This is a genomic window from Sphingomonas sp. MM-1, from assembly GCF_000347675.2.
In the GTDB taxonomy this organism is placed as follows: domain Bacteria; phylum Pseudomonadota; class Alphaproteobacteria; order Sphingomonadales; family Sphingomonadaceae; genus Sphingomonas_E; species Sphingomonas_E fennica.
The window spans coordinates 3337618-3395288 of sequence record NC_020561.1; the positions used below are offsets into that span (position 1 = coordinate 3337618).

A 57671-nucleotide genomic window follows, 5' to 3' on the forward strand; every position below is an offset into this window, starting at 1 on the left:
GGAAGGGGCCTGCCTCCACCGATGTCGGCGATGTCAGCTGGGCGACGCCGACCCTGCAGATCAGCACCGCCACCTGGGTGGAGGGAACCTCGCCCCATAGCTGGCAGGCGGTTTCGGCCAGCGGCACCAGCATCGGCAACAAGGGCCTGGTGCTGGCCGCCAAGACGCTGGCGCTGACCGGCGCGGAGCTGTTCCGCAGCCCGGACGAGATCGCGGCCGCCAGGGCTGAGTTCGAGGCGGGCCGGGGGAAGGATTTCCACTACACGGCCCTGATCGGGGATCAGCCGCCGGCTCTGGACTATACCGACCATAAATAGGCCGTCGGCGTGCGGCGGAGGGCCCGGCCGGTCGGCGGCCGGCCGGGCCCGAGCCGCCAATGCGACATCAAATGCGCCATTTTGAAAAGTGAAAGCTCTTTCGCCGCCATGCCCGCCAGATATGCTCGCGGCGTGTGAAGGAGACTTTTGATGACGACCCGCCCGTTGACCGCGGAAGAGCGCGGCATCACGCTGCCGATCCCCTTTGGCTGGTATATGCTCGATTATTCGGCCGATCTCGCGCCCGGCCAGGTGAAGCCGCTGCGCTATTTCGGTGAGGAGATCGTGCTGTTCCGGGGCGAGGACGGCGTGGCGCGCGCGCTCCATCCCTATTGCCGCCACCTCGGCGCGCATATGGGCCATGGCGGCAAGGTGCGGGGCAGCCGGCTGGAATGCCCCTTCCACGCCTGGCAGTATGACGAAACGGGCGCGGTGGTGGAAATCCCCTATGCCAAGGTCATCCCGCCGCAGGTGAAGCGTCCCTGCGTCAAGGCGTGGCATGTGGTGGAGCGCAATCGGCTGATCTGGGCCTGGTATCACCCCGAAAATGTCGATCCGCTATGGGATGTGGTGGAGGTGCCCGAGGCCACGAACCCCGAATGGGGCGAGTTCGAGCGTTATGAATGGACGGTGCCCGTCCACATCCAGGACATGGCCGAAAACGGCGCCGATGCCGCCCATTTCCGCTATATCCACGGCACCGCCAGCTATCCCGACATGGATACCGTGTTCGACGGGCCGATGATGCGCGGCCGGGTGGAAGCCAAGATGGATACGCCGCGCGGGCCCATCGACGGATCGATCACCTCCACCGTGATGGGGCCGGGGCAGAGCTGGGTGCGCTTCGAAGGCATCGCCGAAACGCTGCTGATCGCCGGCGTCACCCCCGTGGAGAAGGATCTCGTCCACGCCCGCTTCAACTTCACGCTTCCCAGCCATGGCCACAAGGCGGCCGGGCAGGCGGTGATCCGGGATATCGTGAAGCAGTTCAACGAGGATTATCCGATCTGGCAGCACAAGCGCTTCATGCCCCAGCCGATCATCTGCGACGGCGACGGCCCGATCATGCGCTGGCGCCAGTTCTACAGCCAGTTCTACGTGGAATAAGGGCTCGCCCAGGCGAGGCAGGGCCGGGGCAGGCGAAGGGGGCCTGCTCCGGCTTTTTTTGAACTGGTTTTCTTGCGGGTTTTTCCGTCCTCAATGGAGTGGATGGAAGGCCGGGCCGCCGAACGTTCGCCCAACGCGATCCCCCGACATCGGCCTCAACCCGCCTCGCGCAGCGCCCGGCGGTCGAGCTTGCCCATATGGTTGCGGGGCAGGTGGGGCAGGATGCGGATTTCGGTGGGCAGCTTGTGCGGGGCGAGCTTCGTAGCGAGCGCCTCGGTCAGCCGGGCGGCGTCCACTTCCCCGCCCGGCATTGGCGATATCGCCAGCACCACGCGCTCGCCCATGCGTTCGTCGGGCAGGCCGAAGGCGGCAGCGTCGCCGACGCCGGCCTCACCCAGCGCCGCGAACTCCACTTCCGAGCAGGCGATATTCTCGCCGCCCGAGATGATGATGTCCTTCTTGCGATCGACGACATAGAGATAATTGTCGGCGTCGAGATAGCCGACGTCGCCGGTGGCGACCCAGCCGTCGCGGAAGACGCGGGCGCTTTCGTCCTCCCGGTTCCAGTAGCCGCGCGCCACCATGGGGCCGCGGATCACGATCTCCCCAGCCTCGCCGGCGGGAAGCTCGCGGCCGTCATCGTCGAGGATGCGCACGTCCGCGACGGGGACGACCCGGCCCGACGTGCCCGGCCGCTCGACCAGATCGGCGGTGGAGGCGGCGCAGACCGTGCCCGCCGTTTCCGTCTGGCCGAAGCCGCAGCCGAAGCCGGCATGGGGGAACATCGCGCGGATATCGGCGAACAGCATCGGCGGCAGCGCCTGCCCGCCAATGCCCAGCCCCATCAGCGAGGACAGGTCGCGCTGTCCGTTATGGGCGCCCACCATATCCCACAGCATGGCCGGCGATCCCGACAGCGCCGTCACCTTTTCCCGCTCGATCAGGTCGAGCGCGGCATCGGCGCTCCATTTGCCGAGGATCACGATCTTGCCGCCGGACAGCAAGGTGTTCAAGAAATCGGAACCGCAGCCGGAAATGTGGAAGAGCGGGAAGGCGTTGAGCACCGCCGGCTGGCGGGCGGCCAGCAGCTTCACGATTTCCGGGTCCATCCCCGCCATCGCCTTGGCGCCGACGAAGGCGCGGGAGAACATGGTGGTGGCGATCCCCTGCGTCAGCGCGCGGTGGCTGAGCCGCGCGCCCTTGGGCAGGCCGGACGTGCCGGTGGTGAACATGATGACGGCATCGTCATCGGGATCGACGGCGACGGGATCGAGGCGGCCGCCTTCCCCCGGCCAGGCATCCGCGTCGCAATCGATCAGCCGGCCGGCGGGCCAGCCGCCCGCGATCAGGGCCTGCGCGCGCCGTCTATCCGCCACGATCAGCGTGCAATCGGCGTCGGCCGCCGCCGCCGCCATGTCCGGCCCGGTGCCCCGGCTGTTGATGAGGACGGCGACCCCGCCCAGCGCGGTGATCGCGGCGAAGGCGGCCATCCATTCCGGCCGGTTGGCCATGGCGATGCCGATATGCCGTCCGCGCACCGCGCCCAGCCGGTCGGCCAGCATCGCGGCCCAGGCGCCGGCATGGGCGAAGAAGGCGTCGTAGCTGAACCGGCTTCCCTCATGGACGATGCAGTCCCGATCGCCGAACGCGGCCGCCGCCCGATAGAGCGCGGCCAAGGTGCGCGGGCCGTTGCGGAAGGCGCGCATCGCCACGCCGCCCACGTCGATCTCCTCAAGCTCGTGCGGCGCCCCGGGCGCGGTCAGGGCGAGGATCAGCGGATCGGTCATGCTCTCTCCTGTTTCGCCGGCTCTTGTTTGGCCGGTTCCTGTCTGGCGGGTTCCTGCCGGGGCGGTCTGGCCTCGCGCGGCAGGCCCAGGCCGCGTTCGGCGATGATGTTGCGCTGGATCTGGCTGGTGCCGGCCCAGATCGAGTCCGATCGCGATTCCAGATACATCTTCTGCAGTCGCCAGGCATCGCCGCCCGGCTCGGCAATGTCGCCCGCCGGCCCCAGCACGTCCATCGCCAATTCGCCCAGCCGCTGGTGCCAGCTCGTATAATAGAGCTTGTAGGTAAGCCCCGCCCGGCTGAGCCCGGTATCGCCCAGCATGCGGAGCGCGGTGTAGCGCATCACCCGCAATTCGGCCTCGGCCCGCGCCAGCCGCTTGGCGATGGCCGGATCGCCGATTGCTCCGTTGCCCCGCGCCGCGCGGATCACGCGGTCCAGCTCGGTGCGGAAGCTCATCTGCTGGCCTAGGGTGGAGACGCCGCGCTCGAAGGTCAGCGTCGCCATCGCCACGCGCCAGCCTTCGCCGGGCGTGCCCAGCACGTTTTCGGCCGCCGTCTCGGCGCCGTCCAGGAACACCTCGTTGAAGCTGCTGCCGCCGGTCATCTGGCGGATCGGGCGGATGTCCACGCCCTTGCCGTCCAGCGGCACCAGCAGCATGGAAAGCCCCTTGGCGCCGCTGCTGCCGGGCTCGGTGCGCACCAGCGCCATGCCCCATTGCGAATATTGGGCGAAGGAGCTCCAGATCTTCTGGCCTTCCAGCACCCAGACGGGGCCGCCCGGCCGATCCTCCAGCCGCGCGCGGGTCTGGACATTGGCGAGGTCCGACCCGGCATTGGGTTCGGAGAAAAGCTGCGCCCACACGATGTCCACCATCGCGGTCGGCTCCAGGAAGCGGGCGCGCTGCCCGTCGCTGCCGAAGGCCATGATGGTGGGCGCCACCAGTTCCAGCCCGACATGGCTCAGCCGGCCGGGCGCGCCGCTGCGGGCGTATTCCTCGTGAAAGATCACCTGTTCCATCAGGCTGGCGGCGCGGCCGCCAAAGGCCTCCGGCCAGGCCAGCCGGTTCCAGCCGGACCGGCCGAGATGGCGTTCCCAGGCGAAGCGCTTGTCGATGCCCTCGCTCGTCCCCTCCATGCCGCGCACATGGCGGAAGGGGCCGTCCAGCTCGCGGTCCAGCCAGCCGCGCACCTCGCTGCGGAAGGCTTCCTGCTCGGGGGTGAAATCAAGCCGCACGCAGCATCTCCCGATCGGTGGTCATCCCGTCCGCGATGATCGCAAGCTGGCGATCCGTGTCGCCGAACAGGCCGGCAGCGGCGCGGGCGCGGCGGAAGTAAAGATGGGCGTCATGCTCCCAGGTGAAGCCGATGCCGCCATGATAATGGATCATGTCCGCCGCGCAGCGCGACAGGGCGTCGCTGGCCATCAGCTTGGCGGTGGCGGCGGCGATCGGCAGTTCCTCCGGCCGTTGATCGGCGACGGCGGCCGCATACCAGACGGCGGATTCGGCCGCCTCGACCAGCAGGGCGAGATCGGCCAGCGCATGCTTCACCGCCTGGAAGGCGCCGATCGGCTGGCCGAACTGGATGCGCTGCCTGGCATAATCGACCGTGCGGTCGAGCGCGGCGGCGGCGGCCCCCATCTGTTCGGCCGCAAGGGTGGCGTTGGCGTGGAGCAGCAGCGCCTCGAACGCATCGCCCGGCAGCACCGCTTCCGGGCCTGCGCGAACGGCGGTCAGGTCGATCCGCGCCACGGCGCGGCCGATATCGATCGAATTCTGGCGCGTGGCGGCAAGCCCCTCGGTCGCGGCCGGGATCGCCACGAAGCGGATGGCCTCGCCATCCCGGGCGGCGACCAGCAGCAGATCGGCGACATGGCCGTCCAGCACGAAGCCCGCCGCGCCGTCCAGCACGCAGTCCTGCCCTTCGCGGCGCAGGCGCACGCCCACGTCGCCCGGCAGGTGGCGGCCTTCGGGATGGGTGAGCGCGACGGTCGCGGTGATCTCGCCGCGCGCGATCGGCGGCAGCCAGCGCGCGCATTGTTCCTCGTCGCCGGCGATCGATAGCGCGCGGGCGGCCAGCATGGTGGCGATCAAGGGAGAAGGCAGCAGCGCGCGGCCGCAGGCGGCGGCCAGGATCGAAAGCTCGATCTGGCCCAGGCCAAGGCCGCCCGCGCTTTCCGGCACGATGATCCCGCTCCAGCCCAGCTCCACCATCTGCCGCCACACCACCGGATCATGGCCCGGCTCGCTCGCGGCCGCCGCGCGCACGGCCTGCGATCCGCCGACCTCCTCCACGAAGCGCGCCGCCATTTCCCGCAGCATCGCCTGTTCCTCGGTGAAGGCGAAGCTCATGCCGGGCCCTTGATCTTGAACAGCCGCTTGGCGTTGTCGCGCAGGAATTTGGGCCACACCTCGTCCTTGAAGGGCACCTGCGGCAGCTCCGCGAAGATGCGATCGAGGCTGAGGCCGGACGGGTAATAGCCGGCGTAGAGGACCTGGTTGGCGCCGCGCGTGTTGGCGAAATCCACGATCGACTTCGGATAATAACGCGGCGCGAACGCGCTCGTCGAATAATAGAGGTTGGGATATTTTATCATCAGCTTGACGGCCAGCTCGTCCCACGGCTCGGCGCCGTGGCGCATGATGAATTTCAGCTCGGGGAAGAACCAGCAGACCTCGTCCACCAGCTCCACCTTCTGCGGCGCCATCGGCACGCGCGGGCCGGGCACGCCCACATTCACCATCACCGGAATGTCCAGCTCCACGGCGGCGGCGTAGAGCAGGTACATCTTCTTGTCGTTGATCGGCACCTGCGGGTTGAGGCCGCAGGGGAAGATGGAAAGGGCGGCGATGCCATGGTCCTTGTGCAGCCGCTTGATCCTGCGCACCTCGTCCATCCCCTCATTGGGATTGACCGGCAGTTCCCACAGAACCCGGTCGCCGAAGCGGCGCCCGATCTCCGCGATATGATCGGACCCTTCGTAGAAGCCCATCATCGCGGTGCCGATATTATGCTTGTCCATCTCCGCGAAGGTGTGGCCGATCAGGTCGTCCACGCCGTCGAAATTGGGGATGCCCTTGAACATATATTGGGCTGGCATCTTGAAGGCCTGTCGGCTTTCCTTGTCCATCAGCAGCGGCAGGAACTGGGTGTACCATTCCTCGTTCGTGGCGCTGACCGGCACGTTCAGCATCAGATCGACAACGCGGACATCCGTTGGAAACGGCATTCATCTCACTCCTGGGCTGGGATGCCCGGCAAGGCCGGACAGAAAGGGAAGGGCGGCAAGCGCATCGGCATGGCGAAGGCTGCCCGGCGCGGGATCGCGGCCGCGGAACATGCGGTAGACGATCAGCGCCAGCCATTCGGCCAGCGCATCCTCCGCAAGCTCCAGCGGCCGCAGCGATCGCAGGCGCCAATTGGCGTAAGCGACCATCGGCATCTCGCCCGCGCCCAGCGCGGCATAGCCCAGCATCAGCGCGCGGGCGCTGCCGGGGGAAGGCGGGGCGCCGGGCTCCGGCCAGCGATCGGTGACGAGATATTCCAGATAGCGCTGATAATCGGCGTGCGCGGCGGCAAGGCTCTTGGGGCTGTCCTCCGATAAGGGCACCCAGGCGCGCATCAGGCCGGGATTGCGCAGATAATTGCCGGTCTGGATGGCGTGGTGGATGCGCAGCTTTTCGAACAGGCGATCGGCCGCATCGCCATCCATCGCCTCGTCGATCGCCAGGAAGGGGGCGATCATCTCGCCGCAAAGCTCGGCCGCGATTTCGCGCAGATCCTGGAAATAGCGATAGAAAAGGCCGGATGCGACCTGCGCCTCCGTGGTGATGTCGACAACGCGGGCACGGCGATAGCCCATGCGGTTGAAGGTGATGCGCGCCGCTTCCTTGATCCGTTCGCGCGCCGCCTCGCCCCGTGCCGTGCGCGGCCCGCGCGGCAATGGCTGCCGGCCCGCATATCCGCCGCGCGGCGCGCGGCGCGCCCGGCCGGAAGCGATGGCGGCGGAAGGGAAGGAGGGGGAAGGCATGGGGCTGCGGTCGTCCGTCGCGCTGCGGTGGAAGGCGAGGTTAGCCGTGGCGTTTCGCGGTTCAATCCCCGGTCCGGGGCGGTTTGATATGAAAGAATCGCATCATTGCCATTTTGCGGCATGAAATGACGTGACGATAACGCAAAGCGGTGCGAGGAGGGGTGAGCGGATTGCCCCGGCAGGCATCCGAATGATAAAAGTGACACCAGGTTCACAAGAAAACCTGATCGAACGAGGCATGCGGAGAGGTGCCGATGAGCCGGAACGTGGTGGAGGCGGAGCTGCATTGCGGCTCCACGCGGGTGCGCGTCCAGACCTATAATTACGACGTGCCTTCGGAACAGGTGCGCTGCCCGTCGCAGCATCTGCTGACGCTGATGTCGGCGCGCCGCCGCCACACGTCCCGATCCTATTTCGGCCGGCCCCAATCGTCGAACCGCTATTCGCTGGGCAACCTGCTTTACGTGCCGGCCGGCCATCCCATCTGGGGCAGCGGGCCGGGCGGTCCGCTGACGATGGTGACATGCACCTTCCCCAAGGGATCGAACGAGGCGCTGGCCATGTTCGAACAGGGGTGGGACGATCATGCTCTGTCCCGCTTCGGCGATATCCGGTCGAACCGCATCGTCGAGGCGATGCGCCGCCTGGGGCAGGAGGCGCTGGAACCGGGCTTCGGCAGCGACATATTGGTCGATGCGCTCACCAGCATGCTGCCGGTCGAACTGGTCCGCCATTTCGAAGGGCTGGCCATGCGCGGCAGCGCGATACGCGGCGGGCTGGCGCCACACCAGCTGCGCGCGATCGAGGATCATGTCCGCGCCTGGCCCGCCGGCGGCGTGCGGGTGAGCGACCTTGCGGCGCTGACCGGCCTCAGCCGCGGGCATTTCATGCGCGCCTTCAAGCAGAGCACCGGCAAGACGGTGCATAATTTCGTCGAGGATGTCCGGCTGGATCACGCCAAAAGCCTGCTGATCGACAGCGACAAGCCGCTGAAGCAGATCGCCGCGATGCTGGGCTTCGCCAATCCGGCCAGCTTCTCGCTCGCCTTCCGCCGCATGACCGGGGAAGCGCCGGGGCGCTATCGCAACATGCGCCAGGGCGTGGACTGACCAGGCCCCCGGCCGGGTGGACAAATTCCGATGGTGATCGCTGCCGGGTTTCGGGCCGGTTCTGCGATGGGCTGAATGACCGGAATGTCGGGGATTGCTGACCGTCCGCTTTTTTAGCGGGGATCGGCTGTCGCGGACCGCTTCGCATTGACCTGCCGGGCGCCGGAAGGGCAACTTGCTACTATGCAAACGATCGAACTCGATGGCTCTCGATGGTCCGAACGCCTCGATTTTTGGTTCGCTTTGCGGGCAGCCTTGGGCGTGCTCCCGGAGCACGGCACCGGCTTCGATGCCTTTGAGGATTCGGTTTTCTACCATCCCGAAATGCTCAGCGTCCGGCCACCGTTTACCGTGGTCGTCCATAACGCGCCTCCTATTGCGCGCTCTGACATCGAACAGATGGCGGAAGGTTGGGCCTTTCAGCGCAAATGGAAGAGGGAGAACTACGGTGATGATGTTGAGGCGCTGATCGTTGCTGTGCTGTAGGGCGGATATCTGACTCTCAATGGCCCCTTTGTCGGCACATCCCGACAGGCAGCAATTGGGTCGAAAACTCCAACAGCGGCCGTGATCCGGATTTGTCCACCCGCCTGGGCCGGAGCGCAAGCCGGAGGGTGGGTGGCAGCTGGTCTGGTCGCGGTCATCCGCCTTCGCGGGCGACCCTTTCGATGCCGGCAAGGTCGCGCAGGATGATGTGGCCGTAGCCGCGCCGGATCAGGCCCTGCGCCTCCAGCGTCGCAAGGTGCTGGCTGGTCGTCTTGCGGGAAAGGCCGGCTGTTTCCCCAAGCTGTTCCTGGCTCAGCCGCACGATCGCGGTGCCGTCGGCGGACCGGCCGGCGGCCGCCAGCAGCCGGGCGGCGAGACGGGGGCGGGGCGGCAGCGCGATCACCTCGGCCACCATCTGCAAGGCGTTGCGGACATTGGCATAAGCGGAATCGGCGATGGCGCGCCACAGTTCCGGGTGGCGGGCGCCGATCCGTTCCAGCGCCTCCACTCCGATTTCCAGCACCACGCCCGGTTCCGCGCAGATCGCAGTGACGAGGCGTGGCCCACCGCTGAAACGCGTCGCATGGCCCAGCACCGCGCCGGGGCCGGATGCGCCCAGCATCACCTCGCGATCGCCGGGCGCCTGGCAATAGGAATGGAACAAGCCGTGGAGGACGACGAACAGGCCGTCCCGCTCATCGCCCTCGGCCTGCGCCCATTCGCCGGCGTTCAACCGCACCAGCCGGCCATGATCGAGCAGCGCGGCGGCCAGCTCGGCCGGGTGCCGGCCTAGCCATTCGGTCCGGCGCAGCAGGGCCAGCGCGGAGGCGCGTTCGTCGGATTTCATGGCAGGATTGTAACTATCGTAACAATCATCCGCCAGCCAAAGCTCTAGCCTCGCCCAAAAATGGGAGGAGAGGATGATGGCGGGCCGCGAGCAGAAGATCGTTCGGATCGGCGGGGCCACCGCGTCCTTTTCCGATACCGCTCTGTCCGTGCCGCAGCTGCTGGCGGCGCCCGACCTCGATTATATGATCCTCGATTATCTGGCCGAAGGTTCGATGGGGATATTCGGCCGCATGCAGGCGGCCGATCCCGAGGCCGGTTTCGGCGGCGACTTCCTGACCGTTCATATCGGCCCTTACCTGCGGGACATCGCCGCGCGCGGCCTGAAGGTGGTCGCCAATGCCGGCGGCGTGAACCCGGCTGGTCTCGCCCGCGCGCTGGAGGCGATGATCGCAAAACTGGGGCTGAGCCTGACGGTGGCCTATGTGGATGGCGATGATCTGCGGCCCGACGTCCCGCGATTGCGCGCCGCCGGCCATCGCGACATGTTCACCGGCGCCCCGTTCCCGGACAATGTGATCAGCGCCAACGCCTATTTCGGCGCCTTCCCGATCGCCGAGGCGCTGGCGCGGGGCGCGGACATCGTCGTCACCGGCCGGGTGGTGGACAGCGCCCTCGCGCTCGGCCCGCTGATCCATGAATATGGCTGGACCGAGCAGCAATATGATCTGCTCGCCGCCGGCACGCTGGCCGGGCACCTGCTGGAATGCGGCGCGCAGGTGACGGGCGGCACCTTCACCGATTGGCGGGACGTGCCCGACTGGGCGAATATCGGCTTTCCGATCGCCGAATGTCGCGCCGACGGCAGCTTCGTGCTGACCAAGCTGGACGGAACGGGCGGGCTGGTTTCGATCGGCACGGTGGCGGAGCAATTGCTCTACGAGGTCGGCGATCCGGCGGACTATATCGTCGCCGACGTCCGCTGCGACTTCAGCGGCGTGGCGCTGGAGCAGATCGGCCCCGATCGGGTGCGGGTGAGCGGCGCGCGCGGCAATCCGCCCACCGCGCAATATAAGGTGTGCGTCACCTTCGACGCCGGCTGGCGTGCCACCGCCTACCAGCCCATCCTGGGCGAGGATGCGGCGGAGAAGGCGGCCCGGCAGGCCGAGGCGCTGTTCGCGCGGGCGAGGGCCCTGCTCCGCGCCCGCAACCTCCCCGATTTCACCGCGACGGATATGGTGATGATCGGCGCGGAGGCGAGCTATGGCGACCATGCCCGGCCGGGCGCCGCGCGGGAGATCATTTGCAAGCTGGTGGCCGATCACCCCGAAAAGGCGGGCGCGGACATCTTCGCGCGCGAGCAATGGGCCGGCATTTCCGGAATGGCGCCCGGCACGTCGATCAACCTCGGCACGCAGGTGCTGCCGATGACCGGCATATTCCTCTTCCTGCTGGACAAGGCAGCCGTGGCCGCCCCGCGCGTGACGATCGGCGGCGTAACGCAGGCGGCGTCACCGTGGCTTCCGCCCCAAGGCGGGGATGTTCCCGCGCCGGCCGCGCCGGCCTTCGCGGATGACGGTGCGTTCGCGGGGCAGGCCGGGACGGTCGATCTGATGCAGCTCGCCTGGGCGCGCAGCGGCGACAAGGGGCATCTGTTCAACGTCGCGGTGATCGCGCGGCGGGCGGATTATCTCCCCTTCCTGCGCGCGGCGCTGACGGCGGAGGCGGTGGCCCGATGGTATCGCCATTTCGGACGGAACGGCGTGCCGCCGCGGGTGGACCGCCATGAGGTGCCCGGCTTCCACGCCCTGAACTTCGTGGTCCACGACGCGCTTACCGGCGGCATCAATGCCAGCACCCGGCTGGATCCCGCCGCCAAGGGCATGGCCCAGATGCTGTTGCGTTTCCCCGTCGCCGTGCCGGCAGCATTGGCCGAGGCGCTCGCGCCCGCCGGCCGGAAAGGAGCCTGAAATGGATTATTCCTACCTGATGAAGGGCATAAAGCCGGTCGCGACCGAAAGCAGCGTGCTCATAAGCTCGTCCCGCTACCTGAACGACGCGCGCGTGCGCGATTGGGTGGCGACCCACATGCTCCGCCGCAACGGCGCGGACGTGCCGACGCCGTCGGATTCCATCCAGCTCGTGCAGATCCTGCGCGAGGTGCAGGACATCGATCATATCAACGCGCTGTTCGCGGCGGAGCGCAAGCGCAATCCCGCGCTGGACGCATGGTTCGAGGAAGGCTTCGTCTCCACCTTCCAGCTGGAGGACCTGAAGGATTATCCGCTGGAAAGCGTGGGCGGGCTGTTCTACGCGCAGCTTGCCGGCAACGATCTGCAGGTCGATATCGTGCCGCGTTTCACGCCCCGCAACGATTATGAATATTTCCAGCTTCGCGCCGGCCAGACGCATGATCTGGAACATATATTGGGCGGCGGCGGCTTCGATTTCATCGGCGAGCTGGTGCCTTATTACATGCGGCTGGCCAATCTGTTCGTTCACCTGGATGCGGAGCTGGCGGGCGAGCTTTCCGCTTTCTCGATCCTGGGATCGACACGCATCCTGACTCGCGCCGTGCTCCATTATCCGCAGACCTGGCTGGCGACGCTGGATGCGATGGAAAGGGGCGCGGCGGTGGGGCGCCAGTCCGACCCGCTGTTCCTGATGCGCTACGAGGATATTTTCGCGCTGACGCCCGGCGAGGCACGCGAGAAGCTGGGTATCCGGGGCGTGCGCATCGCCGATACGGCGGCGGCCTCCGCGCAGTGGAACTGAAGCCCGCCCGCGCGGATGGACCATTTTATGATTCTATCCGGCAATGGTGTTGGGATTTGACAACACACGGCCGCTGCGCGCCGCGCCGGGCATTCTAAGACCTTCCTCCAGCGGATCATATCGCCGCCGACAACGGGATCAGAGAACCCCGATCGGCGTGAAGGGAGGAGCTTCGGACAATGCGTAATCTTCGCCGATCGACAAAGGCGCAGCGACGCCGGCTGGCCTATCTTGGAAGCGGGCTGACGCTGCTGGCGGTATCGCCGGCCATGGCCCAGGGCCAGGGCAGCGAGGCGGCCATCGACGCGCAGGGCCTGGAGGATATCGTCGTCACCGCGCAGAAGCGCAGCGAATCCCTGCAGCGCACGCCGCTCGCGATCAGCGCCGTCAGCGCCGAGACCATCGAGACGCGGCGGATCACCGACGCATCGATGCTGAACGCGGTCGCCCCCAACCTGTCGACGACGATGGGGCCGTCGTCGCGCAGCCACCTGATCATCCAGATCCGCGGCATCGGCGAATCCGAACCGATCCTGACGGCGGACAGCCCGATCGGCGTCTATGTCGACGGGGTGATCGTCGGCCGGTCGACCGGCGCCATCTTTGAGCTGGTCGATCTGGAGCGGATCGAGGTGCTGCGCGGGCCGCAGGGCACGCTCTATGGCCGCAACACCACGGGCGGCGCGGTCAACCTCATCACCAAGAAGCCGTCCGACGAATTCGGGGTGGATGTCACCGGCAGCTACGGCAACCGCAATTACTGGCAGGGCAGGGGATCGATCGACACGGGCGAGATCGGCCAAAGCGGCCTGAAGCTGAAGCTCAGCTACCTGCACAAGCAGGCCGACGGCTATGTCGACAATCTGGACCTGAAGGGCAGCCGCGATCCCGGCGCCTACAACACCGATGCCGTGCGCGCGGCGCTCAGCTTCGATCGTGGCGGGGATTTTCGCTTCGACTATGCGTTCGACTGGGCCGATATGCGCGGCGTCGCGCCGATGGCGCAGCTCACGGTCGCCAAGCAGAACCTGATCGATTATTTCAGCCGTTCTCCGGCGATGGGCGGTACGGCCTTCATCCCGCCCAGCACGACGCGGCTGAAGGAAGCGCGGCCCGATCTTACCGCCACCTGGGATCGTAACATCAGCCACACCGCCACCGCCGAGGTGGATCTGACCCCGGACCTGACGGTGCGGTCGATCACCGGCTTCCGCAAATGGAAGAACACGATCGCCAATACCGATCTGGACGGCAATTCCGGGCTGAAGGGGTATGTGGTGAGCCCCACGCCGCCGGGTATCCAGCCGGTGCAATTGTTCGGTGCGGACAATGCCCGCCGGCAGCATCAGTTCAGCCAGGAGCTGAACGCGATAGGCCAGATCGGCTCCAGCTTCGAATATGTGGCTGGCGCCTATTTCTTCCGCGAGGAAGCGCATGAGCGCAATCCGCAGGCCTATACCTTCGTGCAGAACATAACGGGTGTCGGTCTGGTCGGCATTAACCTCGGAAATCTCGTCGATTACGACACCGAAAGCGAATCCAAGGCGCTGTTCGGCCAGGGGACCTACAGCTTCACCGACACGCTGAGCTTCACCGGCGGTGTGCGCTACACCTGGGACGACAAGAAACTGATCCAGCGGGCGCCGTTCGTGCGGCAGCTTTCGCGGTCCTTCTCCAAGTTCAATTATGCCGCGACTTTGACCTGGCAGGCGACGCCGGACATCATGACCTATGCCCGCATCGCCAGCGGCTACAAGGCGGGCGGGTTCAACCCGCGCGCGGTGAACGACGGCTATGATCCGGAAACGGTGACCTCCTACGAAGTCGGCCTGAAGAGCGAGCTGTTTGATCGCCGCCTGCGCTTCAACGGCACGCTGTTCTATGCCGACCTGAAGGACAAGCAGCTCAACCAGTTCGTCGCCGGCACCGGCGGCGCCGCCAGCCAGACGCTGAATGCGGGCAAGGCGGACTTCAAGGGCGTGGAGCTGGAGGTCGAGGCGCTGCCCTTCGACAATTTCCGCCTGAACGCGGCCTTCGGCTATGTCGATCGCAACTTCAAGGAGCTGCTGGCGGTCGATCCGGCCGACAACCAGACCAAGGACTATTCCGACATCGGCCGCTTCAGCTATTCGCCCAGCACGACGCTGAACGCCGGCGCGCAATATACGATCGATGCCCTGTCCGTGGGCGCGCTCTCCTTCAGGCTCGATTATACCTACAAGAGCAAGGTGCATTATAACGTGCTGCCGGGGCCGCCTTTCTCGCCCTATGACGCCGATATCGCGGCGCCGGGCTATGGCCTGCTCGATGGCCGGATCATGCTGGCGGATGTGGCGCTGGGCGGCGGATCCGCCACCTTCACCCTCTGGGGCAAGAACCTGACCAACAAGGTCTATCGCATCTCCGGCATCGACTTCGGCTCGCTGGGCTTCGCCGTCAACAGCTATGGCGAGCCGCGCGCCTACGGCGTCGACATGCGTTTCAAGTTCTGAACCATCCTCGATGCGGACGGGAACGGGAATGAGCGAGATGGATCTGGTCGAGCGGATCAGCTTCCGGGGGCATGGCGGCATTGCCCTCGCGGCCGATGTGCGCGGGCCAGCGGCCGGCCGGCCCGTCCTGCTGCTGCACGGCGGCGGCCAGACGCGACGGGCGTGGGATGCGACGGCGGATGTGCTGGCGAAGCGCGGCTTCCGCTGCACCACGCTCGACCTGCGCGGCCATGGCGAGAGCGCCTGGTCCCCGGACGGCATCTACCGGCTGGAGCTGTTCGCCGAGGATGTGCGCCATGTCATCAGCGAGATCGGCGGCGCGCCGATATTGATCGGCGCGTCGCTGGGCGGGCTATCCTCCATGCTGGCCTGCGGGGAGGAGCCGCGCGCACCGCTTTCGGCGCTGGTGCTGGTGGATATCGTGCCCCGGCTGGAGCGGAGCGGCGGCGATCATGTCGTGGGCTTCATGCGCGGCACCAAGGACGGCTTCGACAGCCTGGAGCAGGCGGCCGAGGCGATCGCCGCCTATCTGCCGCACCGCCCGCGCCCCCGGTCGCTGGACGGCCTCGCCAAGAATCTGCGGCGAGGCGAGGACGATCGTTATTACTGGCGGTGGGACCCGGCCTTCGTGCGGCCGCGCGACGACTGGGACCCGGAAGCGACCAACCGGCGGCTTTCCGCCGCGCTCCAGACCGTCGATGCGCCGATCCTGCTGGTGCGCGGCACCCGGAGCGAGGTGGTGTCCGAGGAGTCGCTCCGTGACTTCAAGGCGCTGCGGCCCGATGCCGAGATAGCGGAGATCGCGGACGCCCGGCACATGGTGGCCGGCGACGACAATGATGCCTTCCTGACCGCCATCATCGCCTTCGTCGCCCGGCGGGCCGAAGCCGGGGAGGCGCGGCATGGCTGACTGGCAGCTTCCCACCCGCGAGGAAACCATGGCGCGGCTGATGCGCGGCTATGGTCGCGTCGCCGGCTTTCGCCGGGATCTGGACTATACGGTAGCCGACCGGCTGGAGGAGCGGGCGGCCGATCATGCCGACACGCCCTTCATCCTGTTCGAGGATCAGCGGCTGACCTTTGCCGAGGCGAACGCGGCCGCCAACCGCGTTGCCCACGCCGCGTTGGCGGCGGGATTGCGCAAGGGCGACGTTGTCGCGCTGATGATGCTCAACCGGCCGGATTTCGTGCTGATCTGGCTGGGACTGGCCAAGATCGGCGTCGTGACGGCGCTGATCAACACGTCCGCCAACGGGCCGGTGCTCGTGCATGCGCTGCGCCAGGTCGGTGCGCGCGGGCTGATTGTCGATTCCGCGCTGGCGCGCGGTTTGGCCGATCTCGACCGGGTCGATCTTCCGTCGCTGCTGTGGGAGCAGGCCGAGCCCGGAACGCCGCTTGCCGGGCTGGCGGACGCGCGCGATCTGGGAAGGGAGATGGCGGCCGCCGACAGCGCCGATCCCGATCGCGCATCCCGCGCCGGCGTGGTGATGGGCGATCCGCTCTATCTGATCTTCACCTCCGGCACGACCGGCCTGCCCAAGGCCGCGAAGATGAGCCACATGCGTTTCCTGAACGCTGGGGAGATGATGGGCGGCCTGATGGAATTCGGGCCGGGGGACGTGTTCTACTGCGTCCTGCCGCTCTATCATGGCGCGGGCGGCATGGTGGTGCCTTCGACCGCGCTCGCCTTCGGCGTGCCCTTCGTCTTGCGCCGCAAATTCTCGGCCAGCGGCTTCTGGCAGGATGTCCGCCGACACGGGATCACGTCCTTTTATTATATCGGCGAGATCTGCCGCTATCTGCTCGCCGCGCCGGAGCGGCCGGACGATCGCGACAACAGCCTGCGGGTGATGACGGGCGCCGGCCTGAAGCCCGATGTGTGGGAAGCCTTCACCCGGCGCTTCGGCATCGGTCAGGTGTTCGAGGGGCTGGGATCGACCGAGGCCAATTACGGCATCACCAATGTCGACAACCGTATCGGGTCGGTGGGACGCGTTCCCTATCCGGCGCACACCAACATGAAGTTCGTCCGCTATGACGTGGAAGCCGACGATCATGTCCGCGATGCCGACGGCAGGCTCGTCGAGGCGAAGCCCGGCGAGGTGGCGGAACTGATCGCCGAGGTGCTGGGCGGCAGCGGCGTCGCCGGCTTCTTCGAGGGCTATACATCGGCCGAGGAGACCGAGCGCAAGCTGCTGCGCGACGTGGTGCGCCCCGGCGACGTCTGGTTCCGTTCGGGTGATCTCGTGCGGTTCGACGAGGAGGATTATTTCTACTTCGTCGACCGCATCGGTAACACCTTCCGCTGGAAGAGCGAGAATGTCTCCACCGAGGAGGTGGCGACGGTGCTGGGCGGCTTTCCGGGGCCGGAGATCGTCAACATCTATGGCGTGGCCGTGCCGGGCACGGAGGGACGGGCGGGCATGGCGGCGCTCACTTATGCCGATCCCTCGGCCTTCGACGGCGAGGCTTTCCATCGCTTCGCGACCAGCCGGCTCGCGCCCTACGCGGTGCCGCTGTTCGTGCGGCTCACGCGGGCGGCGGACATGACCAGCACTTTCAAGCTGCGCAAGATCGATCTGCAGCGCGAAGGCTATGATCCCGCCAATGTAGGGGGCGATCCGCTGTTCGTCGCCGATCCCGCCGCCGGCCGATATGTGCCGCTGACGGCCGAGGCGCTCGATCGGCTCGGTATCGCACCTTTCGCTTCGGAGTCCTGAACATGCGCGTCGAACCGAGCGCGGAACAGCGGGCGCTGCGGCGCGAGTTCCGATCCTATCTGGCCGGCATCATGACGGAGGAGGTGCGCGCGGCGACCGTGGGCGCGGAAAGCGGCCCGGTCTATCGCGACGTCATCCGCCGGATGGGGGCGGACGGCTGGCTCACCCCCGGCTGGCCCGTGGAATATGGCGGGCGGGGCCTTGATCCTTCTATGCAGAAGATCCTGCTGGAGGAGCTGGTGCTGGCCGAGGCGCCGTTTCCGTTCGTGACGGTCAACACGGTGGGGCCGGCGCTGATGCGGATCGGCACCGAGGCGCAGAAGCGGGAGATATTGCCCCGGATCGCGGCCGGCGACCTGATCTTCGCCATTGGCTATACCGAGCCGGGCGCGGGATCGGATCTCGCCTCGCTCAAGACGCGGGCGGTGCGCGACCCCGGATCGGGGGGCGCAGGCGGCGATGATTTCATCATCAACGGGCAGAAGGTGTTCACCAGCGGGGCGGAAGGCGCGGACTATGTGTTCCTCGCCGCCCGCACGGACCCGGAAGCGCCCAAGCACAAGGGCATCACCATCTTCATGATGGATACGAGGCTGCCCGGCTTCTCCGTCTCGCCGATCTGGACAGTGGGCGGCATCCGCACCAACGTGACCTATTATGAGGACGTCCGCGTGCCGGCGTCGATGATCATCGGCCGCGAGAATGAGGGCTGGCGGCTGATCGCCGAGCAGCTCAACCATGAACGCATCGGCCTTGCCGCGCTGACCTATGGCGCGAACGGCTGCTTCGACGATGTCGTCGGCTGGGCGCGGGAGGTGCCGGCGGCCGACGGCGGGCGGCTGATCGATCAGGGCTGGGTGCAGATGGCGCTGGCCGAATGCTATGCGCTGCTGCGCGCCATCGGCCAGATGGGCGATCGCGTCGGCTGGGAAGTATCGCAGGGCGTTACCCGGCCCGAATTGGCGAGCGGCCTCAAGATATTCGGCACCGAAGGCATGATCCGGGTGATGCGGCTGCTGCTCGACATCATGGGATCGGCCGGGCTGGTGCGCGACGGATCGCCGGGCGCGCAACTGCGGGGCCGGATCGAGCGCGAATATCGCAAATGCCAGATCAATACGTTCGGCGGCGGCACCGTCGAGGTCCTGCGCGACATGGTGGCGCAGGTCGCCTTCGGCATGCCGCGCGGGCGATAGGAGGATTATGACCGAGCAGAGCGATTTGCTGGGCCGCGCCCGGGCCTGGATCGGCCGCCCCGCCACCGCGCCGGTGACGGCGCGCGATCCGGTTAACCAGCCGATGATCCGCCGCTGGGCGGAGGCGATGGGGGATGCGAACCCGCTGTGGCACGATCCCGATGTCCGCGCCGCGGCCGGCTTTGCCGGGGCCGTGGCCCCGCCGGCGATGCTGGAGGTGTGGACGATGGCGCCCTATCGCGCCGGCGGCCGCACCGAGGACGAGGACATGGCGGTGCTGCGCCTGTTCGACGAGGCCGGATATCGCGGTGTGGTGGCGACCAATATCGAGCAGGAATATCTCCGCTACCTCGTGGAAGGCGACATCATCCACGCCCGCGCGATCGTCTCCGATATTTCGGACGAGAAGCGGACCGGGCTCGGCATCGGCCATTTCGTGACGATCGATTACGAGTTCACCGATCAGGCGGACGAGCTGGTGGGGCGGATGAAGTTCCGCATCCTCAAGTTCAAGCCGCCGCTCGAACAGTCGAAGGCGGCGGCCCCGGCCGGCGATGCCGGAGCCAATGCCTTTCCGCACCCGCGCCCGGCCATCACCCATGACAATGCCTTTTTCTGGGAGGGGCTGAAGCAGCGCAAATTGCTGATCCAGTCCTTCGACGGCCGGCTGGTCCATCCGCCGGTGCCGGCCTGCCCGGAAACCGGATCGCTGGAATGGACCACGGTGGAGGCGAGCGGAAAGGGCGTGATCCACAGCTTCGTGGTGATGCACCAGCCGCAGCTTCCCTGCTTCCAATATCCGCTGCCGGTGGTGCTGGTGGAGCTGGAGGAAGGCGTGCGCATCGTCGCCAACATGATCGATACCGCGCCCGAGGACGTCGCGATCGGCCGTGCGGTGACGCTGGATTTCGTGGAGGTGGAGCCGGATTACATCCTGCCCGCCTTCCGCCTGGCCTGAGGAGAAGGCGGTGGATTTCGCGCTCAGCGACGACCAGAAGAGCCTGCGCGATCTCGCCGCGCGGATCTTCGCCGATCATTGCACGGACGAGAGCCTGCGGGCGCTGGCCAAAAGCGGAACGGGCGATGATCCGGCGCTTTGGCGTGCCCTGGCCGAAGCGGGCCTGCTCGGCATCGGCATTCCCGAAGCGCATGGCGGGCTGGGGTTCGGCATGGCCGAGCTTGGATTGCTGCTGGAGGCACAGGGACGGAGGCTGGCGCCGGTGCCGATCCTCGCCTCGCTGGTGATGGGAGCCTTGCCGGTTGCGGCCTTCGGCTCGGCCGCCCAGCAGGCCATCCTGCCGCGTGTCGCGGCCGGCGAGGCGATCCTGACGGCGGCGCTGGAGGAGGCCGGCAACCCCGATCCCATCCGGCCGATGCTGCGCGCAAGGCAATCGGGCGATGGCTGGGTGCTGGATGGCGTCAAGACGGCCGTGCCCTATGGCGCGCAGGCCGAACGGATCGTCGTGCCGGCGATGGGGGAGGCAGGCGTCCTCGTCTTCCTGGTCGATCCTCGTGGCGCGGGCGTCGCGGTCGCGGATCAGCAGGGCACGGACGGCGCGCCGCAGGCGGAGATCAGATTCGATGCCGCGCCGGTGGGCCCGGCCGATATGCTCGGCAAGGCCGGTGACGGCGACGCCATCGCCCGCTGGATCGTGGACCGCGCCCGCGCCGGGCTGGCGCACCTGCAGGTCGGCATATGCGCCGAGGCGCTCCGGCGCACGGCGGCCTATTCCAGCGAGCGCATCCAGTTCGATCGGCCGCTGGGATCGATGCAGGCGGTGCAGCATCGCGTGGCGGACGGGTTCATCGATGTCGAGGCGATGCGATCCACCGCGATGCGCGCGGCGTGGCTGCTGGACGAGGGGATCACGTCCCCGGCCGAGATCGAGACGGCCAAATATTGGGCGGCGATCGGCGGGCATCGCGTGGCGCACAGCGCCCAGCATCTCCACGGCGGGATCGGCGCGGATACGGATTATCCCATCCACCGCTATTTCCTGGCGGCCAAGCGGGTGGAGGTCGCGCTGGGCGGCGCGCAGCCCATGCTGGCCGCGATCGGCCGCGCCATTGCGGCCGGCGAAACCCAGTTGCTCTCAGGGGTTGAGGCATGACCTTCGACGATATCCGGCCCGGGCAGGCGCTGCCCGAACTCGCCATCCCGATCACCGCCTCGGCGATCGTCGCGGGCGCCATCGCCACCAACGATTTCCAGGACGTCCATCATGACAAGGCGGCCGCGCAGGCGACGGGCGTGCCGGATATCTTCATGAACATCCTGACCACCAACGGCCTCGTCCAGCGGTTCGTGACCGACTGGACCGGGCCGGAAGCGCGCATCCGCAAGATCGCGATCCGGCTGGGGGCGCCCAATTTCGTCGGTGACGTCATGAAGCTCAATGGCGAGGTCGCGGCCGTCGATCAGGATGCGCGCACGGCCGACATCAGGATATCCGGCCGCAACGGCATCGGCGAGCATGTCGCCGCCACCGTCACCATCGGCTTTGCGGAAGGAGCGCGCTGATGGGCACGATCAGCAACCAGGCGGCGATCGCGGGCATCGGCGCTACGGAATTCTCCAAGAATAGCGGGCGTTCGGAACTGCGCCTCGCGGTGGAGGCGACGCTCGCCGCGCTGGCCGACGCCGGCATCGATCCGGCGGAGGTGGACGGGCTTTCCACCTACACCATGGACAATAATCCCGAGATCGAGCTGTTCCGCGCGATCGGCGGCCGGCAGCTCAAATTCCACAGCCGCATCCATTATGGCGGCGGGGCGGCCTGCGCGCCGATCCTGCATGCCGCGATGGCGATCGCGGCCGGCATCGCCGAGGTGGTCGTGTGCTACCGCGCGATGAACGAGCGATCGCAATATCGCTTCGGCACCGGCCACACGCCGCCGCCGGTGCCGACCGCGGAGTCCGCCCATTATGGCTGGTATGTGCCCTTCGGCCTGATCTCGCCCGCATCCTGGGTGGCGATGCAGGCGCGGCGCTACATGCACGATCACGGCGCGACGTCGGAGGATTTCGGCCGCGTTTCCGTGGCCGCCCGCCGCCACGCCGCCACCAATCCGCGCGCCTGGTTCTACGAAAAGCCGATCACGCTGGCCGATCACCAGGCCAGCCGCTGGATCGTCGAGCCGCTTCGCCTGCTCGATTGCTGCCAGGAATCGGACGGTGCCGTCGCGGTGGTCGTCACCTCGCTGGAACGCGCGCGCAGGCTGCGCAACGCGCCCGCCGTGATCCGCGCGGCGGCGCAGGGCGCGGGCGACGACAGCCAGATGATGACCAGCTATTACCGCAAGGATATCGGCCGCATATCGGAAGTGAACATCGTCGCCGACCAGCTCTACGCCCAGGCCGGCATCGGCCCGGCCGACGTGCAGGCGGCGATCCTGTACGACCATTTCACCCCCTTCGTGCTGCCGCAGCTCGAGGCGTTCGGATTTGCGAAGGAGGGTCAGGCCAGGGATTTCATCCGTGAGGGCAATATCGAGCTGGGCGGCCGGCTGCCGATCAACACCCATGGCGGCCAGCTGGGCGAGGCCTATATCCACGGGCTGAACGGCGTCGCCGAAGCCGTCCGCCTCGTGCGCGGCACCTCGCCCAATCAGGTGGACGGCATCCGCAACGTGGTCGTCACTGCCGGCACCGGCGTTCCGACCAGCGGCCTGATCCTCTCGCCGGATTGACGGGGCGCGATATCTCCGGGCGCGATATATTCAGCCGATATCCTCGACCTGGTCGAGATAGGCGCCATAGCCTTGCGCCTCCATCTCGGGGCGCGGGATGAAGCGCAGCGCGGCGGAATTGATGCAGTAGCGCAGGCCGCCCCGATCCCGCGGGCCATCGGGAAAGACATGGCCGAGATGGCTGTCGCCATGCGCCGATCGGACTTCCGTGCGGACCATGCCATGGCTGGTGTCGCGCAGTTCCGCCACATTGGCGGGTTCGATCGGCTTGGTGAAGCTGGGCCAGCCGCAGCCGGATTCATATTTGTCCGACGAGGCGAAGAGCGGCTCGCCCGACACGATATCCACATAGATGCCGGCTTCGTGATTGTGGAGATATTCCCCGGTGCCGGGGGCCTCGGTTCCGCTCTGCTGCGTCACGCGGAACTGTTCGGGGGAGAGCCGGGCGACGGCTTCCTCCGTCTTGCGATAGCTGGTCATGTGCGCGCTCCATGGAATGGGATGCAGGTATCGGCCGCAATATCGCGACGATGCGCCATTCCTTCCAGTGGGTGGGCAGGGGGATAGCGAAAGAAAAGCGCCCTCCGCTTTGGGGGGGAGGGCGCCGGGCTTGTCATCCCTCAATAATGGTAGCGCAGCGTGACGGTGACGTTGCGGGGCTCGCCATAGGCAAGCTGGTTGTAGAAGCCGATCTGCGAGTAATATTTCTTATCGAACAGGTTTTCGATATTCACCTGCAGGGATAGGCCGTTCTGCAACTGGTAACGGCCCATGAGGTTGACCAGCGCATAGGGCTTCACCTTCAGGCGCTCGGGCGTGCCGAGCACCGGATTTTCGGTATCGGTATAGCTCAGCCCCTCCCAGTTCACGCCGCCGCCGACCGTGAGGCCGTCCAGCGATCCTCCGAAACGATAGGTGGAGAACAGGCGCAGAAGCTTCTGCGCGAACAGTGTGTTGATGCGGTTGCCGTCGGCGTCCTTGGCCTTGAACTGGGTGTAATTGGCGCTGAGCGCCCAGCCCGGCAACAGCTCGCCGTTCGCTTCGACCTCGAAACCGGTGCTGTGCGCGCCCTCCGCCGCATAATAGGCCTGGTTAATGGTGCCCGGAACGAGCTGGCCGGGATCGGCCTGCCCCAGATTGTCCTGCTCGATCCGGAACACCGAGATGGCGGTATTGAGCCTCCCCTGGAAGAAGCTGCTCTTCAGGCCGCCCTCATAGTTGATGCCGGTGACCGGCGGCAGGAAATCGCCGTTGCGATCCTGATAGTTCTGCGGCTGGAAGATCTTGGTATAGCTCGCATAGATCGTGTGGTTGGACGCGATGTCGTAGAGGATGCCGGCATAGGGCAGGAAGCGGTTCTTGTCGCCAAAATCGGCGATCGCGCCATAGGATGTGCCGCTGCGCTTCCAGCTGCTCAGCCGCCCCCCAAGGATGACCTTCAGTTCATCCGTGATCGAAAGACGGGTCGCGCCGAAATAGCCCCATTGCTTGGTGATCTGATCGACATCGTGGGATGCGGTGCTGCTCCACACGGGTTCCGGGTAGGAGCCGTCCCATGCGAAGAAGTCGCCCGGCGTGGCGACCGTGGCCGGATCGGCGGCGAAGCTGTAGAAATCCAGATCCTGCCTGGCGTAGCTCGCGCCGAAAACCAGCTGATGCTCGCGGCCGAAAAGCTGATACTTGCCGTTGACGCGGACACCGACATCCGCCTGGTCTAGCTTGCCGTCGTAGCGGGCACCAAAGGCACCGAGGCCCAAACCGGTCTGCTTGTCCACCTGACCCGAAAGATAGAGCAGATGCATGTTGCTCTTGTTCTCGGAATAGCTGCCATAAGCGAGGACCGACCAGTTTTCGCCGATTTGCTGGGTGAGGTTGGCGAAATAGGTCTGGTTGGTCGAACCCCAGCGCGTCCAGTCCGCGCCCACGGACTTGGAGCGCTTCCAGTCCGTGCGCGAGCCATCGGAATACCAGACGGGCAGGCCGCCCCATTGGGTGCCGCGCGGATCATTGTCCTGATAGCTGGCGCCGAAGCTCAGCTTGGTCGTGGGCGTCAGATCGGCATCGACGACGCCGTAGAGCACGAGCTTCTTGTTGTGGAGGAGATCGGTGAAGCTGTCGCCTTCCTCATATTTGGCGACGACCCGCGCCCGCACGTCGCCATTGCCCGTGACGGGCGCGCTGACATCGGCCATCGCGAAATAATTGTCCCAGCGGCTGGCTGCGGCGGTGAACGTCGCGGTGAAGCGATCGCTGTCGGCATGCTTGCGGATGAGGTTGATCGAGGCCGAGGGATTCCCCGCGCCGGTCAGCAGGCCGGTGGCACCGCGCACGATCTCGACCCGCTTGTAAAGGGCGACGTCGATTTCGGATTCGCCGGCGCTGTAAGCAGAATCCCATTGCAGCGGCACCCCGTCGATCTGGTAATTGTCGATCGCGAAGCCGCGCGCGGAAAAGCCGTTGCGGGCGCTGTCGAACGCCTTGGACGATACGCCGGCGGCATTGTTGATGACGTCGCTCAGCGCACGGATGCCCTGGTCCTCGAGGCGCTGCGCCGTCATCACCGTCACGGATTGCGGCGTTTCGCGGATGGAGAGACCGAGGCCGGTGGCGGAGCCGAGCTTTTCGTTGGTGGTGTAGGAGCCGGTGACGATGATGTCGCCGCTGTCCCCGGCCTTTTCGGCTTTCGCTTCCTGTTCCGATTGCCCCCATGCCGGCGGGCTCCCGATCGCCAATGCCAAGGCAAGCGCGGCGCAGGACAGGCCGCGCCGGGACAGCGCGAGGGAAGGCAGTCGGATCATTTCAATCACCCCGGAAATAGCTTGGCAAAAACGCTATTGAGAATCGTTTGCGGCAACTATGGGGTGATGCCGGACCTGTCAACATGGCCGGCGGAGAGGATCAAAATCGGCGTGAGCCGGCTCTTGGGCGCGTGTGCACTACCCTGGATGTTGCGGCCGGCCGGCCTTTCCTCAGGCGGAGGTGCCGTATTTGAGACGGTGCGCCTCGATGCGGGCGCGGGCCTGTTCCATTTCCTGCACCTCGGTCGCGGCCAGCACGGATTCGAGCACCTGGGTCAGGTGATCGCGCATGGCGGCGCGCGCCGGATCGGGCTGGCGCAGGCGCAGCGCATCGAGGATGCGGGCATGTTCGTCCGCGCGGGGGCCGATGCCGGCGGCGTGCGCCCTGCCGCTCATGATCTGATATTGGGGGGAGCGCGCCCGCGCATCCCACAGCATGTCCACGGCGGCCACCATCGCGCTGTTCTGGGTCGCCCTGGCGATGGCCAGATGGAAGCGGCGATCGGCATCCTCGGCGGCCGCAAGCCTGTCCGCATCGCGCATTTCGTCGACCAATGCGGCAAGCGCCTCGATTTCCGCATCGGTGATGCGCGCGGCCGCCAGTGCGCAGGCCTCGCCTTCGATCAGGCGGCGAGCCTCGATCAGTTCGAACGGGCCGATATCATTCTTTACCGCCTCGCTCTCCTGGGGCAGGCGGGAGATCACATAGACGCCCGATCCCATCCGGGCTTCGACCAGCCCGTCCAGCTCGAGCGCGAAGATGGCTTCGCGGATCGTGGGGCGCGATACGGCATAGGCCTGCGCGAGCGCGCGTTCCGCCGGCAGGCGCTGGCCCACCGGATATTCGCCGGCGGCGATCCTGCCGGCAAGGTCGCGCGACACGCGCTCATATAGCCGGCCGGTATCCTCAAGCTCCATGTCCGGGTGTTAACCGGTATGGCCAATTCGGGCAATGGCGGTTCTGGCGTGCCGTTCCAGCCTTATGCTTCGGGCGACGATGGAATGCGTCGAGCCGGCGTTGATTTTGGTCAGGCCAATTGATAATATTGGTCAGGGTGGAGGCGAAAGGCGCCTCCCGCATAGCTTCAGGACAGCCATGCCGAGGATCACCGCTGCGCGGGTTATCGTGACGAGCCCTGGTCGCAATTTCGTGACGTTGAAGATCGAGACGGAGGCGGGGATATATGGACTGGGCGATGCGACCCTGAACGGGCGCGATGCGCACCGGATCGAGGATATCTGGCAGTTCCTCTACAAGGGCGCCTATTGGCGGCGCGGGCCGGTGACGATGTCGGCGATCGCGGCGGTCGATACCGCGCTGTGGGACATCAAGGGCAAGATCGCCGGGCTTCCGGTCTACCAGCTGCTCGGCGGCGCGAGCCGCGGGGGCGTGATGGTCTATGGCCACGCCAATGGCAGGACGATCGAGGAGACGATCGACAATGCGCTCCATTACCAGGAGCAGGGTTATAAGGCGATCCGCCTGCAATCGGGGGTGCCGGGGCTGGCCTCCACCTATGGCGTGTCGAAGGACCGTTATTTCTACGAGCCCGCCGATGCCGACCTGCCGACCGAGAATGTCTGGTCGAGCGAGAAATATCTCCGTTCGGTGCCGCCGCTGTTCGAGGCCGCGCGCGAGGCGCTGGGCTGGGACGTGCATCTCCTCCACGACATCCACCACCGGCTGACGCCGATCGAGGCGGGCCGGCTGGGCAAGGACCTGGAGCCTTATCGCCCCTTCTGGCTGGAGGATGCGACCCCGGCCGAGAACCAGGCGAACTTCCGCCTGATCCGCCAGCACACCACGACGCCGCTGGCGGTGGGCGAGGTGTTCAATTCGATCTGGGATGCCAAGCAGCTGATCGAGGAGCAGCTGATCGACTATATCCGCGCCACCGTGGTCCATGCCGGCGGGCTCACCCATCTCAGGCGGATCGCGAGCTTCGCGGACCTGCACAATGTCCGCACCGGCTGCCATGGCGCGACCGATCTGTCGCCGGTGTGCATGGCGGCGGCGCTGCATTTCGGACTGTCGGTGCCGAATTTCGGCATCCAGGAATATATGCGCCACACCGCCGAGACCGATGCCGTCTTCCCCCATGCCTACGGCTTTGCGGACGGCCTGATGCATCCCGGCGACCAGCCGGGCCTGGGCGTGGACATCGACGAGGAGCTGGCCGCCAGATACGAATATAAGCGCGCCTACCTCCCCGTGAACCGCCTCCAGGACGGCACCATGACCAACTGGTGATCGCGGTGGGACCGCCCCGAAAGGGCGGTCCGGACACGATTTCAGCAAGGCCGGCATGAACTTTCCGCCCGGCGGGAAAGCAGAATCGCGCGATCGGCCAAGGCAAACTAGGCGCGGCCCAAAAATTTCATTGTTCCGGGCCGGAACAGCGCGATCTAGATCTTCTCTACCAACTGGAAAGAGAATTTGCGGACGGCATTTCCGCCGACGTGATTGTGCGCGCGCTTTTTGTCTACTTTTTCTATAGATAAGGGGAGAAGCAATGTTTAACAGGGGGAAGGGCCGATCGGGCCAGGTTGCCGGCCGATCGCTGCTCGTCGGGGTTCTGACTTGCCTGGCAAGCCTGCCGGCCGGAACGGTGGTGGCGCATGCGGAAGAGCCGGAAACCACGGCCGCCGAATATGGCGCGGGCGACATCCTGGTCACGGCGCGCCGCCGCGAGGAGAATGTTCAGGACGTGCCGGTGGCGGTTTCCGTGGTCGGCAGCGCCGCGCTGGAATCCAAGGGCGCCTATAATTTGAACCGGCTGACCCAGTTGCAGCCGACCCTGCAGTTCTTTTCGACCAATCCGCGAAACACCTTCATCAACATCCGCGGCCTGGGTGCGCCGTTCGGCCTGACCAACGACGGCTTCGAACAGGGCGTCGGCATCTATATCGATCAGGTCTATTACAACCGCATCGCGTCCGCGACGCTGGACTTCGTGGATGTTGAGCAGATCGAGGTGCTGCGCGGCCCGCAGGGCACGCTTTACGGCAAGAACACCACCGCCGGCGCGATCAACATCACGACCCGTGCGCCCTCCTTCGACTTCGAGGGCAAGGCCGAGGTTTCGCTCGGCAATTACAATTTCAAGCAGGCCAAGGCTTCGGTCTCCGGGCCGTTGAGCGACAATCTAGCCGCGCGGATCAGCGTTTCGAGCACGGATCGTCGCGGCACGATCTACAATGTGACGACCGATACCTGGATCAACTCGCAGGATAATATCGGCATCCGCGGCGCATTGCTCTGGAAGCCCACCGAGACGCTCAACATCACGCTTTCGGGTGACTGGAACCTGCAGGATCCGATCTGCTGCGGCCAGATCTATGCTCGCGTGGGAACCACCCAGCGCGCGCTCAACCGGCAATATGCCGCCCTGACCGCCTTGTTCCCCGGCTATAAGGTGCCCAGCACCAACCCGTTCGATCGCCTGACCGATCTGGATGCGGATCTGGCCGCCCGCAACGAGCTTGGCGGCGCATCGCTCCGTGCCGAATGGGATGTCGGCGGCGGCACCCTGACCTCGGTCACTGCATGGCGCTATTGGGATTGGGGGCCGAAGAACGATCGCGATTTCACCGGGCTTCCGGTCTATACCAAGGTCAACAATCCGACCCATCAGGATCAGTATACGCAGGAACTGCGCTACGCCTATGAAGCGAACAAGTTCGATTTCGTGGTCGGCGGTTTCGCTTTCTATCAGAAGATCCACACCACGGGCGTCCAGGAAACCGGCACGGCCGCCAGCGCGTGGCTGCTGGCGCCGAGCAGCCCGCTTTCGCTCAATCCCGCCGTGCTCAACGGCGTGCTGGCCGAAAATGACATCCGGCTGAAGAATCTCAGCCTTGCCGCCTTCGGCAAGCTCAACTGGCACCTGACCGACGAACTGACGATCTCGCCGGGCATCCGCATCAACTATGACAAGAAGGAAGGGCTCTATGACTCGGTCGTGACGGGCACGGCCTCCGACGGCACGCGCCAGATAATCAGCAGCGATCCCGCGAGCCCTTATTATAACGATCCGTGGACCGCAGCGCAGCGTGGCGTGCAGGCGTCCCAGTTCTTCGAGCCCGATTTCAGCGACTGGAATCTCTCCTACGACCTCAATGTCTCCTACAAGTTCACGCCCGACGTGATGGCCTATGCGACCTATGCGCGGTCGTTCAAAACCGGCGGCATCAACCTGAATGGCGTGCCGAGCCACGCCGACGGCACGCCGGCGCTGGAGGTCGCGCAGATCAAGCCGGAGAAGGTCAACCACTTCGAGCTGGGGGTGAAGACCCAGTTCTGGGATCGCCGGGCGACGTTCAACCTCACCGGCTTCTGGACCGAGATCAAGGATTTCCAGGCCAGCGTGATCAGCAATGTCAGCGGCAGCAACGTGCTGCGCGGCTATCTTGCCAACGCCGACAAGGTGCGCGTCCGCGGTATCGAGGCCGATTTCACCGTGCGCCCCTCGGAACGCCTGAACGCCTATCTGAGCGGAGCCTTCACCGATCATGAGTTCAAGAAGTTCGTCGACGCGCCTTGCCCGCCCGAACTGGCGGGCGGCGGCACCGGCACGCCCGTGGGGCCGCCGGCCACGCCCGGCGCCAACAGCCCGGCCAATTGCGATGTCTCCGGGCAGTGGATGCCGGGTATCTCGAAATGGGCTTTCTCCTGGGGTGCCGAATATAACATCCCGGCGACCATCCTCGGTCGCGATGGCCAGGCCTATCTCGGCTATGACGCCAACTACCGTTCGAAATTCTCGTCCAACGCCTCGCGGTCGATCTACACCGACATCTCCGGCTATTCGATCCACAACTTCCGCGCGGGCTTCCGCACCGACAATTTCGATATCTTCGGGTGGGTGCGTAACGCGTTCGATCAGAATTACTTCGAATCGCTGGCGGTCACGCCGGGCAATACCGGCCTGATCTCCGCCCAGCTGGGGGATCCCCAGACCTGGGGTGGCACGATCAAATTCTCCTTCTGATGATCGTGCCCGGCCGGGAGTGCAGCCGCATTCCCGGCCGGTCTCGGAGGAGCCGGAAGGCCATCGCGTTGCGACAGGTTTCGCCGGGATCGAGCCGGGCCGAAGGAGGATCGGTCCGGTTCGGCGCTTCGGAAAAGGCGTGCCGCTACAGCCACAGGCCGTTCCCCTGACGATAGAGGCGGCCGGCCTTGCCGGCGGAGGACGCTGTCCAGGATTGCAGGCCGGGGGCAGGCCAGCATTCCCATAACCCGGCCAGATGCCGGTGCCTGATTTCCGCGAATGAACAAGATGCGCGCAATCGATTGTGCAGTGCAAAATCGATCTTGAGAAATTCGCTTAGCGTGCTAACTAACGTTCATGCCCCGTTACGAGTCCGAACGCCGCCTTGCGATGCGGCTGCTGCCCCTTGCGCGGCAGTGGCGACAGCTGGGCGATCAGATGCTGGCGGGGCTGGGGGTTTCCACGTCGACGGGCTGGTGCCTGATCCACCTTGCCCGCATGGGGGACGAGGCCCGCCAGGCCGATCTCGCCCGCGTGGTGGAGGTGGCGGAGGCGACGCTGGTGCGCACGCTTCACCAGCTGGAAGGGGCGGGGCTGATCGCCCGCAAGCCCGATCCCGAGGATGGCCGCGTCAACCGCATCCACCTGACGGACGAAGGCCATGCCCTGGCCGAACGGATCGAGGAGCGGCTGGCCGCGCTGCGGCATGACCTGCTGGACGGCATTTCCGATGCCGACCTTGAGGCAACCCTGCGCTTGTGCGAAATTCTCGCCGACCGGCTGTCCATGAAGCGAGGCCAGGGCGCATGACGCAAAGGTTCGGGCTGCCGGCCGCCTTGTTCGCGCTGAAATGCTATGGCTCGGCCATGCTCGCGCTCTATATCGCGCTGCGCATCGGCCTGCCGAGGCCCTATTGGGCCGTCACCACCGCCTATATCGTTGCCCAGCCGCTGGCCGGCGCGGTGCTTTCCAAGGCCATATTCCGCGTGATCGGCACCATCGTGGGCGCGGCCGTCGCCGTGTTCATGGTGCCGCGGCTGGTCAACGCGCCGGAGCTGCTGACGCTGGGCTTCGCGCTGTGGCTGGCGCTCTGCGTGTTCGTATCGGTGCTGGATCGCACACCGCGCGCCTATCTGTTCGTGCTGGCGGGATACAGCGCCTGCATCATCGGCCTGCCCAGCGTGGACGCACCGGGCGACATCTTTACCGTCGCCAGCCTGCGCGTGCAGGAGATCACCATCGGCATCCTCTGCGCCAGCTTCGTCCACGGCGCGATCCTGCCAAGCTCGGTGACGGAGCTGCTGTTGAACCGGGTGGAAGGGATGCTGCGCGATGCCGAGCGCTGGTCCCGCGATTCGATCGCGCGCGAGGCGGTGCCGGGCCTGGCGAAGGACAGGCAACGGCTGGCGCTGGACATCAACGAGCTCCACCAGCTTTCCACGCACCTGCCTTATGAGACGGTGCGGATCGCGCCGCGCGTGCGCACGGTGCGGGCGTTGCAGGATCAGCTTTCGCTGGCGCTGCCGCTGGCGGCGGCGGTGGACGACAGGATGACGGTGCTGGTGCGCGATGGCGGCAGGCTGCCGCCCGCCATCGCCGCCCTGATCGAGGACGTGCGCGCCTGGCTGGCGGACATGCCGCAGGACCGGGCGGAACGCGATGCCACCGCCGAGGCGCTGCGCGCCCGTTGCGCCATGCTGGAGCCGGAGGCGACGGCGGCGATGGGGTGGGACGATGCGCTGCGGATCAGCCTGCTTTCCCGGCTTGCCGAGCTGATCGGCGTGCATCGCGACTGCCGCGACCTGCGCGACCAGATGGAGACCCATTCGCGCCATCCGGTTACGCCGCGCGTGGCCGAGCTGCTCGATCAGCCGACCGCGCGCGCGCTGCACCGTGATTATTGGGGCGCGGCGCGCGCCGCCATGTCCGCCGCCATCGCGATCATCGTCGGCTGCACGTTGTGGATCGCCAGCGGCTGGCAGGACGGCAGCGGCGCCGTGATGCTGATGGGCGTGTTCATCGCCCTGTTCGCGGCGATGGACGATCCGGTCGCGCCGTTGAAGGCCTTCTTCATCGGCACGGCGGTGGCGATCATCGTCGGCGGCATATATGCCTTCGCGATCCTGCCGCGCATGGACGGTTTTCCCATGCTGGCGGCGGCGCTGGCGCCGGCGCTGCTGGTGGGCGGCGCGCTGATGACGTCGCCGCGCTATGCCGGGCTTGCCCTGCCGGCGATGATGGGGCTGGCCAATCCCAGCCTGCTCGCCGCGACCTATGACAGCGAGTTCGCGCCTTATGTGAATGGCGGCATCGCGCAGCTATTGGGGATCATTCTGGCGATCGTGATCGTCCGCCTGCTCCAGTCGGCGGGCGCGGAAGGCGCCATCCGCCGCACGGTGAAGGCGGGCTGGGCGGATATCGCCAGCCGCGCCAACCTGACGACCGCGCCCGATATCCGGGCGTGGATCAACCGCATGCTGGATCGCGCGGCCCTGCTCACCCCCAGGCTCGCCGCGCGCAGCCGCGATCCGGGCATGCCGGCCTATGATGCGCTGCGCGACATGCGCACCGGCCTCGCCATCGGCGAGCTGCGCCAGCTGCGGCTGGATCTGCCGCGCGTGCAGGGCGGCGTGCTGACGCCGGTGCTGCGCGACGTGGGCCGATATTATGCCGGGCTGGACCCCGACCGGCCGACCCCGCCGGATGAGAAGGTGCTCCGCAATATCGACCGGGCGATGGACGTGCTGGTCGCCAATCCATCGGCTCCGGTGCGGCGCACCGCCGCGCTTTCGCTCGTGAGCCTGCGGCGGGCGCTGTTTCCCGATGCCGTGCCCTATCGGAGAGCCGAGGCATGATCGGGGAGATTTCCATCGGCGGCGTGTTCGTGCCGACGCTGCTGATGCTGGCGTTCGTGGCGCTGCTGCTGACCGGCTTCGCCGTGCGGATGGCATCGCTGTTCGGGCTCTACCGCTTCGTCGCCTATCGGGCGATGGTGGACCTGGCGATGTTCGTCCTCATCCTCGGCCTTCTCGTCTGGGCCTTCGCCCGCTTTGGTATCCGCTTATGAAGAACCTCCTGTCCACGATCTCGCGCAGCGCCGCGACGATCATCATCGTCCTCCTCGCCGTGATCGTCGCGCTGTGGATGTGGAACCATTATGAACGCAGCCCCTGGACGCGGGACGGCCGGGTGCGGGCCGATGTGGTGCGGGTGACGCCCGATATCGGCGGCCTCATCACCCAGGTGGCGGTGCGCGACAATCAGGTGGTGCAGCCGGGCGACCTCCTCTTCGTGATCGATCGGCCGCGTTATTCGCTGGCCTATGACCAGGCGCGCGCCAGCATCGCCAGCGCGCGGGCCACGCTGGCGCAGGCGCAGCGCGAGGCGAAGCGCGACGTGGCGCTGGGCGATCTCGTCGCCACCGAGACGCACGAGCAGAATGTGGCCGCCGTGGAAACCGCGCGCGCCGCGCTGGACGTCGCGATCGCTGCGCAGGAGGCGGCGGCCCTCAATCTGAAGCGCACCGAGGTGCGCGCATCGGTGCGCGGAATCGTCACCAATCTCGATCTCCATCCCGGCGATTATGTGGCCGCTGGCCAGCAGGCGATGGCGCTGGTCGATACCGACAGCCTCAGGGTCGAAGGCTATTTCGAGGAGACCAAGCTGCCGCGCATCCGTGTGGGCGCACCGGTGACGGTGCGGCTGATGGGCGAGGAGGAGGAATTGAAGGGGCATGTGGAAAGCATCGCCGCCGGCATCCACGACAGCGGCCGCGCCGATTCCCCCAACCTGCTGCCCGATGTGGAGCCGACCTTCTCCTGGGTGCGGCTGGCGCAGCGCATCCCGGTGCGCGTGAAGCTGACGCAGGTGCCCAAGGACGTGCAACTCATCGTCGGGCGGACGGCGACCGTGACGGTGCAGCCGGCGGACGAGAAATGAACCGCGCCGCCTTTGCCCTGCTGCTCGCGGCGACGGCGGGCCTTGCCGCCTGCACTACCGCCGGCCCCGATTATCGTCCGCCGGAGCATTCTGCGGCGACGGCCGGGGCCGCGACCGGCGCGTTCGCGGGCGCGGGTGAACGCGGCTTCACGCAGGCACCGCTGCCCGATCGCTGGTGGCGGCTCTACGACGATCCGGTGCTGGACGGGCTGATCGAGCAGGCGCTGGCCGCCAATGCCGATCTGCGCGAAGCCGACGCCAATCTGCGCCGCGCCACCGCCGTGGTGCGCGAGGCGGCGGCCGGACGGACGATATCCACGACGCTGAGCGGCGCGGCCGATCTTGCCCGCCCTTCCGGCACGGGGCGCGGCCTGCCGGGCAATGTCGGCTACGATATCGGCCTTTCGGCTTCCTACCCTCTGGACCTGCAGGGCAAGATCGCCCGCGCGATCGAGGCGGCGCAGGGCGATGCCGAGGCGGTGCAGGCGGCGCGGGATGCCGTGCGGGTCAGCGTGGCCGCCGCGACGGCGCGGGCCTATGTCGGCGTGTGCGCGGCCAATTACGGCCTTGGCGTCAACCGGCAGGTGGTGGCGCTGCAGGCCAAGACGCTGGATGCCACCCGGCGGCTCCGCCGGGGCGGGCGCGGCACGGCCTTCGACGTCAGCCGCGCGCAGACGGCGGTCAACGAGAGCGAGGCGACGCTGCCGGGGTTCGAGGCGGACCGGCAGGCGCAGCTCTTCCTGCTGGCGACGCTCATGGGGCGCCCGCCAGCCGATTATCCCCGCGAGGTCGCCGGCTGCGCGCGGCTGCCCGCGGTGCGCCAGCCGATCCCGATCGGCGACGGCGCCGCGCTGATCCGCCGCCGGCCGGACATCCGCGCCGCCGAACGATCATTGGCGGCGGATACGGCGCGGATCGGCGTGGCCGTGGCCGATCTCTATCCCCAGATCAGCCTGGGCGGATCGCTGGGCCTCGCGGGTCCGCTGAGCGGTTTCGGCACCGGCACCTCCTTCGGCTTCAGCCTGGGGCCGCTGATAAGCTGGTCCTTCCCCAACCGGCCGGTGGTGAAGGCGCGGATCGCCGAGGCGGAAGCGGGCGTCGAGGCCCGAATCGCCGGCTTCGACGCCGCCGTGCTGGAGGCTCTGCGGCAGACGGAAACCGCGCTCAACGCCTATGCGCGCGATCGCGACCGGATGGAGGCGCTGGACAAGGCCCGCGAAAGCGCCGCCCTTTCCGAAACGCAGGCCAACAAATTGTTCCTGTTCGGGCGCACCGGCTTCTTCGACCTGCTCGATGCCCAGCGCAGCCTGGCCATGGCGGAAAGCGCTTCAGCCGCCGCGCGCGTGCAGCTTGCGCTCGACCAGGTCGATATCTTCCTTTCGCTCGGTGGGGGGTGGGAGCGCGAGCCCTGACCTTCGCGCTTCCCCGACCCTCCGATCGCCGGCTGAAATCGCTCTAGCGTAAACCGGCGATCGCGCTGCGATAGCCGAGCGCCACCATGATCGCAGTGAAACCGCCGAACAGGAAGCTGATGCCGAGGATGTATCCGGGCAGCGTCAGCGCCGTGAAGGGCAGCGTCGCCAGGAGGAAGACGTCCAGCAGGATGTTGATCACGCCCATGGCGATCAGCAGCCAGCGATGGCGCCTGATCTTGATGCCCCAGTAGATTTCCAGCGCGCCGCGTATGCCGAGCCAGGTGGCGACGGTGAGCGTGAGCGAGATCGCGCCGATGATCGGCCGGAAGGCGAGTAGCGCGCCCAGCACGACCGAGATCACGCCGAACAGGATTTCATACCAGCGCGTCTCGTGGCGGGCGCTGATGCCGGACACGATCGACATCAGGCCCGTTATCAGGAAGAAGGCGCCGATGGTGAGCGTGGCCGCAAGCGTTGCGGGAAAGGGCCAGAAAAGCGCGAACAGGCCGATCGCGATCGATACGATGCCGTAGATCAGGATCCAGCCCCAGCCAATGGGGCGCGGCGGGGACAGGCCCGGTTCGGATGCGGTGTTGGCCACATGCTCCTCCCGTGGTTCGTTGCGGTAGCAAAATGTGCGTCGGGGTAGAAGGTTCCGGCGCGGCGGCTGCACATGCGCTTTCCGAATCGGCGCATGGGGCCTAGGCTGCGGCCATGCCCCATTCCGGTTTCGTTCCCCTCCGCATTTTTTCGTCTTTCACCATGCTGGAAGGGGCGATCGATCCCAAGGCGATCGCCAAGCAGGCGCGCGCGCTGGGTTTTCCCGCTGCCGCGATCACCGATCGCAACGGGCTTTACGGCGCGATGGCCTTTTCGGATGCGGCCAAGAAGGAAGGCGTGCAGCCGATCGTCGGCGCGATGCTGGGCGTGGTGCGGCCGGGGGCGGCCGAGGGCAAGGCCGGGATCGTCGATTGGCTGGCGCTCTATGCCCAGGACGAAAAGGGCTATGACAATCTCTGCGAGCTGGTCTCGGCCGCGCATCTGGAACGACCGGGGCATGAGGACGCGCACGTCCCGCTCGATCGGCTGGAAGGCAAGACGGACGGGCTGATCGCGCTCACCGCCGGCGGGGAAGGGGCCATTACCCGGCTGCTGGCGGACGGGCAGGCCGATGCCGCGCGCGCTTATCTCGATCGGTTGCAGGCGCTGTTCCCCGACCGTCTCTATATCGAGCTTGCCCGGCGCGGCGATGCGGCCGAGGAGGCGGCGGAAGATGCGGTGATCGAGCTTGCCTATGCGCGCGACCTGCCGCTCGTCGCGACCAACCCCGCCTGCTTCGCGGAGCCCGATTTCCACGCTGCGCACGATACGATGCTGTGCATCGCCGGATCATCCTATGTCGACAGCGACGATCGCCGGCGATCCTCCCCCGATGCCTGGATGAAGCCGGCGGACGAGATGGTCCGCCTGTTCGAGGACCTGCCCGAGGCGATCGCCAACACGCTGGTGGTGGCGCAGCGCTGCGCGGTGATGGCGCCCTATCGCAAGCCGATCCTGCCCAGCCTTGCCGGCGATCGTGAGGGCGAGGCCGAGATGCTGCGCCGCGATGCGCGTGCGGGGCTGGAGGCGCGCCTCGCCCGCATGGACGGGCCGGTCGATCGCGAGGCCTATTCCAAGCGGCTCGAGTTCGAGATCGACATCATCATCCGCATGGGCTTTCCCGGCTATTTCCTGATCGTCGCGGACTTCATCAAATGGGCGAAGGACCATGACATTCCGGTGGGGCCGGGGCGCGGATCGGGCGCCGGATCGGTGGTCGCCTGGGCGCTCACCATCACCGATCTCGATCCCCTGCGGCTGGGCCTGCTGTTCGAACGCTTCCTGAACCCGGAGCGCGTTTCGATGCCGGACTTCGACATCGACTTCTGCGAAACCCGGCGCGGCGAGGTGATCAGCTACGTCCAGAACAAATATGGCCGCGATCACGTCGCCCAGATCATCACCTTCGGGCGGCTGAAGGCGCGCGCCGTGCTGAAGGATACCGGCCGCGTCCTCCAGATGAGCTACGGGCAGGTGGACAGGCTGGCCAAGCTGGTGCCCAACCACCCGACCGATCCCTGGACGCTCGACCGCGCGCTCAACGGCGTTTCGGAACTGGCGGCCGAATATAAGGCGGACGAGCAGGTGAAGCGCCTGTTCGATCTGGCGATGAAGCTGGAAGGGCTGCCGCGCCACAGCTCCACCCACGCCGCCGGCGTGGTGATCGGCGATCGGCCGCTCGACAAGCTGGTGCCGCTCTATCGCGATCCGCGATCGGACATGCCGGTCACGCAGTTCGACATGAAGTTCGTCGAAGGCGCGGGCCTCGTGAAGTTCGACTTCCTCGGCCTGAAAACCTTGTCGGTGCTCCAGAAGGCGGTGCATTTCCTGAAGCAGAAAGGGGTCGATGTCGATCTCGCCGCGCTGCCCTGGGATGACCCGGAAGTCTACAAGCTGTTGCAAAGCGGCAATACGGTGGGCGTGTTCCAGCTCGAATCCGAAGGCATGCGCCGCACGCTCTCCGCCGTGCGGCCGACCTGCTTCGAGGACATCATCGCGCTCGTCTCGCTCTACCGGCCGGGTCCGATGGACAATATCCCCCTGTTCGGCGACCGGAAGAACGGGCGCGCGGAGATCGAATATCCGCATCCGCTGCTGGAAGGCATCCTGAAGGAAACCTACGGCATCTTCGTCTATCAGGAACAGGTGATGCAGGCCGCGCAGATCCTGGCCGGCTATTCGCTGGGCGAGGCCGATCTGCTGCGCCGCGCGATGGGCAAGAAGATCAAGGCGGAGATGGACGCCCAGCGCGCCCGCTTCGTGGAAGGCTGCGCCAAGCAGGATATCTCCGCCGGCAAGGCCAACGAGCTGTTCGACTTGATCGACAAGTTCGCCGGTTACGGCTTCAACAAGAGCCACGCCGCGGCTTACGCGCTGGTCGCCTATCACACCGCCTGGATGAAGGCGCATCACAAGCCGGAATTCTACGCGGCATCCATGTGTTACGACATGGCGCTGACGGACAAGCTGTCGATCTTCGTCGATGACATGCGCCGCATGGGCGTGCCGTGCCTTTCGCCGGACGTGAACCACAGCGAGGCCGAATTCTCGGTGGAGGGCGATAGCGTCCGCTACGCGCTCGGCGCGCTGAAAGGCGTGGGCGAGAAGGCGATGGAACTGCTGGTCGCCGAACGGAAGCGAGCCGGGCCGTTCAAGTCGCTGGACGATTTCGCCGACCGCGTGGACCCCAAGCTGCTCAACCGCCGCCAGCTCGAAAGCCTGGCGGGGGCCGGGGCTTTCGATTCCATCGCGAGCGAGCGGGCGGGCGTCCACGCGGCGGCGGAAACGATCCTCGCCCATGCCGCGACGGTGGCGGCGGCGCGGGAGAGCGGGCAGGGCGGCCTGTTCGGCGAAGCCAATGTCGGCGCGGCGCCGATCCGCCTTCCCAAGACGGCGATCTGGTCGCTGGTCGAGCGGATGGCGGCGGAGAAGGAAGCGTTCGGCTTCTATTTCTCCTCCCATCCCGTCGATCGCTTCCGCCATCTGGCGGCCGCCAACCGGGCCAAGACCTATGCCGAACTGATGCTGATGCCGGTGGCGGAGCCGCAGCGGTCCAACGATGGCCGGCGCGTGCCCGCGCCCACCGTGACGATCGCGGCGCTGATCGAGGATGCGCGCTGGCGCACGTCGGCACGCGGCAACCGCTACATGATGGCGACCTGTTCGGATGCGACCGGGCAGTTCATCGCCACCTGCTTCGACGATCTGGCGTCCGAGGAGATCGAGAAGGCGGCGCGGGCGGGCGAATGCGCGCTGCTGACCGTGGAACTGGACAAGAGGCCGGGCGAGGATACGCCGCGCGTGACGATCCGTTCGCTGAGCCCCTTTGCGGGGCTGGCGGACAAGACGCGGCTGCGGCTGGAGGTGGAGACGGCCGATCCCTCGGCGCTCCGCGCGCTGGCCGATCTGGTCGCGGACCAGCGCGGCGGCCGGGGCGAACTGCGCCTGCGCGCCCGCACGCCCGAAGGCGGCATCGCCCATATGCTGCTGGGCCGCGATTTCAACCTGGACGCCGAACTGGTCGCCCGGATCGAGCGGCTGCCGGCCGTCGATGCGGTGACGCTGGGCGCGGTCGAGCCGCCGAAGCTGGCGCTGGTCGGCTAGGGCCGGGCCGGCGCCGCGTGGCGCCTATCGGGCGGCTAGCGCCTGGGCGTCCGCCATCGCCTTGTCCACCGCCGTCTTCACGCAGGGAGGGCTATCGTCGGCGGTGAGCGGATAGACCTGATCCAGCCAGGCGCAGGCCTTGCGTGCGGCTTCCTCGACGCGACCGCGCAGCGCCTTCATGCCGGCGTCGGTCCGAAGGTCGAGATCGGCGGTGTTGACCACGCGCGACGTGGTGACGGTCTCGATCGGCGCACCGGTGGTGGGCGATCGTTCTCTATGGCGGGGGGCGGTGACGGTGATATCCTGGGCATAGGCCGCCGACGCCACGGGCATCGCCAGCGATACCGCCGTCAGCAACATGATCGCGCGCTTGGGCATGGCCGATCCTTTCGATTCCAGGCGGAAGCCTGAGGGAAGGTGACGGGCCATGATCGGGCGCGATGCGCGGATATGTAATCGGGATTATTCCCGAATGCGGGCGCGACAAACCCCTATCGGGGTGTGGCGGCGCGATCCCGTGCGGCGGCCGCGATGGCTTGCCCGCCGATCAGGCTATGCCACCCCGGTGCCGGCGCGCTCTTGATCGCCCGATCGCGCCTTATTCGGTGGCGTTGGAGGGCGGTTCGTCTTGCACGATCCAGATCAGATTGCCGTCCGGATCGGTGACGGCGAAGGCGGGCACATTCCATGCCGCGTTGTTGAGCGATGTGAGCGATGGTTTTCCGAACGCCTTCCACGCTATCCGGCTTTTGGCAAAAATATCATGCCATGCCGCGGCATCGCCGACCCGGATTACGCACAGCCCGCTTTGGGCGGGATTTTCCGGGGTGTTTTGGTCGGGGCTTTTCAGGCAGAAATCCAGTTCGACGCTGCCGTTGCGCAGGCGGAGCCAATGATCCCAAAGCCAAAATAACAAAAGAACTTCGCGGTTCGAACGAAGCCCGCGCTCGGCAGAACGGGAACGGCGCGGTCGTTCATGGCAAGGCGTCTCTCGACGGCGAAGGGGAGCGGAGGTCGACGCCCGACCTCCGGGGCATGGGCAGGCTGTTGCCATCCCGCCGGGGAATGTCCGGCTCCGTTCGCCGCGCCGCCAATATCCGCGCTCACATGTTCGGATAATTGGGGCCGCCGCCGCCTTCCGGCACCACCCAGTTGATGTTCTGGGTGGGATCCTTGATGTCGCACGTCTTGCAGTGGACGCAATTCTGCGCGTTGATCTGCAGGCGTGGATCGCCGACGTCCTGGCCGACGATCTCATAGACGCCGGCCGGGCAGTAACGCTGCTCGGGCGCGTCGTAGAGCTTCAGGTTCACCTCGATCGGGACCGAAGCGTCCTTCAGGGTCAGGTGGACCGGCTGGTCCTCCTCATGATTGGTGTTGGACAGGAACACCGAGGAGAGGCGATCGAAGCTGATGACGCCATCGGGCTTGGGATAGTTGATCTTCGGCGCGACGTCCGCGCGCCACAGCCCCTCATTGTCGCGGTGCGTCTTGAACGTCCAGGGCAGCTTGATGCCCAGCGTATGCAGCCACATGTCGACGCCGGCATAAAGCGTGCCCATCACCGGGCCGAACTTGGCAATCGCCGGCTCGGCGTTGCGGACGGTCTTCAATTCCTTGGCGATCCAGCTTTCGTTGAGCGTCTGCGGATAGGCCGAAAGCTCCCTGGCGCCGCGGCCGGACAGGATTTCGTCGAACGCGGCTTCGGCGGCCAGCATGCCGGACTTCATCGCCGTGTGGCTGCCCTTGATGCGCGGCACGTTCACGAAGCCCGCCGAACAGCCGATCAGCGCGCCGCCGGGGAAGACGAGCTTGCAGACCGCCTGCCAGCCGCCTTCGTTGATGGCGCGCGCGCCGTAGGAGACGCGGCGGCCGCCCTCGATCTCCGCGCGGATCGCCGGATGCTGCTTCCAGCGCTGGAATTCCTCGAAGGGCGAAAGGTGCGGGTTCTTGTAGCCGAGGCCCACCACGAAGCCGAGCGCCACCTGGTTGTTGGCCTGGTGATAGAGGAAGCCGCCGCCCACTTCGTCCGTCAGCGGCCAGCCCTGGGTGTGGATGACGCGACCGGGCACATGCTTGTCGGCCGGGATATCCCACAATTCCTTGATGCCGATGGCATAGGTCTGGGGCTGGCTGTCCGCCTCCAGATCGAAGATGCGCTTCAGTTCCTTGGAAAGGTGGCCGCGCACGCCTTCGGCGAAGAAGGTATATTGGGCGTGCAGCTCCATGCCCGGCTGATAATCGGGCTTGTGCTCGCCATCGCGCGAAATGCCCATGTCGCCGGTGGCGACGCCCTTCACCGACCCGTCGTCATGGAACAATATTTCGGCCGCCGCGAAGCCGGGGAAGATTTCGACGCCCAGCGCCTCGGCCTGGCCGGCCAGCCAGCGGCAGAGATTGCCGAGGCTGACGGTATAGGTGCCCTTGTTGTTCATGAACGGCGGCATCAGCAGGTGCGGCATCGCAAACTGCTTCTTCTCCGTCAGGATCCAGTGATGATTCTGGACGACGGGCACGGTGAGCGGGCTATCGAGATCGCGCCAGTCGGGAATCAACTCGTCCAGCGCGATCGGATCGACTACGGCGCCCGAAAGAATATGCGCGCCGACTTCAGACCCCTTTTCCAGCACACAGACGGCAAGCTCGCGTCCCGCTTTCTCCGCGAGCTGCTTCAGCCGGATCGCAGCCGCAAGGCCTGCGGGGCCTGCGCCGACGATCACGACGTCGTAGGTCATGGATTCGCGGGTTGTCATCGTCCTCAGTCCTTCCTTTCGCGCCCGTTCCGTCCGATTGTCGCATCGTGCGAACGGCCCGGCCAGAAAGCCGATGGCCTTGGATTGACCCGCACGTCAACTATGGAGTCTAAACGGCGCATGCGGGGATTAGGTCATTTCTTGTTTTCGGCGGCCAAGCCGCGATTGGACGGGCGGTGAGCGATACTGCCCTTCGCGGGGAATTTCTGAGCACCATCGACTGGTGGCGCGAAGCCGGGATCGACACGCTGGTGGAGGAGGAGGCGCGCGATTGGCTGGCGGCGCCCAGGCCCGCCCCGGCGCCCGCCGCATCACCCGCCGCCGCTACGGCAGAGGCGCCCGCATCCGTTCCCGCGACGCTGGACGCCATTGCCGCTTTCTATGCCGAAGATGCCATGTTCGGCCGTCCCGACGGACGGCTGCTGCCCCAGGGGGATGCGGCATCGGGGCTGATGCTGCTGGCCGACCAGCCCGAGCCCGGCGATGACGAGGCCGGCCAGATCATCGGCGGCGAGGTGGGCCGCCTGTTCGATCGGATGCTGGCGGCGATCGGTCGCGATCGCGCTTCCATCTATCTGACGACGATGACGCCGGTGCGCGTTCCCGGCGGCCGGCCCGAATCGGCCGCGCTCGAGCGCTGGACCGAGATCGCCCGCACCCATGTATCGATCGCGGCGCCCCGCCTGCTGCTGCTGCTGGGCGACGCGGCCACCCGTGCCTTTATCGGGACCAGCCTCGCCGATGCGCGGGGGCGGGTGCATAGCCTTAACCTTGGCGGCCATAACGTGCGCGCCATGGCGACCTTCCATCCGCGCTTCCTGCTCCAGCAGCCCGCCCGCAAGGCGGATGCCTGGCGGGACCTGCGCCTGTTGCTTGAGGAGTTGGGCCAGTGAGGACGATCCGTCTCCTGCTCGCGGTCCTGGCCGGCACCGCCGCGATACCGGCGCTTGCCAGCACCGAAACCCTGCCCGCGCCGGTGATCGGCCTGAAGGCGCCGCCGGTGAGCGCGGTGCCCGCGCAGCTCGATCCGCAGCAGCGGATGAATTATCGCGCCGTCTTCGCGGCAATCCGATCGGGCGACTGGTCGGGCGCGGCCGCGCGGCTCGATGCCCTGCCCGCCGGCCTGCTGACGCCTTATGCCCGGGCGGAGCTCTATCTCGCCAAGGGATCGCCCAAGGTGGAGACGGAGCCGCTGCTGGCGCTGGTTTCCGCCAATCCCGATCTGCCGCAGGCGGCCGCGATCGAGCGTATCCTACAGGGGCGGGGCATATCCGGGCTGCCGGCCCTTCCCGTGGTGCAGGACATGCGGCGCCTGCCCGCGCCGCCGCGCCGGGCGACGGCGCAATCGGCGCGCAGCGATGCGGCCGCCGCCGCGCTCGCCCAGCGCATCCGCCCGTTGCTGCGCGACGATCGGCCTGCGGAGGCGGAAGCGCTGCTGTCCGAACGGGTGGCGGACCTTACGCCGGAGGCGCGGACCGAATGGCAGCAGCGCGTGGCCTGGGCCTATTTCCTCGTCGGCGACGATGCGGCGGCGCGGCGTGTGGCCACCCCGGCGCGGGCCGGGACCGGCGACTGGACGATCGAGGCGGACTGGGTATCGGGCCTTGCCGCGTGGCGGCAGCGCGATTGCGCGGCGGCGGCGGACGCCTTCGGCGCGGTCGCATCCCGGTCGCGCGATCCTGAGATGACGGCGGCCGGCCTGTTCTGGGCGGCGCGCGCCGACATGGCCTGCGGCAAGCCCGAACGGGTGCAGGCGCGGCTGCGCAGCGCGGCGCGGCTGGGCGAGACCTTCTACGGCCTGCTCGCCGATGCGGCGCTGGGCCGGGCGCTGCCCACGCCCGATGCGGGGCCGGGCTTCATCCAGGCGGACTGGACCACCATCTCCCAGCGCAACAATGCCCGGATCGCGGCGGCCCTGGCCGAGATCGGCGAAACCGGGCAGGCGGATACCGTGCTGCGCCATCAGGCGCGGATCGGCGACAGCCAGGATCATGAGGCGCTGATGCACCTCGCGGCGCGGCTGAACCTGCCTTCCACCCAGATCTGGCTGGCGCAGAACGGGCCAATCGGCGCGCGGCTTTCCACCTCCGCCCGTTATCCGGCGCCGGGCGGCTGGACGCCGCAGGGCGGCTGGCGGGTCGATAAGTCGTTGATCTTCGCCCACGCGTTGCAGGAATCGCAGTTCCGCGCCGATGCGGTCAGCCCGGCCGGCGCTCGCGGGCTGATGCAGGTGATGCCGGGCACCGCCGCGCAGATCGCCCGGCGCAAGGGCGAACCGCTCGGCAGCCTCAACGATCCGCGCACCAATATCGAATATGGCCAATTCTATCTGGAGGAGCTGCGCGATTTCTCCAGCACGGGCGGGCTGCTGCCCAAGGTGATCGCCGCCTATAATGCCGGCCCCGGATCGGTGCAGAAATGGAACGATCGCCGCCGCGACAATGGCGATCCGCTGCTGTTCATCGAATCCATCCCCTATCGCGAGACGCGCGCTTATGTGGCGATCGTGCTGCGCAACTACTGGATGTATCAGCGGCAGGAAGGCGAGCAATCGGCCAGCCTGAAGGCGATGGCGCAGGGCATGTGGCCGCGCTTTCCCGGAATGCCCGGCCGCACCGCCATCCGCCTCGATCCGGTGAGCGGGGTGGCGAGTGCCGATTGACGAGAGCCGGCCCTTCCTGCCCGTCCGCATTGCCGTCCTCACCGTTTCCGACACACGCGGCCTTGCCGAGGATCGTTCGGGCGACGCGCTGGTCGCCCGGCTGGAGGCGGCGGGGCATGTGCTGGCCGACCGGGCGATCGTTCGCGACGATGCCGACCTGATCGTGGCGCGCCTGCACGGCTGGATCGAGGACGATCAGGTCGATTGCGTCATCACCACCGGCGGCACCGGCGTCACGGGCCGCGACGTGACGCCCGAGGCGCTGGCGCGGGTGTGGGACAAGGAGATACCCGGCTTCGGCGAGCTGTTCCGCTGGCTGAGCTATCAGACGATCGGCACGTCGACCATCCAGTCCCGCGCTTGCGCGGGCGTGGCGCGCGGCACCTATCTGTTCGCGCTGCCGGGATCGACCGGCGCGGTAAAGGATGGCTGGGACGAGATCCTCGCCACCCAGCTCGACAACCGCCACCACCCCTGCAATTTCGTGGAGCTGATGCCGCGCCTGATGGAGCGTTAGGCGGCTTTTTCCTCCACCCAGTCGCGCCGCAGCGGGCGGACGGCGAAGAGCATCAGCGCTGCTGCCAGCAGGTAGAAGATCAGCGCCGCGACCGCGCTGTAGCGCAGCGCGTCCTCGCCGAAGCGCAGGTGCATCGCGTCCGACATCGCGCCCATCACCAGCGATCCCAGCCCCAGCCCGATCAGATTGTTGATGAGGAGGAAGCTGGCCGAGGCGGTGGCGCGCATCGCGGGCGGCACGAGGTGCTGCACGGCGGTCGTCACCGGGCCGAGCCAGAGGATGTTGAGGCCGTTGGGCAGCAGGAAGAATGCCCAGGCGATCGCGGGCGACGGTGAGAGCAAGGCCGCGCCGAACAGCGGCACGGCGGCGAGCCAGGCGATGATCGGCAGCTTCGCATAGGCGCCGCGATCGCGCCGGCCGAGGCGATCGGCCAGCCAGCCGCCGAGGAGGACGCCGGCCCCGCCGCCGATCAGCAGCAGCGAGCCGACATATTGCGATGTCGTGATGAGATCGAAGCCGAAGGACCGCATCAGGATCGACGGTATCCAGAAGGCGAGGCCGTAGCCGACGAGCGAACTGGACGATGCAGCCAGCGCCATCAGCCAGAAGCTGCGCTTGGCGGCGAGGATGCGGAATACCTGCGCCACGGGCGGATGGCCGGCGGTGGAGCGTCGATGGGCCACATCGCGGACGAAGAACTTGAAAAGGGGCGCCACCGCAATCCCGGCGATGCCGACCGCGACAAAGGCAACCCGCCATTCGACCGCATTGGCGATATAGCCCCCCAGCATCGCCCCGGCGGCGAGGCCGAAGGGAATGCCGAGCGCATAGATGGAAAGCGCCCGCGCGCGCTTTTCCGGAGGAAAATAGTCCGAAATCAGGGCGTGGGAGGGGGCGACCCCGCCCGCCTCGCCGACGCCGACGCCGAGCCGGAAGGCGAAGAGCTGCCAGAAGCCGGTGGCCAGGCCGCACAGGCCGGTGAAGGCGCTCCACACCACGAGCGAGAGAGTGACGACCCAGCTTCGGCTCGTGCGATCCGCGAGCAATGCCAGTGGCACGCCGAGCACCGAGAAGAGCAGCGCGAAGGCGAAGCCGCCGAGGGCGCCGAGCTGGGTATCGGTGAGCGCGAGGTCCGCCTTGATTGGCTGGGCGAGGATGCCGAGTATCTGCCGATCGAGAAAATTGAAGATATAGACGAGAAGGAGCATCGCCAGCACCAACCAAGGGCGGCCGGGCAGGGGGGTGTTGCCGGATCGGCCGGGCTGGATGCGGGCAGGGCCCTGATCGTCAGCATATGGCGGTATGGATCGCCCACTCCATCGCGCCGACGGATATAAGTCCGCCGATCCGGTTGTTGCCGGGCGAAACCCCTCGCCTTGGCCGGAGTGTAACAGCGCAACGGCCCGATGCGATAGCCCGTGTCGTCCTGGTCCGTGGCGATGGACCAGGCGGGCCGGCCTCCGCTCAGGCCGGCCCGCCACCACCGCCCTCAGGCCGGGGCGGCGGCGGCCTGAAGCGGGCGGGCCTGCGCCCATGCTTCAGGATCGGCATCGAAGATGCTGATCGCATCCTCGACTACCCCGGTTTCCTCGACATAGCGACGCCACAGCGCCAGCAGCTCCTCCAGCCGCGCGGGATAGGCGCGGGCGAGATCGTCCGTCTCGCCGGGATCGATGGCGAGATCGTAGAGTTGCCAGCGCGACCGCCCGTCGGCGCCGGGCACATAGACGGCCTTCCAATGATCCTTGCGGATCGCGCGGCGGCCGAACAATTCCCAGCCGGTGCTGGTGCCCGGTGGATGGATGCGATCGGCGCCGGCATGGAGCCATCCGGCGAAGGACCGGCCCCGCACCGGCGCGATCGGCCGGCCCTGATAGTTTTCCCCCGGATGGGCGACGCCGGCCAGGTCGAGGAAGGTGGGGGCCACATCCATCACGGTCGCGAATTCGCCGGAGACCTCGCCGGCGCGGGCGGCGGTGGGATAATGGATGAAGGCCGGCACGCGGATGCCGCCTTCGGTGGTATAGGCCTTGGTGAGCCGTGACGGCGCCGTCGCCGCCTGCGCCCAGCGCGGGCCATACCAGATGTAGGAGCCGGGCTTGCCGGCATTGGCGAGGCTGTTGTCGCAATGCTCCCGGATCAGCCGGCTGAATAGCGGCCCGATGATCGGCATTGCCTCGACGATCGCGCCTTCCGCGCCATTGTCGGACAGGAACAGGATCACCGTATTGTCGAACCGGCCGTTGCGCTTCAGCCAATCGACCACGCGGCCGACATTCTGGTCGATCCGGTCGACCATGGCGGCGTAGACCTCCATGGCCCGCGCGGAATCCGCCCGCTCGGCGTCGCTCAGCGCATCCCATTCGGGCGCCTCCGTCACCACCGGATGGGGAACGACATCCTCGGCGATCAGCCCCAGATCCTTCAGCCGATCGAGCCGGCGCGCGCGCAGCGCATCGGGGCCGTCATCATAGCGGCCGCGATATTTGGCGATTTCCGCGTCCGGCGCCTGAAGCGGCCAATGCGGCGCGGAAAAGGGCAGATAGGCGAAGAAGGGCCGTTCGTCCCCGCGGCCTTCCTCGAGGAAATCGAGCAGGCGCGTGGTGAAATGATCGGAGGAATAGAAGCCCTCGGGCAGTTCGGTGACGAAGGTCTCGTCCTCGATATAGATCGGCCCCCGCACCACCGCGCGATCGAGCGGGCTGCCGCCGAAATGATCCGCCCCGCCCGGCAGCAGGGCGAAGGAGCGTTCGAAGCCGCGGGCCGCCGGCACCGTCGCCGGCGTATCGCCCAGATGCCACTTGCCTGACATCAGCGTGCGATAGCCGGCGTCGCGCAGCAGCTCCACGAAGGTGACGACGCGATCGTTGAGATAGCCTTCATACCCCGGCGGCCGATCGAAATCGGGGCGGACGACTTCCACCATCGATCCCAGCCCGGCGATATGATGGTCGGTTCCCGTCAGCAGCATGGCCCGCGTCGGCGAACAGGCGGGGGCGGAGTGGAAATCGGTGAAGCGCACGCCGGCATGGGCCAGCGCGTCCAGATAGGGCGTCTCGATCTCGGACCCGAAGGCGCCGATATCGGAAAAGCCCATGTCATCGACCAGGATCACCAGGAAGTTGGGCCGATCGGCGCCGTTCTTCGCAGCCATGTCATTCCTTTCGGGAAGAAGCCGGGCGCCCGGCCGCATGGTGCGGGCGCCCGGCGGATGCTTGCCTATTCCGCCGCCTGCAGCAACGGCTCCGGCTTCAGGAGGCGGCTTTCCTTGCCGTCGATGCCCACCGGCACGGTGCCGGCGATGGTCGCGCGGCGGAGGTGGCGGCGTTGCAAGCCAAAATCGGCGATCGCGCGGTGCTGGGTGGCGCGATTGTCCCAGATCGCCACGTCGCCCGCCCGCCAGCGCCAGCGCACGGTGTTTTCGGGCTTCACGACATGATCCTGGAGCACCGCGAGCAGGCGCTGCGAATCCGCGCCGTTCAGCCCCACGAACTGCTTGACGAAATGGCCGAGCAGCAGGGACCGTTCGCCCGATTCCGGGTGGACGCGCACCACCGGATGTTCGGTTTCGTAGACGGTGGAGGCGAAGACGGCGCGATGCTGCTCCAGCTTGTCCTGCGGCAGGTTGGCGAAGTGGCCGGCATAGTCATAGAGGTTGGTGTGGACCGCCTTCAGATTGTCGACGAGGAGCCTGAGCGGCTCGGGCAGCTCCTCATAGGCGGTCACGGTATTCGCCCAGAGCGTGTCGCCGCCGGCCTCGGGGATGACGATGGCGCGCAGGATCGAGGCTTCGGGATAGGCCGGCACGAAGGTGACGTCCGTATGCCAGCTCGACGCGGCATAGCCTTCGCGGGAATCGAGCTCGAGCAGGAAGCGCGATCCTTCGGCGACGGGCACGGTGGGGTGGGCCACCGGCTCGCCCAGCTTTTCGGCAAAGGCTTCCTGCCGGGCATCGTCCAGCTCATGCTGGTCGCGGAAGAAGATCACCTTGTGGCGGACGAGTGCCGCGCGGATCGCGGCGATCGTGGCGTCGTCCAGATCGCCCGAAAGCGCGATGCCGCGTATCTCGGCGCCGATGCGGCCAGCGACGGGCACGATATCGAGCGGGCTTTCGGCCTCGCGGGCGTTGACGAAGCGTTGCTGGATGGCAGTCATGGCACGTCTCCTTGCGAACGAGGGGGTCAGCGGGACAGGGGTTGGGCAGCGGGGCCGACGGGGCGGTCGCCGATGATGGTCACGCGCTCCATGTGGCGCGGCTCGTTATAATCGGGCACGGCGTAATGCTGGGTGGCGCGGTTGTCCCAGAAGGCGATCGAATTGGGCCGCCAGCTCCATCGCACCTGGAATTCCGGCCGCTTGAACTGGTTGAACAGCAGGGCCAGCAGCCGATCGCTCTCTTCCGCGTCCAGGCCCTTGATCCGGCGGGTGAAGACCGAATTGACGTAGAGCACCTTCTCGCCGGTTTCGGGGTGGATGCGCACCACCGGATGCTCGACCTCGGGATATTGGGCGCGCAGCGCCTCCTTCTTCTCCTCGGTATCGAGGAACTGGATGAAAATGCTGGGATCGTGGATCGCGGTCAGCCCGTCGATCCGTTCGCGCACCGCCTCGTCCAGGCTTTCATAAGCGGCGACCGCGTTGGCGAACACGGTGTCGCCGCCCAGCGAGGGCGATACCAGAGCGCGCAGGATCGAGGCGGCGGACGGCTCCGGCCGGAAGGTGGTGTCCGCATGCCAGTTGCTGTCCGGCGAGGCGCGATATTTGCCGACGAAATTCTGCGAGACCAGCGGCAGGATCTGCGGATAATCGGGGTGCGCGAAGACGGGGTGGACCTCCAGCTCGCCGAATGCGGCGCCGAAGGCGATCTGCTGTTCGCGGCTGATATCCTGATCGCGGAAGAAGAGGACGCGATAGCGGAGCAGCGCGGCCCGGAGCGCGCCGAGGCGGTGATCGTCCAGCGGCCGGGACAGATCGATATTGCCGATCTCCGCGCCCAGGCTGGGCTGGAGGGGGCGGATGTCGAACAGGCTTTCGGCTTCCTCGAGATTCACGGTCTGAAGCGTCATGATGATGTCTCCCAAAGATCAGTCGTTGAGGGCGGCCGGCGCGGCGTCGCGCTGGTCGAGGGATTTGCGGATTTCGGCATGGGCGGCGGCATCGAGCGGGAAGCCGTGAACCAGGGCAGCCGATACGAGGTGGGCGATCGCCGGGCCGAGCGCGAAGACGAGGAGCAGGCCGCGCAGCGCTTCGGGCGTGTTCTCGGCCGATGTCGGATCGAAGCCGAGCCAGGCGACCAGCGGCAGCGCCACGCCGACGGCGGCGGCCATCGCCGCCTTCATCGATATGCTGAAGACCGAGAAGAACAGGGCGGTGCGATCCTCGCCGGTATCGAGCCGGTGCTGATCCGCCACGTCCGCCACCATCGACCGCAGCATCAGATTGCCCGATCCCTGCGCGAAGCCCTGCGCGACGGTGAGCGCGATCAGCAGGCCGAGCTGGCCCGGCACCACCAGCAGCAGGCCGAGATTGATGGCGACCTGCACCAGCTCGCCCAGCACGGCGGTGCGGTGCTTGCCGAGGCGATAGCCGATCCGCATCCAGATCGGCCCGGCGGTGATGCCGAACACGAACTGGAGGAGGAACAGGCCGCTCGCCCAGTGGGGCAGGCCCATATAGCTGCTGACGAAGAAGACGAAGAGCGTGCCGCGGATGTTCTGTCCCAGCGTGACCGCGAAATCGGAGGCGAGGATGCGCATCAGCAGCGGGTTTCCGCCCACCAGTCGCACCGTCTGCCCGAAAGGCAGGCGTGGCACGTCCCGCGCGGGCAATGGCGGCTCTGGAAAGGCGCGCAGCGTGAGGATCAGCGACGGCACCAGCGTGATCAGCAGCAGCCCGCCCATCACGCCGAGCTTGAGGGGGCCGTCGCCCGGCCGGATCTGATCGACGATCGTGGGCAGCACCAGCACGAGCAGCAGCGACGCCGATCCCACCACCACCTGATAGGTCGCGATCCGTGTCCGTTCGTTATAATCCCCGGAAATCTCGCCCGACCAGGCGAGGAAGGGGATCTGGATCATCGACCAGCCGAGATAGAAGGCGAACAGCACCAGGCCCAGATAGAGCGGGGTGACGCCGGCAAGCGGGAAGAAGAGCAGCAGGCCGGAAAGGCCGAACAGGATGCCGCCCGCCGCGATCCAGCTTCGCCGCCGGCCGAAACGGCTGCGCGTGCGATCGCTGAGGCTACCGATGATCGGATCGGCGATGGCGCCCCATATCTTCTCGATCAGGAAGATGGTGCCCAGCACCGCCAGCGGCACGCCATAATGCTGGGCGAAGATCGCCGGCAGATAGACGTTGAGCGGCATCTGCGCGGCGGTGACGGGCAAGGCGATGGCCGAGAAGGCGAGCAGCCGGCCGGCCGGCAATCGTGATGCGGGCGGCGGGGCGGTTGCCCTGTCTTCCCAGGCGGCATTGAGCACCGTGGCCATGGCCGGCCTCCCTAGAGCTTGGTGATGAGCGTGACGCCGAAGGTGCGCGGATCGCCGACCAGCCCGGTGACGAGGCCGGTGTTGGATGGCGTCAGCGTCTGGAAATAATTCTTGTCGAAGAGGTTGCGCAGCCACAGCGCCAGATCCCAGCGCTGGTCCTCCCGCCGGATGCCGACGCGGAGGTTGGCGATGCCGTAGCCGTCCACCTTCGAATAACGGGAATTGCTGACGGCGGTGAAGAAGCCGGACCGATGCGCATAATCGATATGGCCGTAAAGCTGGAACGCGCCGATCGGCTGGGCCGCGTCCGCGCCCAGCGAATAGCTGAACTTGGGCACGCCGGCGAGCCGTTCGCCCGAAAGATCGACCACCGTCAGCCCGCTTTCCACCGGGGCCGGCGCGTTCGGATAGTTGCGATAGGTGGCGTCGGTATAGGCGGCGGACGCGTTGAAGCTGATGAGGTCGGTAGGCGCGAAGGCGGCATCCGCCTCGAACCCGCGGGTGCGGACCTTGCCGACATTGGCGATATACTGATCGAATATCGCGGCATTGGGCCGCTGGGTGAGGATGGCCGACTGATAATTGGAAACGTCGGTCCAGAAGGCCGCGACGTTCAGCGTGGCGCGGCGATCGAGGAACTGGCTCTTGATGCCGATTTCGTAGCTGTCGACCTTCTCCGGCTTCACCGTGGCGGGCACGCCGGGGGGCAGGGCGGTGAGATTGAGGCCGCCCGATTTGTTGCCGCGCGAATAGCTGGCATAGCCGAGCACGTCGGCCGCGAACCTGTAGGAGACGTTGATCGTGCCCGACAGGCTGTCGTCGCGCCGCTTCGCGGTGAAATCCAGATCGGGGTTGAAGTTGTTGCGGATGGCCTGGGCGGCGCCGGCCAGCTGATCCGGCAGGGTGGAAAGGTCCACGCCCTCCGTCTGGGTCTGCGTGTAGCGGCCGTCCTTGTCCTCATGGGTGAAGCGCAGGCCGGCGGTGACGCTGAGCTTTTCGCTGGCATGCCAGGTGCCCTGCGCGAAGGCGGCATAGCTCTTGATGCTGGGCGTCGATGTCGATCGGGCGATGAAGCCGTTGAGGGCCGCCTGCGACACCACGGGCGGCACGGCGGCTGCGGGCAGGAACCAGTCCGGCGCGGCCGATCCGTAGCCGGTGGCGCCATAGCCGTTCACCGTCTGGTCGAAATAATAGAGGCCGGCCACATAATCGATCACGTTGGTGCCGGTGGAGGCGATCCGCAGCTCCTGGCTGAACTGGCGCTGGCGATTGGCCTGTTCGGCCAGGGTGATGATCGGCAGGCCGATCGAATCCCCGTCATTGGCGGGGTTCCATATCCAGCGGCGCCAGGCGGTGATCGAGGTGAGGGCGACGGGGCCGAGATCCCAGTCGATCTGGCCCGACACGCCATAGGATTTCATGTTCGCCTGATAATGGCCGTCCGCATCCGTCTTGCGGGCGAAGGGATCGATCGGCAGCGGCGTGTAGCCGGCGCGGGCGGCGCGCTGGCGGAAGCTGTTGGCGATCGGTGCGCCATTATCGAACGTATCGAACAGGGCGGTCACAACGCCGATGCAGCAATTGAGCCGCTGGCGCGCGAAATCGCCGATCAGGCGGATCGCCAGCGTGTCGGTGGGCTTGGCCAGCAATTGCCCCCGCACGGAGAAATTATCGTAATCCTGCGCCTTGCTGCCCATCGTGACATTGTCGATGAAGCCGTCGCGATGCGTGTCGGCGATGCTGATGCGGGCGGCGAGCTTGTCGGCGATCAGCGGGGCGGAGGCCGATCCGCGCACCTGGTGGTAGCCATGGTCGCCCAGCGTCGCCTCGCCGGAAAATTCGGGATCGAAGCTGGGCGCGCGGCTGCTGATGCTGATCGCGCCGGCGGTGGTGTTCTTGCCGAACAGCGTGCCCTGCGGCCCGCGCAGCACCTCGATCCGTTCGAGATCGACCAGATCGAACTGCGACAGGCCGACGCGGCCGTAATAGACCTGATCGACATAGACGCCGACGCCGTTTTCCAGCCCGTCGCTGGTGAAGGCGATATTGCTGCCGAGGCCGCGTATGTTGATGTTGGTGTTGCGCGGGTTGAAGCTGAACACCTGCAGGCTGGGCACGAGCTGCTGCACCTGCCCCAGCGTATAGGCGCCCGATCGCTCCAGCGTTTCCGCGCCGACGACATTGAGGGCGATCGGCACGTCCTGCGCGCGTTCCTCCCGCCGGCGGGCGGTGACGAGGATTTCGGCGCCGATCGCATCCTGTGCCGCTTCGGCGGCGGCTTCCGGCGCTTCGGCCGGCGTTTCCAGCGCAGCCGCCCCGGCCGGCGACGCAACACCCGTGGCAAGCGCGGCAACGGCGGTTGATGCGACCAGGCTGTTTCTTATCAAGCTGTTGTAAAAAGACATGAATATTCGTCCCCCGCGGCGGCGGCCGGACAGCCGTCACCGTTTCGCGCGGACGGGTGGCCCGCGCGACCGATACATGTGATCTGTTCGTTCGATCGCCTGTTCAGGCGGTCGGATCGGGTAGGTGCCGTCGCATAGAATCTCCTCGCATTCGCGGGATCACGACGTCCGGTGAGCGGGCCGAACCTTCGTGCGCTTTAGCCTTTGGTAACGCGGAGCAAGCTGCTTCCCATCAAAAGCCGCGGGCCGTGGAAGGGGCGGAACCCGCCGGCGCTGGCCAGACGCCGGACACCGGCAACCTGGATGCCGGCTTCACCCGACGATTAGTCTATCAATTAAGTAGGGAATCCAATAAAGTTTTGGTTGGGCACCCTGAAGCGGCGCGACTAGGGCGATTGGCCCGGCATCGCCGCCCCCCCCCCTCGGCGCCGATTTCCGTTAAATCGCCAATCCCTTAAATTATCTGTCGTTATCCGGCGGGCCACGCCATCATGGCGGCATGATCCGTGACGTCGTGATTCTCGGGGCCGGCTTTTCCGGCACGCTCCAGGCCATCAATCTCCTCCGCCATGGCGGGCCGCGCGCAACGCTGGTCGAGCGAAGCGCCCGGCTGGGCCGCGGCGTCGCTTACAGCGCGGCGCATCCCAGCCACCTGTTGAACGTCCGCGCCGCGAACATGAGCGCGCTGCCCGACGATCCGGGGCATTTCGTGCGCTGGCTCCAGGAACGCGGGAAGGGGGACGGCGCGAGCTTCGTGCCGCGCATCACCTATGGCGCCTATCTGGCCGAACTGCTGGACGAGGCGGTGGCCGCCGCGCCCGATCGCCTGCGCATCGTGCGCGGCGACGCGATCGATATCGAGCCCGGCGATGCTGGCGATGGCTATGCGGTGCTGCTGGCGGGCGGCGGGCGCATCCACGCCGATGCCGTGGTGCTCGCGGTCGGCAACCTGCCGCCGCATGCGCCGCCCGGCCTCGATCCGGCCGCGATCGAGCGGGATCATTATGCCGAGGACCCATGGGCGGGCGACATCGCCAACGGGCTGACGGACGGGGATCTGGTGCTGATGATCGGCACCGGCCTCACCATGGTCGATGCGGCGCTGCTGCTGGAGGAGCGCGGCTTCCGTGGCCGCATCCTCGCGCTTTCGCGGCGTGGGCTGGTGCCGCGCGCCCACGCGCCGGGGCCGCCCGTCTCCACCCAGCTTGGCGAGCGTCCGCCGATCGCGGCGACGGCGCTGCTCCGCGAGGTGCGGGCGCGGGCCGATGCGATCGGCTGGCGCGCGGCGGTGGACGAGTTGCGCCCCTACAGCCAGGGCATGTGGCTGGCGGCCGATGCCGATACCCGCGCGCGCTTCCTGCGGCACCTGCGGCCCTGGTGGGATGTGCACCGCCATCGGCTGGCGCCCGAGGTCGCGGCGCGGCTGGAGGGGATGCGCGCTTCCGGCCGGCTGGATTTCGTCGCTGGCCGCACGCTGGCCTTCCGGGATGGCGCGGCGGGCGTAGAGGTGGACTGGCGGCCGCGCGGGGCAAAAGCCATCGAAACGCTGCTGGCGCGGCGCGTGGTCAATTGCAGCGGGCCGCTGATCGATCTCGATCGCACGGAGGAGCCGCTGCTGGCCAACCTGCGGGCGCGGGGCGTCATCCGTCCCGATCCCAGCCATATCGGGCTGGATGTCGATCCGCAGGCGCGGGTCATCGGCCGATCGGGCCGGGCCGATCCCCGGCTGTTCGCGTTGGGACCGCTGACGCGGGGCGCTTTCTGGGAAGTGGTGGCGGTGCCCGATATCCGCGTCCAGACATGGAACCTCGCGCGGCGCCTTTCCAACGCGCACTGGATCGGCGGCGAGGGGCTGTAGGGCGGAGGCTCCGGGGGATCAGTCTGACCCGGACGGATGCGAAAGCATCTGCCCCGGTCAAGCTACGAGATCGGCTGGCTTCAGCCCGGCAGGCCCGCGGCGCGGCGATCGAGCAGCGCATCCAGCATGGTTTGCCCGCCCTCTTCCTGTTCGAAGCGGGTCCAGCCGCCCGATCCCAGCCGTTCGAGCGGCTGGAAGCGGACCTTATATTGCATGCGCGGCGAATCCTTCACCCAATAGCCCAGATAGACATAGGGCAGGCCGGCTTCGGCCGCGCGCTGGATATGATCGAGGATGATGAAGGTGCCGAGACCGGGCCGATCCGCCGATTCCGCCTCGTAGAAGCTGTAGATCATCGACAGGCCATCGGCCTGGTGATCGCTGAGGCACGCGCCGACCAGCCGGCCGGCGGGATCGCGATATTCGACGACATAGGTGCTGACCGGCGTCTGCTCCACCATGTCGGCGAAATCGAGCTCGTCCATCTCCGCCATGCCGCCGCCGGGATGGCGCGCGGCCAGGTAGCGGCGGAGGAGATCGAACTGCTCCTCCGTCGTCCAGGGCTTGCAGGCGGTGACGCTGAGATCGGCGTTGCGGCGCATCAGCTTGCGCTGGCTGGCATTGGGGCGGAATTCGGCGGCGACCACGCGCACCGACACGCAGGCGGCGCAATCCGTGCAGCTTGGCCGGTAGGCGACGTTCTGGCTGCGGCGGAAGCCGATCCGGCCCAGCGCGTCATTCAGTTCCGCCGCGTGCGGGCCGGAAAGCTCGGTGAACACCTTGCGCTCGGTCTTGCCCGGCAGATACGGGCACGGGGATGGCGTGGTGACGAAAAAGCGCGGGAAACGGAATGGAGCGCTCACGGCCTGCCCTGATCCCCCGGGGCTGTTCCACCATGGAAAGCCCGTCGCCACGAATATGCTATCAGCCCGGAAATATGAAAAGCCCGTTCACCATGAAAAGAGGGTTAAGGGCCGCATCCGAACGAATGAGCCGCTTGACCATCAGGCAAGTTCGACGGGTGTGACCTCATATCCGCCGGCGCGCAGCGCGGTCACGAGTCGTTCCAGATGCGCCTTGTCGCGGGTCTCGCACTCGATATCGGTGATCAGCCCCTTGGCCGGCAGCGTGGTGAACACGCGCTGGTGA

At 67.0% G+C, this 57671-nt stretch carries 47 protein-coding genes (2 of these 47 only partly in view); 26 read left to right on the forward strand and 21 right to left on the reverse strand.

What is annotated here, in order from left to right; translation table 11 throughout:
• Both G432_RS15955 and G432_RS15960 read left to right on the forward strand, forming a co-directional pair.
• Positions 1-317, forward strand: partial view of an amidohydrolase gene (locus G432_RS15955; RefSeq protein WP_015459850.1) — the final stretch only. It extends 1141 nt beyond the left edge of the window; the window shows 317 of its 1458 coding nt (coding positions 1142-1458); the start codon falls outside the window, past its left edge; its stop codon occupies positions 315-317.
• A gap of 150 nt (positions 318-467) precedes the next feature.
• Entirely contained in the window at positions 468-1424 is a 957-nt protein-coding gene (locus G432_RS15960) for a Rieske 2Fe-2S domain-containing protein (RefSeq protein WP_015459851.1), read from the forward strand.
• Positions 1425-1579: 155 nt separating this feature from the next.
• Here G432_RS15960 and G432_RS15965 read toward each other — a convergent pair whose 3' ends face one another.
• The 5 genes from G432_RS15965 to G432_RS15985 are packed head-to-tail and all read right to left on the reverse strand — an operon-like array spanning position 1580 to position 7239.
• Positions 1580-3211 carry a class I adenylate-forming enzyme family protein gene (locus tag G432_RS15965; RefSeq protein ID WP_015459852.1) on the reverse strand — a complete coding sequence of 544 codons (1632 nt, stop codon included), beginning with the start codon at positions 3209-3211 and terminating at the stop codon, positions 1580-1582.
• A complete protein-coding gene (locus G432_RS15970) occupies positions 3208-4443 on the reverse strand; it encodes an acyl-CoA dehydrogenase family protein (protein ID WP_015459853.1) in 1236 nt (411 codons plus the stop codon). Before G432_RS15970 ends, G432_RS15965 begins: the two co-directional genes overlap by 4 nt.
• On the reverse strand, positions 4433-5560 hold the full coding sequence (locus G432_RS15975; RefSeq protein WP_015459854.1) for an acyl-CoA dehydrogenase family protein: 1128 nt from the start codon (positions 5558-5560) through the stop codon (positions 4433-4435). The genes G432_RS15970 and G432_RS15975 overlap by 11 nt, the downstream gene beginning before the upstream one ends.
• Positions 5557-6438 (reverse strand): amidohydrolase family protein, encoded by an 882-nt coding sequence (locus G432_RS15980; protein ID WP_015459855.1) that lies wholly within the window; start codon positions 6436-6438, stop codon positions 5557-5559. Before G432_RS15980 ends, G432_RS15975 begins: the two co-directional genes overlap by 4 nt.
• Positions 6439-7239, reverse strand: a complete 801-nt coding sequence (locus G432_RS15985; protein WP_015459856.1) for a TetR/AcrR family transcriptional regulator — start codon at positions 7237-7239, stop codon at positions 6439-6441.
• Between the two features lie 254 nt (positions 7240-7493).
• Between G432_RS15985 and G432_RS15990 the strand changes: the two genes are divergently transcribed.
• On the forward strand, positions 7494-8348 hold the full coding sequence (locus tag G432_RS15990; protein WP_015459857.1) for a helix-turn-helix domain-containing protein: 855 nt from the start codon (positions 7494-7496) through the stop codon (positions 8346-8348).
• Positions 8349-8531: 183 nt separating this feature from the next.
• A complete protein-coding gene (locus G432_RS15995) occupies positions 8532-8834 on the forward strand; it encodes a hypothetical protein (RefSeq protein ID WP_015459858.1) in 303 nt (100 codons plus the stop codon).
• 154 nt (positions 8835-8988) lie between these two features.
• Here the strand turns inward: G432_RS15995 and G432_RS16000 are convergent, their stop codons facing one another.
• Positions 8989-9681 (reverse strand): Crp/Fnr family transcriptional regulator, encoded by a 693-nt coding sequence (locus G432_RS16000; RefSeq protein WP_015459859.1) that lies wholly within the window; start codon positions 9679-9681, stop codon positions 8989-8991.
• A 73-nt stretch (positions 9682-9754) separates the two neighbouring features.
• Between G432_RS16000 and G432_RS16005 the strand changes: the two genes are divergently transcribed.
• The 10 genes from G432_RS16005 to G432_RS16050 all read left to right on the forward strand — a co-directional run bounded on the left by G432_RS16005 (position 9755) and on the right by G432_RS16050 (position 22493).
• Positions 9755-11590 (forward strand): acyclic terpene utilization AtuA family protein, encoded by a 1836-nt coding sequence (locus tag G432_RS16005; protein WP_015459860.1) that lies wholly within the window; start codon positions 9755-9757, stop codon positions 11588-11590.
• A gap of 1 nt (position 11591) precedes the next feature.
• The gene (locus G432_RS16010; protein WP_015459861.1) at positions 11592-12395 is read left to right on the forward strand and encodes a Coq4 family protein; all 804 of its coding nucleotides are present in this window, start codon (positions 11592-11594) and stop codon (positions 12393-12395) included.
• A gap of 179 nt (positions 12396-12574) precedes the next feature.
• Positions 12575-14887 (forward strand): TonB-dependent receptor, encoded by a 2313-nt coding sequence (locus G432_RS16015; protein ID WP_015459862.1) that lies wholly within the window; start codon positions 12575-12577, stop codon positions 14885-14887.
• Positions 14888-14915: 28 nt separating this feature from the next.
• Positions 14916-15797 carry an alpha/beta fold hydrolase gene (locus G432_RS16020; RefSeq protein WP_041864959.1) on the forward strand — a complete coding sequence of 294 codons (882 nt, stop codon included), beginning with the start codon at positions 14916-14918 and terminating at the stop codon, positions 15795-15797.
• Positions 15790-17607, forward strand: a complete 1818-nt coding sequence (locus tag G432_RS16025) for a long-chain-acyl-CoA synthetase (RefSeq protein WP_015459864.1) — start codon at positions 15790-15792, stop codon at positions 17605-17607. Before G432_RS16020 ends, G432_RS16025 begins: the two co-directional genes overlap by 8 nt.
• 2 nt (positions 17608-17609) lie before the next feature.
• Complete coding sequence (locus tag G432_RS16030) at positions 17610-18803, forward strand: acyl-CoA dehydrogenase family protein (protein ID WP_015459865.1); 1194 nt, start codon at positions 17610-17612, stop codon at positions 18801-18803.
• Between the two features lie 7 nt (positions 18804-18810).
• On the forward strand, positions 18811-19761 hold the full coding sequence (locus G432_RS16035; protein ID WP_015459866.1) for a bifunctional MaoC family dehydratase N-terminal/OB-fold nucleic acid binding domain-containing protein: 951 nt from the start codon (positions 18811-18813) through the stop codon (positions 19759-19761).
• Between the two features lie 10 nt (positions 19762-19771).
• On the forward strand, positions 19772-20914 hold the full coding sequence (locus G432_RS16040; protein WP_015459867.1) for an acyl-CoA dehydrogenase family protein: 1143 nt from the start codon (positions 19772-19774) through the stop codon (positions 20912-20914).
• Positions 20911-21324: a MaoC family dehydratase gene (locus G432_RS16045; protein ID WP_015459868.1), complete on the forward strand. Its 414-nt coding sequence runs from the start codon at positions 20911-20913 to the stop codon at positions 21322-21324. Before G432_RS16040 ends, G432_RS16045 begins: the two co-directional genes overlap by 4 nt.
• Complete coding sequence (locus G432_RS16050) at positions 21324-22493, forward strand: lipid-transfer protein (protein ID WP_015459869.1); 1170 nt, start codon at positions 21324-21326, stop codon at positions 22491-22493. The genes G432_RS16045 and G432_RS16050 overlap by 1 nt, the downstream gene beginning before the upstream one ends.
• A 30-nt stretch (positions 22494-22523) precedes the next feature.
• On the opposite strand, the gene msrB is transcribed toward G432_RS16050, so the two are convergent.
• The 3 genes from msrB to G432_RS16065 form a co-directional block, all read right to left on the reverse strand.
• Entirely contained in the window at positions 22524-22973 is a 450-nt protein-coding gene (msrB, locus tag G432_RS16055; RefSeq protein ID WP_015459870.1) for a peptide-methionine (R)-S-oxide reductase MsrB, read from the reverse strand.
• 140 nt (positions 22974-23113) lie between these two features.
• Positions 23114-25291 carry a TonB-dependent siderophore receptor gene (locus G432_RS16060; protein ID WP_015459871.1) on the reverse strand — a complete coding sequence of 726 codons (2178 nt, stop codon included), beginning with the start codon at positions 25289-25291 and terminating at the stop codon, positions 23114-23116.
• 171 nt (positions 25292-25462) lie between these two features.
• Positions 25463-26209: a FadR/GntR family transcriptional regulator gene (locus tag G432_RS16065; RefSeq protein ID WP_015459872.1), complete on the reverse strand. Its 747-nt coding sequence runs from the start codon at positions 26207-26209 to the stop codon at positions 25463-25465.
• 178 nt (positions 26210-26387) lie between these two features.
• Here G432_RS16065 and manD point away from each other — a divergent pair, with 178 nt between their 5' ends.
• From manD to G432_RS16100, 7 genes are all read left to right on the forward strand, one after another.
• Positions 26388-27542 (forward strand): D-mannonate dehydratase ManD, encoded by a 1155-nt coding sequence (gene manD / locus G432_RS16070; RefSeq protein ID WP_015459873.1) that lies wholly within the window; start codon positions 26388-26390, stop codon positions 27540-27542.
• A 262-nt stretch (positions 27543-27804) separates the two neighbouring features.
• Complete coding sequence (locus G432_RS16075; RefSeq protein ID WP_015459874.1) at positions 27805-30282, forward strand: TonB-dependent receptor; 2478 nt, start codon at positions 27805-27807, stop codon at positions 30280-30282.
• 357 nt (positions 30283-30639) lie between these two features.
• The gene (locus tag G432_RS16080; protein ID WP_015459875.1) at positions 30640-31092 is read left to right on the forward strand and encodes a MarR family winged helix-turn-helix transcriptional regulator; all 453 of its coding nucleotides are present in this window, start codon (positions 30640-30642) and stop codon (positions 31090-31092) included.
• Entirely contained in the window at positions 31089-33137 is a 2049-nt protein-coding gene (locus G432_RS16085) for an FUSC family protein (protein ID WP_015459876.1), read from the forward strand. Before G432_RS16080 ends, G432_RS16085 begins: the two co-directional genes overlap by 4 nt.
• On the forward strand, positions 33134-33349 hold the full coding sequence (locus tag G432_RS16090; protein WP_015459877.1) for a DUF1656 domain-containing protein: 216 nt from the start codon (positions 33134-33136) through the stop codon (positions 33347-33349). Before G432_RS16085 ends, G432_RS16090 begins: the two co-directional genes overlap by 4 nt.
• Positions 33346-34221: an efflux RND transporter periplasmic adaptor subunit gene (locus tag G432_RS16095; RefSeq protein WP_015459878.1), complete on the forward strand. Its 876-nt coding sequence runs from the start codon at positions 33346-33348 to the stop codon at positions 34219-34221. The genes G432_RS16090 and G432_RS16095 overlap by 4 nt, the downstream gene beginning before the upstream one ends.
• Entirely contained in the window at positions 34218-35633 is a 1416-nt protein-coding gene (locus G432_RS16100) for an efflux transporter outer membrane subunit (RefSeq protein ID WP_015459879.1), read from the forward strand. The genes G432_RS16095 and G432_RS16100 overlap by 4 nt, the downstream gene beginning before the upstream one ends.
• A 43-nt stretch (positions 35634-35676) precedes the next feature.
• On the opposite strand, the gene G432_RS16105 is transcribed toward G432_RS16100, so the two are convergent.
• Complete coding sequence (locus tag G432_RS16105) at positions 35677-36237, reverse strand: HdeD family acid-resistance protein (protein ID WP_015459880.1); 561 nt, start codon at positions 36235-36237, stop codon at positions 35677-35679.
• 113 nt (positions 36238-36350) lie between these two features.
• Here G432_RS16105 and dnaE point away from each other — a divergent pair, with 113 nt between their 5' ends.
• Positions 36351-39839 (forward strand): DNA polymerase III subunit alpha, encoded by a 3489-nt coding sequence (gene dnaE, locus G432_RS16110; RefSeq protein ID WP_041864960.1) that lies wholly within the window; start codon positions 36351-36353, stop codon positions 39837-39839.
• Positions 39840-39863: 24 nt separating this feature from the next.
• Here the strand turns inward: dnaE and G432_RS16115 are convergent, their stop codons facing one another.
• From G432_RS16115 to G432_RS16125, 3 genes are all read right to left on the reverse strand, one after another.
• On the reverse strand, positions 39864-40217 hold the full coding sequence (locus G432_RS16115; protein ID WP_015459882.1) for a UrcA family protein: 354 nt from the start codon (positions 40215-40217) through the stop codon (positions 39864-39866).
• A 220-nt stretch (positions 40218-40437) separates the two neighbouring features.
• Complete coding sequence (locus G432_RS16120; protein WP_015459883.1) at positions 40438-40755, reverse strand: hypothetical protein; 318 nt, start codon at positions 40753-40755, stop codon at positions 40438-40440.
• Between the two features lie 187 nt (positions 40756-40942).
• Entirely contained in the window at positions 40943-42592 is a 1650-nt protein-coding gene (locus tag G432_RS16125) for an electron transfer flavoprotein-ubiquinone oxidoreductase (RefSeq protein ID WP_015459884.1), read from the reverse strand.
• Positions 42593-42768: 176 nt separating this feature from the next.
• On the opposite strand from G432_RS16125, the gene G432_RS16130 reads away from it, so the two are divergent.
• From G432_RS16130 to moaB, 3 genes are read left to right on the forward strand one after another with little or no spacing between them, the layout of a single operon-like run.
• Positions 42769-43485: a uracil-DNA glycosylase gene (locus G432_RS16130; RefSeq protein WP_015459885.1), complete on the forward strand. Its 717-nt coding sequence runs from the start codon at positions 42769-42771 to the stop codon at positions 43483-43485.
• A complete protein-coding gene (locus G432_RS16135) occupies positions 43482-45254 on the forward strand; it encodes a lytic transglycosylase domain-containing protein (RefSeq protein WP_015459886.1) in 1773 nt (590 codons plus the stop codon). Before G432_RS16130 ends, G432_RS16135 begins: the two co-directional genes overlap by 4 nt.
• Positions 45244-45771, forward strand: coding sequence for a molybdenum cofactor biosynthesis protein B (moaB, locus tag G432_RS16140; protein WP_015459887.1), 528 nt, complete (start codon positions 45244-45246; stop codon positions 45769-45771). Before G432_RS16135 ends, moaB begins: the two co-directional genes overlap by 11 nt.
• Here moaB and G432_RS16145 read toward each other — a convergent pair.
• The 6 genes from G432_RS16145 to G432_RS16170 all read right to left on the reverse strand — a co-directional run bounded on the left by G432_RS16145 (position 45768) and on the right by G432_RS16170 (position 54664).
• Complete coding sequence (locus G432_RS16145; RefSeq protein WP_051128851.1) at positions 45768-46979, reverse strand: spinster family MFS transporter; 1212 nt, start codon at positions 46977-46979, stop codon at positions 45768-45770. The genes moaB and G432_RS16145 overlap by 4 nt on opposite strands.
• A 281-nt stretch (positions 46980-47260) precedes the next feature.
• On the reverse strand, positions 47261-48925 hold the full coding sequence (locus G432_RS16150; RefSeq protein ID WP_015459889.1) for a sulfatase-like hydrolase/transferase: 1665 nt from the start codon (positions 48923-48925) through the stop codon (positions 47261-47263).
• Positions 48926-48990: 65 nt separating this feature from the next.
• On the reverse strand, positions 48991-49926 hold the full coding sequence (locus G432_RS16155) for a TauD/TfdA dioxygenase family protein (protein WP_015459890.1): 936 nt from the start codon (positions 49924-49926) through the stop codon (positions 48991-48993).
• A 26-nt stretch (positions 49927-49952) separates the two neighbouring features.
• Entirely contained in the window at positions 49953-50837 is an 885-nt protein-coding gene (locus G432_RS16160; RefSeq protein ID WP_015459891.1) for a TauD/TfdA dioxygenase family protein, read from the reverse strand.
• 18 nt (positions 50838-50855) lie between these two features.
• A complete protein-coding gene (locus tag G432_RS16165) occupies positions 50856-52259 on the reverse strand; it encodes an MFS transporter (RefSeq protein ID WP_015459892.1) in 1404 nt (467 codons plus the stop codon).
• A gap of 11 nt (positions 52260-52270) precedes the next feature.
• A complete protein-coding gene (locus G432_RS16170) occupies positions 52271-54664 on the reverse strand; it encodes a TonB-dependent receptor (RefSeq protein ID WP_015459893.1) in 2394 nt (797 codons plus the stop codon).
• 499 nt (positions 54665-55163) lie between these two features.
• On the opposite strand from G432_RS16170, the gene G432_RS16175 reads away from it, so the two are divergent.
• Positions 55164-56522: an FAD/NAD(P)-binding protein gene (locus tag G432_RS16175; protein ID WP_015459894.1), complete on the forward strand. Its 1359-nt coding sequence runs from the start codon at positions 55164-55166 to the stop codon at positions 56520-56522.
• Between the two features lie 80 nt (positions 56523-56602).
• Here the strand turns inward: G432_RS16175 and G432_RS16180 are convergent, their stop codons facing one another.
• The gene (locus tag G432_RS16180; protein WP_015459895.1) at positions 56603-57385 is read right to left on the reverse strand and encodes an arginyltransferase; all 783 of its coding nucleotides are present in this window, start codon (positions 57383-57385) and stop codon (positions 56603-56605) included.
• A gap of 141 nt (positions 57386-57526) precedes the next feature.
• On the reverse strand, positions 57527-57671 hold the final stretch of the coding sequence (locus tag G432_RS16185; RefSeq protein ID WP_015459896.1) for a threonine ammonia-lyase. Its footprint extends 1097 nt past the window's final position; 145 of the gene's 1242 nt are visible here — the last part of the coding sequence; its start codon lies off the right edge, out of view; its stop codon occupies positions 57527-57529.

Coding starts and splice junctions, on each gene's coding strand:
- G432_RS16065 (WP_015459872.1), bottom strand. CDS start 26,209: ATGGAGCTTGAGGATACCGGCCGGCTATATGAGCGCGTGTCGCGCGAC.
- G432_RS16175 (WP_015459894.1), top strand. CDS start 55,164: ATGATCCGTGACGTCGTGATTCTCGGGGCCGGCTTTTCCGGCACGCTC.
- G432_RS16095 (WP_015459878.1), top strand. CDS start 33,346: ATGAAGAACCTCCTGTCCACGATCTCGCGCAGCGCCGCGACGATCATC.
- G432_RS15990 (WP_015459857.1), top strand. CDS start 7,494: ATGAGCCGGAACGTGGTGGAGGCGGAGCTGCATTGCGGCTCCACGCGG.
- G432_RS16150 (WP_015459889.1), bottom strand. CDS start 48,925: ATGGCTGCGAAGAACGGCGCCGATCGGCCCAACTTCCTGGTGATCCTG.
- G432_RS16160 (WP_015459891.1), bottom strand. CDS start 50,837: ATGACGCTTCAGACCGTGAATCTCGAGGAAGCCGAAAGCCTGTTCGAC.
- G432_RS16030 (WP_015459865.1), top strand. CDS start 17,610: ATGCGCGTCGAACCGAGCGCGGAACAGCGGGCGCTGCGGCGCGAGTTC.
- G432_RS16025 (WP_015459864.1), top strand. CDS start 15,790: ATGGCTGACTGGCAGCTTCCCACCCGCGAGGAAACCATGGCGCGGCTG.
- G432_RS16005 (WP_015459860.1), top strand. CDS start 9,755: ATGATGGCGGGCCGCGAGCAGAAGATCGTTCGGATCGGCGGGGCCACC.
- G432_RS16115 (WP_015459882.1), bottom strand. CDS start 40,217: ATGCCCAAGCGCGCGATCATGTTGCTGACGGCGGTATCGCTGGCGATG.
- G432_RS15960 (WP_015459851.1), top strand. CDS start 468: ATGACGACCCGCCCGTTGACCGCGGAAGAGCGCGGCATCACGCTGCCG.
- G432_RS16035 (WP_015459866.1), top strand. CDS start 18,811: ATGACCGAGCAGAGCGATTTGCTGGGCCGCGCCCGGGCCTGGATCGGC.
- G432_RS16045 (WP_015459868.1), top strand. CDS start 20,911: ATGACCTTCGACGATATCCGGCCCGGGCAGGCGCTGCCCGAACTCGCC.
- G432_RS16060 (WP_015459871.1), bottom strand. CDS start 25,291: ATGATCCGACTGCCTTCCCTCGCGCTGTCCCGGCGCGGCCTGTCCTGC.
- G432_RS15980 (WP_015459855.1), bottom strand. CDS start 6,438: ATGCCGTTTCCAACGGATGTCCGCGTTGTCGATCTGATGCTGAACGTG.
- G432_RS16015 (WP_015459862.1), top strand. CDS start 12,575: ATGCGTAATCTTCGCCGATCGACAAAGGCGCAGCGACGCCGGCTGGCC.
- manD (WP_015459873.1), top strand. CDS start 26,388: ATGCCGAGGATCACCGCTGCGCGGGTTATCGTGACGAGCCCTGGTCGC.
- G432_RS16145 (WP_051128851.1), bottom strand. CDS start 46,979: ATGCTCCTTCTCGTCTATATCTTCAATTTTCTCGATCGGCAGATACTC.
- G432_RS16170 (WP_015459893.1), bottom strand. CDS start 54,664: ATGTCTTTTTACAACAGCTTGATAAGAAACAGCCTGGTCGCATCAACC.
- msrB (WP_015459870.1), bottom strand. CDS start 22,973: ATGACCAGCTATCGCAAGACGGAGGAAGCCGTCGCCCGGCTCTCCCCC.
- G432_RS16090 (WP_015459877.1), top strand. CDS start 33,134: ATGATCGGGGAGATTTCCATCGGCGGCGTGTTCGTGCCGACGCTGCTG.
- G432_RS15975 (WP_015459854.1), bottom strand. CDS start 5,560: ATGAGCTTCGCCTTCACCGAGGAACAGGCGATGCTGCGGGAAATGGCG.
- G432_RS15985 (WP_015459856.1), bottom strand. CDS start 7,239: ATGCCTTCCCCCTCCTTCCCTTCCGCCGCCATCGCTTCCGGCCGGGCG.
- G432_RS16050 (WP_015459869.1), top strand. CDS start 21,324: ATGGGCACGATCAGCAACCAGGCGGCGATCGCGGGCATCGGCGCTACG.
- G432_RS16100 (WP_015459879.1), top strand. CDS start 34,218: ATGAACCGCGCCGCCTTTGCCCTGCTGCTCGCGGCGACGGCGGGCCTT.
- G432_RS16000 (WP_015459859.1), bottom strand. CDS start 9,681: ATGAAATCCGACGAACGCGCCTCCGCGCTGGCCCTGCTGCGCCGGACC.
- G432_RS16155 (WP_015459890.1), bottom strand. CDS start 49,926: ATGACTGCCATCCAGCAACGCTTCGTCAACGCCCGCGAGGCCGAAAGC.
- G432_RS16075 (WP_015459874.1), top strand. CDS start 27,805: ATGTTTAACAGGGGGAAGGGCCGATCGGGCCAGGTTGCCGGCCGATCG.
- G432_RS16085 (WP_015459876.1), top strand. CDS start 31,089: ATGACGCAAAGGTTCGGGCTGCCGGCCGCCTTGTTCGCGCTGAAATGC.
- G432_RS16165 (WP_015459892.1), bottom strand. CDS start 52,259: ATGGCCACGGTGCTCAATGCCGCCTGGGAAGACAGGGCAACCGCCCCG.
- G432_RS16125 (WP_015459884.1), bottom strand. CDS start 42,592: ATGACAACCCGCGAATCCATGACCTACGACGTCGTGATCGTCGGCGCA.
- G432_RS15995 (WP_015459858.1), top strand. CDS start 8,532: ATGCAAACGATCGAACTCGATGGCTCTCGATGGTCCGAACGCCTCGAT.
- G432_RS16080 (WP_015459875.1), top strand. CDS start 30,640: ATGCCCCGTTACGAGTCCGAACGCCGCCTTGCGATGCGGCTGCTGCCC.
- G432_RS15965 (WP_015459852.1), bottom strand. CDS start 3,211: ATGACCGATCCGCTGATCCTCGCCCTGACCGCGCCCGGGGCGCCGCAC.
- dnaE (WP_041864960.1), top strand. CDS start 36,351: ATGCCCCATTCCGGTTTCGTTCCCCTCCGCATTTTTTCGTCTTTCACC.
- G432_RS16010 (WP_015459861.1), top strand. CDS start 11,592: ATGGATTATTCCTACCTGATGAAGGGCATAAAGCCGGTCGCGACCGAA.
- G432_RS16020 (WP_041864959.1), top strand. CDS start 14,916: ATGAGCGAGATGGATCTGGTCGAGCGGATCAGCTTCCGGGGGCATGGC.